43 protein-coding genes (2 of these 43 running past the window's edge) are annotated in these 57,671 nt (G+C 42.4%); 17 read left to right on the top strand and 26 right to left on the bottom strand.

Going from position 1 to position 57,671, the window contains the following annotated elements; translation table 11 throughout:
- The 6 genes from AC1DYB_RS10970 to AC1DYB_RS10945 all read right to left on the bottom strand — a co-directional run.
- Window positions 1-213, bottom strand: the start of a protein-coding gene (locus tag AC1DYB_RS10970) for an alpha/beta hydrolase (protein WP_477434821.1). The gene continues 579 nt to the left of window position 1, outside the view; only the first 213 of its 792 coding nucleotides appear in the window; the start codon lies at window positions 211-213; its stop codon lies beyond the left edge, outside the window.
- Window positions 214-309: 96 nt separating this feature from the next.
- Complete coding sequence (locus AC1DYB_RS10965; RefSeq protein ID WP_477434819.1) at window positions 310-1,170, bottom strand: helix-turn-helix domain-containing protein; 861 nt, start codon at window positions 1,168-1,170, stop codon at window positions 310-312.
- 158 nt (window positions 1,171-1,328) lie between these two features.
- Window positions 1,329-2,195: an SDR family oxidoreductase gene (locus tag AC1DYB_RS10960; RefSeq protein WP_477390694.1), complete on the bottom strand. Its 867-nt coding sequence runs from the start codon at window positions 2,193-2,195 to the stop codon at window positions 1,329-1,331.
- 75 nt (window positions 2,196-2,270) lie between these two features.
- Window positions 2,271-2,840: a TetR/AcrR family transcriptional regulator gene (locus tag AC1DYB_RS10955; protein ID WP_477434816.1), complete on the bottom strand. Its 570-nt coding sequence runs from the start codon at window positions 2,838-2,840 to the stop codon at window positions 2,271-2,273.
- Between the two features lie 229 nt (window positions 2,841-3,069).
- The gene (locus AC1DYB_RS10950) at window positions 3,070-4,479 is read right to left on the bottom strand and encodes a tetratricopeptide repeat protein (RefSeq protein ID WP_477434814.1); all 1,410 of its coding nucleotides are present in this window, start codon (window positions 4,477-4,479) and stop codon (window positions 3,070-3,072) included.
- Between the two features lie 166 nt (window positions 4,480-4,645).
- Window positions 4,646-4,855 (bottom strand): hypothetical protein, encoded by a 210-nt coding sequence (locus AC1DYB_RS10945; protein WP_477434812.1) that lies wholly within the window; start codon window positions 4,853-4,855, stop codon window positions 4,646-4,648.
- A gap of 350 nt (window positions 4,856-5,205) precedes the next feature.
- On the opposite strand from AC1DYB_RS10945, the gene AC1DYB_RS10940 reads away from it, so the two are divergent.
- From AC1DYB_RS10940 to AC1DYB_RS10925, 4 genes are all read left to right on the top strand, one after another.
- The gene (locus AC1DYB_RS10940) at window positions 5,206-6,453 is read left to right on the top strand and encodes a YdcF family protein (protein WP_477434810.1); all 1,248 of its coding nucleotides are present in this window, start codon (window positions 5,206-5,208) and stop codon (window positions 6,451-6,453) included.
- A gap of 11 nt (window positions 6,454-6,464) precedes the next feature.
- Window positions 6,465-7,340, top strand: a complete 876-nt coding sequence (locus tag AC1DYB_RS10935; RefSeq protein WP_477434808.1) for a hypothetical protein — start codon at window positions 6,465-6,467, stop codon at window positions 7,338-7,340.
- A 373-nt stretch (window positions 7,341-7,713) separates the two neighbouring features.
- Window positions 7,714-10,998, top strand: a complete 3,285-nt coding sequence (locus AC1DYB_RS10930; RefSeq protein WP_477434806.1) for a SusC/RagA family TonB-linked outer membrane protein — start codon at window positions 7,714-7,716, stop codon at window positions 10,996-10,998.
- A 25-nt stretch (window positions 10,999-11,023) separates the two neighbouring features.
- The gene (locus tag AC1DYB_RS10925) at window positions 11,024-12,559 is read left to right on the top strand and encodes a RagB/SusD family nutrient uptake outer membrane protein (protein ID WP_477434804.1); all 1,536 of its coding nucleotides are present in this window, start codon (window positions 11,024-11,026) and stop codon (window positions 12,557-12,559) included.
- A 192-nt stretch (window positions 12,560-12,751) separates the two neighbouring features.
- On the opposite strand, the gene dapF is transcribed toward AC1DYB_RS10925, so the two are convergent.
- A complete protein-coding gene (gene dapF, locus AC1DYB_RS10920; RefSeq protein WP_477390676.1) occupies window positions 12,752-13,537 on the bottom strand; it encodes a diaminopimelate epimerase in 786 nt (261 codons plus the stop codon).
- Between the two features lie 190 nt (window positions 13,538-13,727).
- On the opposite strand from dapF, the gene AC1DYB_RS10915 reads away from it, so the two are divergent.
- Together AC1DYB_RS10915 and AC1DYB_RS10910 are read left to right on the top strand one after the other, a co-directional pair.
- Entirely contained in the window at window positions 13,728-15,272 is a 1,545-nt protein-coding gene (locus AC1DYB_RS10915) for a Do family serine endopeptidase (RefSeq protein ID WP_295720671.1), read from the top strand.
- Between the two features lie 315 nt (window positions 15,273-15,587).
- Complete coding sequence (locus AC1DYB_RS10910; RefSeq protein WP_295720672.1) at window positions 15,588-15,989, top strand: hypothetical protein; 402 nt, start codon at window positions 15,588-15,590, stop codon at window positions 15,987-15,989.
- 164 nt (window positions 15,990-16,153) lie between these two features.
- Here the strand turns inward: AC1DYB_RS10910 and AC1DYB_RS10905 are convergent, their stop codons facing one another.
- Genes AC1DYB_RS10905 through ileS form a run of 3 tightly spaced genes read right to left on the bottom strand, consistent with a single transcriptional unit; the run spans window position 16,154 to window position 20,527 of the window.
- Window positions 16,154-16,759 (bottom strand): lipoprotein signal peptidase, encoded by a 606-nt coding sequence (locus AC1DYB_RS10905; RefSeq protein WP_295720673.1) that lies wholly within the window; start codon window positions 16,757-16,759, stop codon window positions 16,154-16,156.
- Complete coding sequence (locus AC1DYB_RS10900) at window positions 16,760-17,143, bottom strand: TraR/DksA family transcriptional regulator (protein WP_184547488.1); 384 nt, start codon at window positions 17,141-17,143, stop codon at window positions 16,760-16,762.
- Window positions 17,144-20,527, bottom strand: a complete 3,384-nt coding sequence (ileS, locus tag AC1DYB_RS10895; RefSeq protein ID WP_477434801.1) for an isoleucine--tRNA ligase — start codon at window positions 20,525-20,527, stop codon at window positions 17,144-17,146. It lies immediately after the preceding gene.
- An 83-nt stretch (window positions 20,528-20,610) separates the two neighbouring features.
- On the opposite strand from ileS, the gene AC1DYB_RS10890 reads away from it, so the two are divergent.
- Window positions 20,611-20,811, top strand: coding sequence for a hypothetical protein (locus tag AC1DYB_RS10890; protein ID WP_295720675.1), 201 nt, complete (start codon window positions 20,611-20,613; stop codon window positions 20,809-20,811).
- Between the two features lie 209 nt (window positions 20,812-21,020).
- Here AC1DYB_RS10890 and AC1DYB_RS10885 read toward each other — a convergent pair whose 3' ends face one another.
- Together AC1DYB_RS10885 and AC1DYB_RS10880 are read right to left on the bottom strand one after the other, a co-directional pair.
- On the bottom strand, window positions 21,021-21,797 hold the full coding sequence (locus AC1DYB_RS10885) for an SDR family oxidoreductase (protein WP_477434799.1): 777 nt from the start codon (window positions 21,795-21,797) through the stop codon (window positions 21,021-21,023).
- Between the two features lie 125 nt (window positions 21,798-21,922).
- Window positions 21,923-24,256 (bottom strand): efflux RND transporter permease subunit, encoded by a 2,334-nt coding sequence (locus AC1DYB_RS10880; RefSeq protein WP_477434796.1) that lies wholly within the window; start codon window positions 24,254-24,256, stop codon window positions 21,923-21,925.
- Between the two features lie 149 nt (window positions 24,257-24,405).
- Between AC1DYB_RS10880 and AC1DYB_RS10875 the strand changes: the two genes are divergently transcribed.
- The 3 genes from AC1DYB_RS10875 (at window position 24,406) to AC1DYB_RS10865 (ending at window position 29,181) form a co-directional block, all read left to right on the top strand.
- Window positions 24,406-24,774, top strand: coding sequence for a diacylglycerol kinase (locus AC1DYB_RS10875; protein WP_477434794.1), 369 nt, complete (start codon window positions 24,406-24,408; stop codon window positions 24,772-24,774).
- Complete coding sequence (gene recO / locus AC1DYB_RS10870) at window positions 24,764-25,489, top strand: DNA repair protein RecO (RefSeq protein ID WP_477390659.1); 726 nt, start codon at window positions 24,764-24,766, stop codon at window positions 25,487-25,489. The genes AC1DYB_RS10875 and recO overlap by 11 nt, the downstream gene beginning before the upstream one ends.
- Window positions 25,490-26,034: 545 nt before the next feature.
- A complete protein-coding gene (locus AC1DYB_RS10865) occupies window positions 26,035-29,181 on the top strand; it encodes a GH92 family glycosyl hydrolase (protein ID WP_477434792.1) in 3,147 nt (1,048 codons plus the stop codon).
- 108 nt (window positions 29,182-29,289) lie between these two features.
- Here the strand turns inward: AC1DYB_RS10865 and pgl are convergent, their stop codons facing one another.
- From pgl to AC1DYB_RS10820, 9 genes are all read right to left on the bottom strand, one after another.
- A complete protein-coding gene (gene pgl / locus AC1DYB_RS10860; RefSeq protein ID WP_477434790.1) occupies window positions 29,290-30,018 on the bottom strand; it encodes a 6-phosphogluconolactonase in 729 nt (242 codons plus the stop codon).
- A 3-nt stretch (window positions 30,019-30,021) separates the two neighbouring features.
- Entirely contained in the window at window positions 30,022-31,539 is a 1,518-nt protein-coding gene (zwf, locus tag AC1DYB_RS10855; protein WP_295720683.1) for a glucose-6-phosphate dehydrogenase, read from the bottom strand.
- 25 nt (window positions 31,540-31,564) lie between these two features.
- Complete coding sequence (gene gndA / locus AC1DYB_RS10850) at window positions 31,565-32,989, bottom strand: NADP-dependent phosphogluconate dehydrogenase (protein WP_477434788.1); 1,425 nt, start codon at window positions 32,987-32,989, stop codon at window positions 31,565-31,567.
- On the bottom strand, window positions 32,986-33,615 hold the full coding sequence (locus AC1DYB_RS10845) for an HAD family hydrolase (protein ID WP_295720685.1): 630 nt from the start codon (window positions 33,613-33,615) through the stop codon (window positions 32,986-32,988). Before AC1DYB_RS10845 ends, gndA begins: the two co-directional genes overlap by 4 nt.
- A gap of 10 nt (window positions 33,616-33,625) precedes the next feature.
- Window positions 33,626-34,717, bottom strand: a complete 1,092-nt coding sequence (gene tal / locus AC1DYB_RS10840; protein ID WP_295720686.1) for a transaldolase — start codon at window positions 34,715-34,717, stop codon at window positions 33,626-33,628.
- A 190-nt stretch (window positions 34,718-34,907) separates the two neighbouring features.
- Complete coding sequence (rpiA, locus tag AC1DYB_RS10835; protein ID WP_477434786.1) at window positions 34,908-35,615, bottom strand: ribose 5-phosphate isomerase A; 708 nt, start codon at window positions 35,613-35,615, stop codon at window positions 34,908-34,910.
- Window positions 35,616-35,731: 116 nt separating this feature from the next.
- A complete protein-coding gene (tkt, locus tag AC1DYB_RS10830; protein ID WP_477434784.1) occupies window positions 35,732-37,735 on the bottom strand; it encodes a transketolase in 2,004 nt (667 codons plus the stop codon).
- A gap of 20 nt (window positions 37,736-37,755) precedes the next feature.
- On the bottom strand, window positions 37,756-38,511 hold the full coding sequence (locus AC1DYB_RS10825; RefSeq protein ID WP_295720689.1) for an ROK family protein: 756 nt from the start codon (window positions 38,509-38,511) through the stop codon (window positions 37,756-37,758).
- Between the two features lie 294 nt (window positions 38,512-38,805).
- Window positions 38,806-41,187 carry an alpha-L-rhamnosidase-related protein gene (locus tag AC1DYB_RS10820; protein WP_477434781.1) on the bottom strand — a complete coding sequence of 794 codons (2,382 nt, stop codon included), beginning with the start codon at window positions 41,185-41,187 and terminating at the stop codon, window positions 38,806-38,808.
- A 147-nt stretch (window positions 41,188-41,334) separates the two neighbouring features.
- Between AC1DYB_RS10820 and AC1DYB_RS10815 the strand changes: the two genes are divergently transcribed.
- Together AC1DYB_RS10815 and AC1DYB_RS10810 are read left to right on the top strand one after the other, a co-directional pair.
- A complete protein-coding gene (locus AC1DYB_RS10815) occupies window positions 41,335-43,743 on the top strand; it encodes a DUF2339 domain-containing protein (RefSeq protein ID WP_477434779.1) in 2,409 nt (802 codons plus the stop codon).
- Entirely contained in the window at window positions 43,715-44,950 is a 1,236-nt protein-coding gene (locus AC1DYB_RS10810; protein ID WP_477434777.1) for a DUF3999 family protein, read from the top strand. Before AC1DYB_RS10815 ends, AC1DYB_RS10810 begins: the two co-directional genes overlap by 29 nt.
- 185 nt (window positions 44,951-45,135) lie before the next feature.
- On the opposite strand, the gene AC1DYB_RS10805 is transcribed toward AC1DYB_RS10810, so the two are convergent.
- Both AC1DYB_RS10805 and AC1DYB_RS10800 read right to left on the bottom strand, forming a co-directional pair.
- Window positions 45,136-46,065 carry a TIGR01777 family oxidoreductase gene (locus AC1DYB_RS10805; protein WP_477434775.1) on the bottom strand — a complete coding sequence of 310 codons (930 nt, stop codon included), beginning with the start codon at window positions 46,063-46,065 and terminating at the stop codon, window positions 45,136-45,138.
- Between the two features lie 4 nt (window positions 46,066-46,069).
- Window positions 46,070-46,888: a thiol-disulfide oxidoreductase DCC family protein gene (locus AC1DYB_RS10800; RefSeq protein WP_477390635.1), complete on the bottom strand. Its 819-nt coding sequence runs from the start codon at window positions 46,886-46,888 to the stop codon at window positions 46,070-46,072.
- Between the two features lie 171 nt (window positions 46,889-47,059).
- Between AC1DYB_RS10800 and AC1DYB_RS10795 the strand changes: the two genes are divergently transcribed.
- The 5 genes from AC1DYB_RS10795 (at window position 47,060) to AC1DYB_RS10775 (ending at window position 51,680) form a co-directional block, all read left to right on the top strand.
- Window positions 47,060-47,665 carry a hypothetical protein gene (locus AC1DYB_RS10795; protein ID WP_477434773.1) on the top strand — a complete coding sequence of 202 codons (606 nt, stop codon included), beginning with the start codon at window positions 47,060-47,062 and terminating at the stop codon, window positions 47,663-47,665.
- Window positions 47,662-47,961, top strand: coding sequence for a winged helix-turn-helix domain-containing protein (locus AC1DYB_RS10790; RefSeq protein ID WP_477434771.1), 300 nt, complete (start codon window positions 47,662-47,664; stop codon window positions 47,959-47,961). Before AC1DYB_RS10795 ends, AC1DYB_RS10790 begins: the two co-directional genes overlap by 4 nt.
- Window positions 47,962-48,296: 335 nt before the next feature.
- Window positions 48,297-49,697 (top strand): RtcB family protein, encoded by a 1,401-nt coding sequence (locus AC1DYB_RS10785; RefSeq protein ID WP_477434769.1) that lies wholly within the window; start codon window positions 48,297-48,299, stop codon window positions 49,695-49,697.
- A 7-nt stretch (window positions 49,698-49,704) separates the two neighbouring features.
- Complete coding sequence (prfH, locus tag AC1DYB_RS10780; RefSeq protein WP_477434767.1) at window positions 49,705-50,319, top strand: peptide chain release factor H; 615 nt, start codon at window positions 49,705-49,707, stop codon at window positions 50,317-50,319.
- 83 nt (window positions 50,320-50,402) lie between these two features.
- Entirely contained in the window at window positions 50,403-51,680 is a 1,278-nt protein-coding gene (locus AC1DYB_RS10775) for an outer membrane beta-barrel protein (RefSeq protein WP_477434765.1), read from the top strand.
- Here AC1DYB_RS10775 and AC1DYB_RS10770 read toward each other — a convergent pair whose 3' ends face one another.
- From AC1DYB_RS10770 to AC1DYB_RS10760, 3 genes are all read right to left on the bottom strand, one after another.
- A complete protein-coding gene (locus AC1DYB_RS10770; RefSeq protein WP_477434763.1) occupies window positions 51,681-53,225 on the bottom strand; it encodes a carboxylesterase/lipase family protein in 1,545 nt (514 codons plus the stop codon).
- 37 nt (window positions 53,226-53,262) lie between these two features.
- Window positions 53,263-55,599, bottom strand: a complete 2,337-nt coding sequence (locus tag AC1DYB_RS10765) for a glycoside hydrolase family 3 protein (RefSeq protein ID WP_477434761.1) — start codon at window positions 55,597-55,599, stop codon at window positions 53,263-53,265.
- Between the two features lie 318 nt (window positions 55,600-55,917).
- Window positions 55,918-57,671, bottom strand: the 3' portion of a protein-coding gene (locus AC1DYB_RS10760) for a glycoside hydrolase family 3 C-terminal domain-containing protein (RefSeq protein ID WP_477434759.1). Its footprint extends 631 nt past the window's final position; the window shows 1,754 of its 2,385 coding nt (coding positions 632-2,385); the start codon falls outside the window, past its right edge; the stop codon is at window positions 55,918-55,920.

Genomic DNA, 57,671 nt, shown 5'->3' with positions numbered 1-57,671 from the left:
GTTTTGAACAACGGTAACATTGTACCCTTTTTTTGTAAGTATATTATATAATCCTTTAAAGCCAGAGCCATCGGCAAAGGCGCCATGTACCAGCACAACGTTTTTTACGGTTTGTGCTGCTGCTGTTGTAGCTGAGCCAATAATGGTTGATAAAATAATAGCTGAGGCAAATAGTCCGCTTTTTAGTTTGTTTTTCAGTGATTGAGTTTTCATGTTTTTGTATGTTGATTTTTAATGTTCGAATCAACGATACAAAGGTGCGCTAACTCCTGCAGCGGCGGAATGGGCATACTTCCCGATGACTTGTAATTATTTCCCTATGGATGCCATTTTTTTACTGCTCCTGAACTCCGACGGCGAAAAAGAAGTATGTTTTTTAAAATAGTTGCTAAAATAGGCAGCGTCGTCAAACCCCAGTTCATACGTAATTTGCTTGGCCGATTTATCGGTATAAAACAGCAATCGTTTAGCTTCTATCAGGATTCTCTCCTGGATTATCCGGATGGGGGTTTTGTGATTATATAGTGCAAAAAGGTTTGATAAGGTTTTTGGCGATCTGTTTAACTGTTCGGCATAATAGCTTACACTATGTTGTGTGCGAAAGTTCATTTCAACCAGCAAGTTAAATTTCCGCAAAATATGGAAGCGGTCATCATTCAGTTTTACATCCGGGAAACTGCCTGCCCTGGCAAGCCTGGTGACCATGATGATGAGTCGTTTTAACAGCATCAGCAACATATCGTTTTGAATACCATCATTCGTATTCAACTCTTCAACAAAAACATCCAGCAATAACTGCAGTTTCCGTTGGGTATCTTCATCCAAATCAATGAACACATTATCATTCATGCCAAATAAAAAGCCTACGCAGCTCACCTCCGAGTCATGATCAACAATACAATAAAATTCGCGATTAAACTGCCAGGCCACAATATCGGCAGGGCGTTCAAAATAAAATGACTGATTGAACATCAGCGGCAATATAGTTTGCGGCTTAAAATCATACGCCGAGCCATCAATGCTTACGGTTTGCTTTTCGCCGCGGTTCCAGGCTATAGTGAAATATTTATTGTCTTGATCGCGTGTGTAAAACAGGCGGTCAAAATCTATTTCGTTATTGAGCAGCAACAGATCGCCGCCCGTGCTCTGGTTAGATACTGATAATTTCATTTGGGGAATAAAGATATTATAAAATCACAGCTTCTGTAAGTACCGCCCAAAGCATGAATAATCGTGCAGAAAATTCCCCCGACAACAGCGCATTTTCGCGCCTTATAAATTTAGTGTAAAGCAGCATTTGAGTATACTGCTTTACACTAAAATGGTGATTATCCATTTTTACGGATACCCATGCTTATTTCTACTATTTCCTGAATCAGGCTATTTACTTTTTCAAAGTTTGCGGTTTGCGGGCCGCCGCCAACAACGGTAAACAATGGCCTTTGTCCCTGGGGCAATTCAACTAATGCCAACATAGCATCGGCCACTTCCTGTGGGTCACGGCTTTCCGGTGTTGGATCAAAGTATTGAATTACCCCCTTTTTATAATTGAGGATATCTTCTCCATATGATGCCTCAACAGCAATATTATTAGGCTGTAATGATTTGGTTGTAATGTCAGTTGTTTGATAAGCTCCCGGCTGAATAGTAGCCACATCAATACCTGAAGATTTCAGTTCATAATGGTAACCTACAGAAAGTGCATCCAAAGCCGCCTTAGTGCCGTTATAAGTAGTTAAAATAGGAATATAATGCCTTGACTGAACGCTGGTGATGTTGATTATTAAACCATCCTTCTGTTTGTGCATAAACGGCAATACCGCTTTCATCATCCGTTCGGGACCAATGGTGTTAACCTGGAACAACTGTTCGGTTTGTTCAATTGAAAGTGCTTCCCCAAGTCCTAAGTAGGAAAGGCCCGCGTTATTGATTAATACGTCAATAACTCCACCCGATTTTTCACTGATCTCGGCAATGGCTCTCTTAACTGAGTCATTATTGGTTACATCAAGCTCAATAACCTCAACTGTCGCACCATTTTCTTTAGCCCACTGTTTTAATTCGCCGGCTGGCACCGAGTTTGAACCCGCTATATTACGCATGGTAGCATATACTGTGTGCCCTTTGGCGGCCAGTGTTTTTACTGCCTGAAGTCCGAAACCGCTACTGCTTCCTGTTAGGATGATCTTTTTCATATTGTTGTTTTTTATGTTTAGTGATTGATATTATTACTTACTTACATATAAGCAAGTGTTACAATTAAATTTTTTTTATTTCGTTTTTAACGACTTTCGCAGGCTATCCATCACCTGGTAAAAGTATTCTTCGCCCTGTACACGCCCTATCTGTAATGATCCCGGCAGTATTGCAGCCCAATTGTTGGCCATTTCCCGGGCTGTAATCTCAAAATTAAACCTCCCGGAATCTAACCCGGCCTGCATTACTTCTGTAAGCCAGGTGTATATAACGTTTAGATACTGGGCCGAGGCAATTTGCAATTTTTCAGACACATCATGATAGGCTGAGCAAAAAGTACCTACCAGGCATAGTTTATGCCCATCTTTAAAATACCTGTCATAACAATCAAGCAAGGCCTCAAGCCCCAGCAATGGATCGCCGTTGGCTGTAAGCCTTATCATATTTACAAACTCCTGCCTGTCCTTTTCAATAACAGCCAAACCCAAATCTTCTTTTAAAGGATAATAATGATGAATTGCTGCATTTTTAATATTTAACGCTGTAGCTATCTGCTTGTAATTAAATGCATGATAGCCTATCGTCAAAATATAATTCCTTCCTAATTCAACAATCTTATCGCGGGTATGTAATGCGGAGTCCATTTACTATTATATATTTTTTTAACGACGCAATGTTACTTACTTCTATGTAAGTAAGCAAATTAATTTTCAATGCTTACAAATGGATTACAAATGCACGTCTCTTGCCAAGAGATATCATTAAATGAGTTATTTAGGTTGTATGGTGGACTTTACCTCAATAGCCCGCATTACAGCAACAATAAATGGGATTAAATCCCATCGGTCAGATCCACTTAAATGCCCTACAATTTCACTTCTTCAAATCACTGCCTGCCTTTGTATCAACAGGCTTGTTTTCGGCCGCTGATGGTTTATGGGGCACTTCTGCATGAACCAATTTTTTGCGCATCCAACCTCCAAGCCTATGGTGTAGCGGTGCAAGGATAGAAGCGAGGATAACCAGGATAAACAACTCCAATATGGGCAAATGGTTACTGATACGCTGTACAAACGGATGAATAAAAAGCGTAATAAATTCAAAAACAAGTAACAACGAAAGAATCCCCATATACTCGATTACCTTGCGGTGAGTTCGACCTTTACTAAGTACCAGCAATATCAAAAAGAAAAAGGGAATAAATATAGCAATACCTATAAGCTGCAAATCCACCAATCTTTCGTCTGCCTCCCGTTTCTTTTCTTCTGCTATTTCCTGTTGCCGGGCTGCCTCATTAAAACTAAGGGTTTGTATTTGCTTAACTTTCTCCACATTAAACATACTATCCTTTGCCGCCATTGCCGTTTTTAGATATAACAGCTCCAGATGCTCATTGGATTGCTGATATATTTGAGTAAGCAAATTACTTGCGCTATAAATAGCTATTGGATACTTGGCTTTCTTTGCTGCCTCCAATGCATTTTTAGCGTAAAACACGCTGGAGTCTATTTTATTAATGTTTTTATAGAGCAAAGCAATACTGTTATAGGTATCAGCAAGACTGCCCTGGTCGTTATTCTTATTAGCATAAACAATGCTTAATCTATAGTAATCAAGCGCGAGTGCCTGATGTTTCATTTTATAATTAATATCGCCTAAAATGGATAGGGTATTGGGCAGCATTTCGGGGGCACCTATGCTTTGCTGTAACTCATAGGCGCGCATTTCATAACCCAGGGCTAAATTTACTTTATTGAGTTTAATGTAACAGTTACCTATATTGGATAGTACAATGCTCAGGAATTTTTTATTGTGAAGTGATTCTGCAATGGCCTTCGCCTTAAAGTGGTAATATAACGCCTTGGTATTATCGTTTTGATCTGAATAAATAATACCGATATTATTGAGGCAGGCTAACTCACCGGGGCGGTCGTTACTTTCTTCTCTTATCTTTAAAGCACTAAGTAAAAATTTTAGGGCACGATCATATTTGCCATTTTTCCACAACACAACACCCAGCCGGTTTAAGCTGTTGGCCTCGCCGGCCTTATGTTTTGTATTACGGGCAATGGTAAGGGCTTGCTCTGCATAAATTAAGGCGCTATCTGGGTTAAAGGACTGCACTTCCATGCTTTTTTTAACAAGTACAGCAATTTGCGCGGTATCATCGCCCGGATTTTCAACCAGTGATTTTAATAATGCCTTTCCTTTATCTTGCGCATAAGCAATGATTGCACTACTTAGCAGTAGGCAAATAAAAGCGGTTTTTCTATAGGATTGCATTTGCATAAAGCACAGTTAACAAGATAAAAACAGGTCAAAAATGCCTTCTCCCATCTCTTATCAGAACCAGAATTCCCTGTTCTGTAAGATATAAGTTAGCGGATACCCATATTCCAATTCAATTTCGGGTTCCGGATAAGCCTGTAAAATTATGCAACCAATAGGATCAACTTCGGCCAATAGGGGTGTTTTTATCCCTCAAGCTACTTGCCATGGCCAGGCTTGGCGCAATTTCGTTTACATCCTGCTCTTCTGAAATACCAATTGGTGTTCCTGTATCAAGAGCATCATTAGTTACATTCTCGTCTGGAGAATTATCTCCAGTGTCTCCACCGCCGATGAATTCATCCGGTGTGTTTTCTTCGATTATATCCATGATTAGTTGTTTAATTAATTACCTTATTTTAAAGCACTTAGTTACACCACTACACCTTTTTCATTTAAAATTAGCACTATGAAAACTGATAACCAAATTTTTATATTTTTATATTCCTTGCAGTAATCAATAGTTATAAACACAGCCATTTTTAACTATAAGGAAATAAATTATAACGAATTAATGGTTAATTCATAGCGCAGCACCTCACAAACCGCCCAGAAAAACCTAAAAGCGATGACGCACTATGCAAAAACTCACAAACACTACCTATATTCTATTACAGGAAACCATTTATTAACCTCCAGTTTATTTAGGAGTGCGTTATTTGCAACACACACAAATTTTATATGAACAAACTTTTTTTTATAGTGCTGACGTGCCTTTCAGGGTTCAGTAGTTATGCACAGGTAGCTGGCGCAAACAAAAATTTAAGTACTCCCACAGATTACATAAAAACTAAGAATTATTACCTGCTTACTTTATTTGAGGAAGACAAAGAGGTAAGCGCCCTGCTTAAAAATGATGCAGAACTCACAAAAATCACCCAAAACAAACTCAAGACCCTAAATACTTCACTTACCGATTGCAAGGATGCGGCATGCCTTATAGCCCAGGTAAAACTATCTGCCGAAGATATAGCAGCAGTTGGCAGTCAGCTTACTTTACTCTATAAGCCCGGTAACGCTTTGGATAGGTTGGTTAAAACCCGGCTAATACCATCTGGTGCTTACAGCCTTTATAAAAACCTGACACCAGCGCAACTATTGGTTAAAGCCTGGGAGCAGGATGCGACAGCTATAAATTATACCATAGGCGTTTATGCCGAAGGTGATAAACCCAATTACCCTGCAATAGATTCCATAAGCTACAATGTACATGCAAAACAATACTATATTTTAATGTATGATTTTAATGCCGCTTTAATAGGCGATGTTAAAAACACTAAATTGTTTTTTGAACCATCGCTACAGGCGGCATTGCTTTATCTGCAAATTAATGAACGGCAGGACCCCGCTCATTACGAGCCAATGGAATTAACCGTTAACAAAGCAGCGGTTGATAAAATAAAGACCATTAAATGGGCCAGTTTCCCGTACTCAAACATACTTGTGCCAGGAGCAGGCCCGGATAACCTAACATCTCCATTAAGCGCAGAGGGAATGCTGCGCTGCAGGCTTGCCGAGCAGGAGTACAGGTTGGGCAAAGCGCCATTGATCATTGTTTCGGGAGGTAATGTGCATCCATATAAAACAAAATTCAACGAGGCGGCCGAAATGAAAGTATACCTCATGAAAGTATTGCATGTGCCCGAAAGCGCCATTATTATTGAACCACACGCAAGGCACACCACCACCAATATGCGCAACAGTGCAAGGCTGATATACAAATATGGTATCCCGGCCAATAAACCCGGTATTGTTGTTACCGATAAATCACAAACTGATTTTATAATGCACATGGCCGAGAGATGCGAGAAAGAGCTAAAATACGTGCCTTATAAATTAGATAAACGCAACTCAGAAACCGAAGTAGAGTATTATCCGGTGGAAGAAGCGAAACAAATAGATGCCGACGAACCGCTTGATCCCCGTTAAAATTCATAAACATGCAAAAATTAACACTAACCATATTAGCCGCAGCCTTAGGTATTGGCTCTTTAGTAACCTCCACTGTTGATCAGCAGCTTAGCCGTACAATCACTGTTGATTCTTTAGGGGCCTGCCAGGGCATATCATATCAAAAAGGGCGTATTTTTTTATATGGCGATCGCGAAGTTGGTATGATCCGCGAATTTAAAATGGAAAACGATAGCCTGGTATATCAGCACAAAGAAATTAAGCTGACCATGAACGGTAACGATGTAATTAATCACCCCACAGGAATTGCTTATAACGGAACCGGGCCAACCTTTATTGGTAACTCCATCCGCCTTAATGCCGAGGGTACAAAATGGAAGGCCGTAATATATTGTGTAGATTGGAAAGGGCTGTTAAAAACGGGCACGCTTGATGGCAACTTATTAAATACTATTGATGATGATGCCTGTATACAAGGCACCCGCCCCGAATATGTTAAGTATAATAATAAATGGTATATAGCTACCGCTGATTATGGCGACCACGGTAATGAGGTAAGATTATATGACCCCGAAAAACTAGCCAAAACTTCAAATTCAAAAGCTGAAGGTGTACTTTACAAAAAGTTTACATGCACCCCATGGGTGCAAAACCTGCATTGGATAGCCAAAAATGGCATGCTGGTACTTATCCAAAATAAAATTGAAGGGCGGCAATGGCGCTTTACTTATATCGATCTTAAAAAATCTGTTGAAACCGGTAAACAAGTAGTGGTCAACCAAATTGACCATATTGACAGGGGCGATGAGCTGGAAGGCTTCTCTTTTATTGGCGATAACGAAAACGGCATCGCGGTAACATCATCGCGCAAAAACAACGTAAACTTTACCAAAACTACCTGGTAACAGCTGCCCAAAACGCTTAAAAAATTGAAATGCCGGACGTAACACCCGGCATTTTTTGTTAACGTAAACTTAACTTTTAAGTATCTCCGGCTTAAGATAGTTGGCTTAATTTTGTTGCCAACATCACAATATTAATAACATCTAATTAATATTATTTTATCATAAAGCAATAACGATTATGATAATATTAAAACTGCAGCATATTTAATTTAAACGCCTATGTAACATTAATTTAAACTTAACATCGAACCGGCGATAAATTTAAGAACCGCTGAATGCGCTAACATTCAAACGGTCCCGGAAATAATTGTCAAATAACTAAAAAGCGGTCGAAAGCTTTATTATCGTTTTCTAACAATCAATTTTTAAAAATATGAATAAAAAGATTACCCGTGATCTTTTTGGAAGGTTTTTGCTAAAACCTTTTATCTGCCTCATGATCATGGCACCTGCGTTTAACTCAAACGCTGCAACCCCCATTAAAATTGCGATTAACCAGGCAATTCAAATATCTGGTACCGTAACCGACGAAACCAACCAGCCTTTACCGGGCGTATCTGTAAGGATAAAAAACAGCGATAAAGGCACAGCAACCGATGCCAAAGGTAAATACAGCATAGCTGCAAATGAAGGTACAGTGCTGGTATTTAACTTTATTGGCTATACGCAGCAGGAAGTTACTGTTGGTAGCTCAGAAACCATTAACGTTAAGTTGATGCCTAAAGCAAACATGCTTAACGAAGTTGTTGCCATTGGATACCAAACCATTCGCAAAAGTGATGTTACCGGTTCCATATCCAGCGTTAAATCAAGCGATCTTAACTTATCTGCTCCATCACTTGGGCAGGCATTAGTAGGTAAGGTTTCTGGTGTGCAGGTATCGCAAACAAGTGGCGCACCATACACAAGCCCCAAAATAAGGGTTAGGGGAGTTGGTTCATTCAGTGCCAGTTCCGATCCTTTATATGTTATAGATGGTTACCCTGCAGGTAATGACATTTTCATCAATCCGGATGATGTTGAAAGTATTGACATTTTGAAAGATGCTGCTTCGGCTGCTATTTATGGTTCACGCGCATCTGGCGGTGTTGTTTTAATAACTACCAAACATGGCAAAGAAGGTAAAGGTAAGTTTGAATACAGCGTGCAAACAGGTATGGACCAGCTGGCAAAAAAGGTAAAACTTTTAAACTCAGACCAGGCTGCCCAGTTGGTAATTGATGGCCGCAATAACACTTATCATGATCTGTGGGTTAATACAGGCCACATTTGGAATGATGCCATGTATTCTGACAACAATGCTACCCGTATTGCCAATGTAAGCAATGCCGGCAGTGTAAGTATTCCCGACGGGTTATATAATTTTGCCGACCAATCATTAATTCACCAAACCGTGAATACCGATTGGCAGGATGAATTGTACCACAACGCTTTTTTTCAAAAACATAACCTGGCATTTTCTGGCGCTTCAAACGGCTTCAATTACTATGTGAGCGGAGCATATCAAAACCAGGATGGTATTATACATACCACAGGGCAGCAGCGCGTTAACTTTCGCACCAATATTGAAGGTGACATAAGTAAAAAATTACACGTTGGAGCCAATGTTGCCTACACTCAAAACACCAATAAAGAAGTTCAGGAAGGTCGTTTTGACCATGGACCGGTTCTTGGCGCACTTATATATATGCCATACTTACCGGCCTATAATCCTGACGGCTCATTGGCTACCAATGCAGAAGCTTCACAGGCGGCAGCATACGGCTACCAATCTATCGAAAATCCGGTTGCCCTGGCCGAGCGTACAAAAATTACCCGCAAAGGTTATCGCAGTACTTATAATGCAAACGTAGTTTACAACATATTGCCCGGCTTTAATGCTAAAGCCAATTTAGGTACGCAAACCTACAATGAAAAATATGATTACTACCTGCCAACCAACCTAAGCAGCGGCGCTTTCCCTCCCGGATCAACACAATCAATAGCTGCTGCAACGGCAACAGCCCAAACTATTACACAGCTAGATCGCCTGGCCGAGTTTACCTTAAATTACAACAAGCAGTTTGGTAAACATCACATTGACGCCTTGGCTGGTTATACAGCGCAAAAAACCACCAGCGATTTGATCAGTGTTTCTGCAAAAGGGTTCCAGAATGATAATATTCAGGAAATTACATCAAAAGGTGCCGATGCCAGTCTGTTTACATTAAACTCAAATACCGGTAAATCTGTTAATACCTTGCTATCATACCTTGGCCGTGTTAACTACAATTACGCCGGTAAATACTTTTTAACAGGCTCTTTCCGTGCCGATGGTTCATCACGTTTTGGCCCGTTAAACAAATATGGCTATTTCCCATCGGTTGCTGCCGGATGGAACGTATCTGAAGAGCCGTTTTATCACAACTTCCTTGGCGATCAGTCAACGGTTAAAATCCGCGCAAGCTGGGGCTTAAGCGGTAATTATAACATTCCAAACTATGGTTATCAACAAACACTTGCCAGCCCTACAGGTGTGGTCTTCGGCAACAACACCGTTAATACGGCTACTTACGCAGGCCCTATAGGCGATCAGAAATTAAGCTGGGAGTCAACTTCACAATATAACTTTGGTACCGATATCGGCTTGTTTAATGGCCGTCTGTCTATCATCGCCAACTATTATTTAAGCTACTCTTATAACCTGTTGTATAATCAGCCAATCTCGGCTATTTCAGGTAACACCACCATCCTTACCAATCTGCACGATTCAAAGATCCGCAATACAGGATTTGATCTTCAGCTTGATGGCAGAATAGTGAAGTCAAAGGATTTCACCTTTAATGTAAGCGGTAACATTTCGCTTAACCGTAATAAAGTAGTGAAACTACCGGGTAACAATACCATTATCATTAACGGTGCAGAACGCTCCTACTTAACCAACATCACCACACAGGGCCAGCCAGTGGGTATGTTTTATGGCTTTAAAGTGGGCGGTATAGTAACTCCTGAAAATATCAGTAAAGTTGCCCCATCCGCTTCATCAACCAATCCGGTTAAACCAGGCGACCTGTATTTTGTTGATACCAATGGCGATGGCAAAATAACTGATGCTGATAAAACAGTTATCGGTTCTCCTTATGCCAATTTCACTTATGGTTTTGCCTTAAACAGTACCTACAAAAAGTTTGACATCAGTGCATCCTTTAACGGCTCCCAAGGCAATAAAATACTGGATGGCCAGGATTATTACCTGTACAACATGGAAGGCTCCGGTAACCAATATGCCGATGTAGCCGATCGTTACAGAAATGCCGAAAACCCTGGCGCCGGAAAAGTTTACCGTGCATCACGTGGTGGTACGCAAAGTAACAGCACCCGTTTATCTACATTTTATCTGCAAAGTGGTTCATTCCTGCGTTGTACCAATTTAACCGTTGGCTACTCACTTCCAGGTTTTTTACAAAATACCCTGGGTATTAGCAAAGCACGTTTATTTGCCAGTGTAGTAAATGCCTTTACTATTACCAAATACAAAGGTTATAACCCAGAGGTTGATTACAACTACTCTGGCGCGGCATCAAATAATACACAACCAGCCAACCTTGCACCTGGAATTGATTATGGTACTTATCCATTGGTTAGGTCATATAATTTAGGTGTAAATGTTACTTTCTAATGGTTTTTTTAACAAGAATATAGAGATGAAGAAAAAATTAATAGCCATCATTTGCCTTGCAGCATTTGTAGCCATAAGCCCGGCATGTAAAAAAGATTTTTTGGATCAAAACAATCCAAATGCCGTTACCGTCGATGACAACTTTAAATCGCCCAATGATATATTATTAGCAGTAAATGGTATTTACCAATCATTGCGTAGTGGTAATAATATTGGCGAAAGCAGTGACCTGTGGACAGATCAGCGCTCTGACGATACTGGAACAAACGATAACCAGTCAAACGCCGGCGAGCCGTTCCAGTTCAATAATTTCTCGCTGATTGCAAGTAACACTTATTTAAAAAGCCACTGGGTATCTTTATATGCAACTGTTACCCGTGCCAACGTGGTATTATCGCATATTGATGCCGTATCTTTTACAGATCCTAATTTGAAATTACAGTATACCGCCGAAGCGAAATTTTTACGCGCGATGATGTATTTTCACCTGGTTCGCCTTTGGGGCGATGTGCCATTGGTGACCAAACAATTGGCATCTACAGAAGTTGCAGCAGCAACTTTCCGCGAAAAACAGGCTACCGTATATGCACAGATTGTAAAAGATTTAACCGATGTAATAAACAACAGCCCGCTGCCTAACCTGCAAAGTGGTGCCAATATTGGTAGGGTATCAAAAGCAGCCGCCAATGTATTGCTGGGCCAGGTGTACTTAACAATGGCTACTACATTAGATCAGGCTAACCGCCAAACTAACCTTACCAATGCCAAAACATACCTGATGAACGCCTACAACATGCGCACATTTGGCGAACTAAAGAGCATTCCTTATACCGATGTTTTTGATGTAACTAAAAAATCAACCTGCCCGGAGCTAATCTTCCAGATTGTAAACAAACAGGGCGATATCAGCTATAGTTCATCAATAGCGGCTAACAACCAGGCCAAAGGCGAAACTATCAATTCGCAAAAAGCCTCATCGGGAGCAGGCTATAATGTTACACATGACCTGATCAATGAGTACGAAACCGGCGATCCGCGGAAAGACTTTTCGGTTAAATTTGCAAATGATCCAATTGTTAAGGACTGGTTTGTAACTAAATTCAGAGATGTAAGTGATGCAGCAGGCAAATTAGGTTACGGCGGTAACGATTGGGTATTGATGAGGTATGCTGATGTTATACTGATGCTGGCCGAAGTTAATAATGACCTTGGCGACAATGCAACAGCTATCCAGTTTTTAGATATGGTACGTGCAAGGGCAGGAGTACCTGCTTATGCTGTAGCCATGACTAATAGCGCCTACAGCACCAGCTTCCCAACACTTAAACTGGCTATTTTACATGAGCGCCGTGTTGAGCTGGCGTTTGAGCACCACCGCTGGTTTGATTTGCTGAGAGCTTTTACCACCGATGAGCTGGTAACCTATTTCAAAAGCAAAGCCCAGGCTAACTTTGGTTCGGCTTTATTATCAAACTTTAGTACCAAGGATCGCTACTATCCTATACCGTTTGATGAAGTTAAGCTTGACCCATTAAAGATGTATCAAAATCCGGGTTATTAACCATTTGCTACAAAATACCCCTATTAATTGAAAGGAGCAGGTTGCTAAAATACCGGCCTCACCTCCAAATACCAAAAGCCTCTTAGATAATTTTCTAAGGGGCTTTTTAGTTTTAACACCCTAAACATTAAAGGCCATGCAAACAAATGCATGGCCTTTATATTATTAAACTGATTGTTTTTAATAACAAATTTATATCTCCACCACCCCATCAAACACCTGCACCGCGGGCCCTTCTAAAAATATATCGGTAAATACTTTGCCATCGTAATTAAAACGGATATTGAGGTTGCCGCCTAATACTTTTATCGGCGTATCAATATGACCGATGAGCTGGTTATGGCTGGCCATGGCCAAAGCCACCGCAGTTACCCCGGTGCCGCAAGCAAAGGTTTCGTCTTCTACACCGCGTTCAAAAGTGCGCACAAAGTATCCGTCGTCAATCGGTTCAACAAAGTTTACGTTGATTCCTTTTTTGCGGTAGGTAGCATTATTACGGATAGCCTTGCCTTCGTGAAAAACATCCCGGTGCTCCAGGTCTTCAACCAGTTTTACATAGTGGGGAGATCCGGTATCAAGTACATAGGCATCCAAATCAGTCTTTAGCTCCTTTACATCAATCATTTGTAGGCTCACCCAGTCGCCCTCGTCTGTAATTTTGGCATTATGCGGACCATCTACCGCCAAAAATTCCGTTTCGTTTTTAATGATGCCTAAAAATTTGGCAAAGGCTACAATGCACCTTCCGCCGTTGCCGCACATACTGCTGGGCTGGCCATCGGCATTGTAATACACCATTTCAAAATCAAAACCCTCTTTATTTTGAAGGAACATCATGCCATCTCCGCCAACGCCAAAACGCCTGTCGCAAAGGCGCGCAATCAACCTTGGATTGCTGTGGTCAACCGCATTTTCGCGGTTATCTACCAATATAAAATCATTACCTGCGCCCTGGTATTTAAAAAATCGTATCTTCACAATAACATCATTTAATATCAGCTACTTAGCTTAATCCTAACCTTTGTGACAAGCAATACCGCTAAGTAAAAACAATTTAACAAATTTTAACAAAAAACCTGATAACTAATCATTGATTATGTAGTCTATATGGTATTAATTTTGATCTGTTAAATTTAATTCACATAAACAAAGAAAGGCAAATATAAAGATGAAAAAGATTGGTTTAACATTATTAACCGCTTTTGTAGGAGGAGCCCTGGCTTTAGGTGCATACAAAGTTATCGAAAGTAAATATGCGGATAACCTAAGCTTTGAGGACAAACAAAAAGTTTACTTTACCAGTAATCCATCGGCCCCGGTAGTATCATCAACCGGTTCGCTTGATTTTACGGAAGCAGCCGCGGCGGTAACCCCGGCGGTGGTTTACATCCGTACAACATACAGCAGCCAGGCAGAAGGTGACAGCAAGAAGGACCAGCTGGAGCAGATGTTTGGTGATATGTTTGGTCAGCGTATGCGTCCGCAAGGGCCGCAAATGGCCTCGGGTTCCGGTGTTATCATCTCAACAGATGGCTACATTGTAACCAACAATCACGTTGTTGATAAAGCAGATAAAATTACGGTAGCAACAAATGATCACCGCACCTTCCAGGCTAAAGTGATAGGTACCGATCCGAGTACCGACCTGGCCCTGATCAAAATCAGCGCTACAAATTTGCCTATTGTTAAATTAGGCAACTCCGACGATTCCCGCGTAGGGGAGTGGGTTTTGGCAGTTGGTAACCCTTTTAACCTTACATCAACCGTTACCGCGGGCATTATAAGCGCCAAGGGCCGCAATATTGGTATCATCGGCAGCGAGGACAACCAGGACGAAAGCGGCCCGTTTGGCCGTAACCGCAATCAGTCAGCCGCACCAAAGCTTAACAAGGCTATTGAATCATTCATCCAAACTGATGCCGCTATTAACCCCGGCAACAGCGGTGGTGCCCTTGTAAATACCAAAGGCGAGCTGATAGGCATCAATGCCGCGATAGCTTCGCACACCGGCTCATATGAAGGCTATGGCTTTGCTATCCCGGTTAACCTTGCCAAAAAAGTATTGAACGATATTAAAAAGTTTGGTTCGGTAAAACGTGGATTTGTTGGCGTAAGCTTTACCGAGCTTAATGCGGATGTAGCGCAAAAACTAAACATCAACAACACAACCGGCTTATATGTTAATGAACTGGTTGATGGCGGCGGCGCGCAGCAAGCTGGCATTCAAAAAGGTGACATCATTGAAAAAGTAGAAGGTACACCTGTTTATGAATCATCAGACCTACAGGAACATGTTGGCCGCATGCAACCCGGAGATAAAATAAACCTTACTGTGCTTCGCGATGGAAAAGAAAAGAACTTCGCGGTAACGCTTAAGGCAGATGCAAGTCCAACTATTCGTACGGCGGCTGTTTCCAAGTCGGCAGAGGAATTATTTAACAAACTGGGCGCAAGTTTCCAACCCTTAACCCCGGCTCAAAAGGCCAAATTCCATGTAAACTCCGGAGTTCAGGTAACCCAGGTTCGCGAAGGAAGAGTATTTGATAGCTTTGAAATTCCTGTTGGTTCCATTATTACCAGCATCAATAAATCGCCTATCAACAGTGTGGCCGATATTGATAAAGTAATCACCAACCTGCGTAATGGTAACCTGGTTATATCTGGCTACTATCCTGATGGTACAAACTTTAACAATATGTTCCAGGTACAGTAAGCTGCCACACGTACAGATTTTAGATAAATACAAAAAAACCCGGCGATTGGCCGGGTTTTTTTGTTTAAGAATAACAGGTTATTTCAACAACGATTACATATAAACTAAATCAATAATAAATAATGCTTTTTAAGCAACCAAAATTAAATCCATCCGTAATAAGATTTCCTAAAAGATTACAACTAACGATTAAGCTATGAATTATAGAAGAAATTTATTTAGCCAGTAAATTTGCGGTGAACGGAATATTTTCAGTTCATGCCCTCCCCCAAATCTCTCTTCTCAAAACAAGAAATATAAAAAAATAAAACTAATATGAATTTCGTCGTCATTTTAATTGCCTCGTCGATCCTATCATTTTTTTTAATCGGAAAAAGAAAGAAAAACTACCCAATCAAAGCAGAGTCAACAGAGCTTGATTATTTATATTCATACAGACATGCTTTATTGAAAATACGGCAAATAGAATCTGAACTTGAAGACATTTTTGTTTCTATGGATTATTATAATACAAATACAGGTCGTCTATTTAGTCCGATAGAAATAGTATCTATAAAACATGAAATAGAGCAAAACCTAAAACAATTTATAGCAGACTATGAACAGGGGGAGGTGCCCTTATTTGACTTTCATGTACAATTAGATAGCCTTCTTAAACAATTAGATGTTTTAGCTTTCAAGCTATCGGTAAAAAAAGAGCTAACCTCGATGATATAACGAGACCTTCTTCATTCGCGATCTGTGTGSACACAGATCGCGAATGAAGAAGGAAAGAGCAATTATCGCCGCAGCCTGTGTCCCCACAGGCTGCAACTTTACCGAAACACCATATAACCAAAGAAGCCGCTTTAAGCGGCTTCTTTGGTTATTATATAGTTTTTTTACTCTTCAACCATTTCACTATTCGGGCTGCTTACTTCCGGCACTTCGTGTTTAAAGTAACGTTTCTGATATAGCAATATCATGATTACTCCCACACAAATAGCCGAATCGGCAAGGTTAAATACCGGCCTGAAAAACTCAAAGGGCTCATTTGCCCATAACGGGAACCAGGATGGATAAGTGCCTTTTAACAATGGAAAGTAAAACATATCAACCACGCGCCCGTGAAATAAGGGAGCGTACTTGTACATAATACCGTAAAACGTTGAATCGATAATATTGCCTACCGCTCCGGCTAAAATGAGCGATACGTTCATGATAAGCCCACGGTGGTATTTATGTTTTATAAGATATACAAGACTGTAAACAATACCGCAAACTGCAAAAATACGAAACAACGTTAAAGCCAGCTTACCTGCATCGCCACCCCATTCCATTCCGAAGGCCATGCCATTATTTTCGGTATAGTGCAACATGCCGCGGTTACCCAAAAAGCGAATCTCTTCGCCCATGTACATGTGCCCTCTTACCCAGGTCTTAATGATCTGGTCGGCAAGAATAATAAATGCAGCAGTTAAAAAAGGTTTAGTGTAAGCTGCCTTCATTTATTGCTTCAATTTTGCTTCCATAGTCATGGTGGTATGCGGAACGGCACGTAAACGTTCTTTCGGGATCAGCTTGCCGGTTTCGCGGCAAATACCGTAAGTTTTGTTTTCAATACGCACCAAAGCAGCTTCCAGCTGATCAATGAATTTTTTCTGGCGGGCGGCTAACTGGTTAATTTGTTCTTTTTCCAGTGTGGCCGAGCCATCTTCCAGTGTTTTGTAAGTTCCTGCTGTGTCATCAGTTCCGTTCGCGTTAGGCGAGCTTAATGAAGTTGCAAGAGAGTTCAATTCTTCTTTAGCAATACGCAGTTTATCCAGGATCAGTGCTTTAAATTCCTGCAGGTCTGACTCAGAATATCTGGTTTTTTCGTTTTCTACTTTCATTTATATTTTACTAATAACAATCAAAATTTCATTTCCATCAATGGTGACTAAATCACCTTCATTTAACTCACTATCAAGCACTATACCCGCCGCCAAAACTTCGGCGCAAATATAGGATAAATTGTTTTTCACCGCTTCGCCAATATAAGGGTGATCGCTAATGCTTACATTTATCTTATCGGTTACTTCTAATCCTTTTTCTTTACGTAAGTTTTGAATCCGGTTAATTAACTCTCGTGCTATACCCTCCTGTTTTAATTCGTTGGTTATGGTAACATCTAAAGCCACGGTTAGTTTGCCCATATTTGCAACTTGCCATCCTGGTACATCCTCCGCAATGATATCTACATCAGTATCAACAATTAAATATTTATTATCAAGTACACCAATGCTTCCATTTGCATCTAATTCAGCGATATCCTCCTGCGTAAAGTTGCTGATGGCTTCCGCTACGGCTTTCATGTCCTTACCTACCTTTTGTCCCAGGGCCTTAAAATTAGGTTTTATCTTCTTTTTAATGAAGCCTGCCGTGTCGGTAATGTACTCAATATCTTTGATGTTTGTTTCAGATAATATCAGTTCTTTTACCTGCTCTACATGCACCTTAAAATCTTTATCCAATATAGGTAAAAGTATTTTACTTAATGGCTGGCGTACATTGATACCTATTTTTTTACGTAATGATAACACCAGTGATGATACATCCTGGGCCAGTTTCATACGTTCTTCCAGGTCGGTATCAACAAGCTCCTTATGGTAGGTTGGGAAATAAGCCAGGTGAACTGATTCAAATTCTTCTTTACCGGTAACGCCGTTAAGGTCATTATATAATCGATCGGCAAAGAAGGGCGCTATAGGCGACATTAATTTGCTAATGGTAATTAAACATGTATATAACGTTTGATAAGCCGATAACTTATCATCCGAGTTATCAGACCTCCAGAAACGGCGGCGACTTAAACGGATAAACCAATTGCTGAAATGCGCATCCACAAATTCCTGTATGGCACGGGCAGCTTTGGTTGGTTCAAAATCGGCATAAAAACCATCAACCTCCAGGGTAAGGGTGTTTAGTAACGATATTATCCAGCGGTCAATCTCCGGGCGTTTGCTTATCTCAATTTCGGTTTCACTGTAGCTAAATTTATCAATATTGGCGTAAAGCACAAAAAACGAATAGGTATTGTAAAGCGTGCCAAAAAACTTACGCCTCACTTCATCTATCCCTTCGGTATTAAACTTCAGGTTATCCCATGGCGATGCATTGCTGATCATGTACCAGCGCGGGGCATCGGCACCAAATTGCTCAATAGTTTCAAACGGATCAACGCCATTGCCCAGGCGTTTAGACATTTTATTGCCGTTTTTATCCAGCACCAAACCGTTCGAGATTACGTTTTTAAAGGCGACGCCGCCATTACCAACTTCTTCGTTCACAGCTTTTACTTCATCGCTGCACTCGCTTAGCATTACGGCTATAGCATGCAGGGTGAAGAACCAGCCACGGGTTTGGTCAACACCTTCGGCAATAAAATCTGCCGGGTAAGCATTTTTAAATTCCTCTTTATTTTCAAACGGGAAATGCCATTGGGCGTACGGCATTGCACCGCTGTCAAACCAAACGTCAATCAGATCCGGCTCGCGGAACATTTTATTACCTGTTGATGAAGTTAATATCACATCATCAACATAAGGGCGGTGCATATCTTCCAGCTTAAAGCCTTCGGGCATAAAGCCGGCAGCTATCGCCTTGTCAATTTCGGCGTTTAACTCTGCTATGGAGCCAATACATTTTTCTTCGCCACCATTTTCTTCGCGCCAGATAGGCAGCGGAGTACCCCAGTAGCGTGAGCGCGACAGGTTCCAGTCAACCAAATTTTCCAGCCAGTTACCAAAGCGGCCGGTTCCGGTCGATTCTGGTTTCCAGTTGATGGTTTTGTTGAGTGCCACCATTTTGTCTTTAACCGCAGTAGTACGGATAAACCAGCTATCTAAGGGATAGTACAAAATAGGCTCATCTGACCGCCAGGAGTGAGGGTAGCTGTGTTCGTATTTTTTAACGTCGAATGCTTTGTTCTCTGTTTTTAGCTTGATAGAGATCAGTACGTCGGTAGGTTTAAAATCCTTCTCCGCGCGTTCAGCATCAGAATAATATTCTTCTTTAACATAGTATCCTGCAAAGTCGGTAACCTCGTCAACAAAACGGCCTTGCTTGTTCACTAATGGAACTTCCTTGCCGTTTTCATCTTTCACCATTACCGATGGCACGTTGTTCTCTTTACAGGCTCTAAAGTCATCCGCACCAAAAACAGATGCGGTGTGCACTATCCCTGTACCATCTTCTGTAGTAACAAAATCAGCAGGAATTACACGAAAGGCGTCTTTTTCAAGATCAGCATTGGTTACGTAAGGCATTAACTGCTCATAGTGAATCCCCAACAACTGGCTGCCTTTAAACTCTGCCAGTAATGTCCACGGAATAACTTTATCGCCGCCTTTGTAATCTTCAAAAGATGCGTTCTCGCCTTCGGCCTTAAAGTACTTTTTAACCAGGTCCTTTGCTAAAACAACGCAGATTGACTCAAAAGTATAAGGGTTAAAAGTGTTTATTTTAACGTAGGTAATATTCTCTCCAACGGCTAAAGCACAGTTTGAGGGTAAAGTCCATGGGGTGGTTGTCCAGGCCAGTATGAATAAATCGGCAGTTACACCTTCAAATAAAAAGGCAGAATCCTGATCGCGTTTTACCTTGAACTGGGCCACAATGGTGGTATCCTTCACCATTTTATAAGTGCCCGGCTGGTTTAACTCATGCGAGCTTAAGCCGGTACCCGATTTTGGAGAATATGGTTGTACAGTATACCCCTTGTACAAAAGGTCTTTATCATAAAGCTGTTTCAGTATCCACCAAAGGCTTTCAATGTATTCGTTTTTGTAGGTGATGTATGGATCATTCAAATCAACCCAGTAACCCATTTTTTCGGTCAGGTCGTTCCATACATCGGTATAGCGCATTACCTCCTTGCGGCAGGCATCGTTGTATTCTTTAACAGTTATCTTTTTACCAATATCATCTTTGGTTATGCCTAAAGCTTTTTCAACAGCCAGCTCAATAGGCAGACCATGCGTATCCCAGCCGCCTTTGCGTTTAACCTGGTAACCTTTAAGTGTTTTATAACGGCAAAAAATATCCTTGATGGAGCGCGCCATTACGTGGTGAATACCGGGCATACCATTTGCGCTCGGCGGCCCTTCGTAAAAAGTGTAAGGGTTATTTGCCGGGCGACTGCTGATACTTTTCTCAAAGATGTTGTTCTGTTTCCAAAACTCAAGTATCTCTTTGCCTGTCTGCGATAAGTTTAACTGCTTATATTCTTTGTACATGTATATATTCTACCGTTTATCACCTCTTTTTTAAGAGGTTGCAAAAATACAGAATTTATAAATGATTTTTTTAATTTAGAGGGGTGAAAAATAATAAAGTAAAGCGTACCATATTAATGTTACTGGTAGCTGTGATCCTGTTTTCGGCATCAATGGCTATCCCCGTGTTGCAGGGTTCAAAGTGGAAAGTGTTTATGCAGGGTGGCGCTACCGGCTTAACAATGGCAGGCATAGTGAGTATTATTACCCTGTTGATAGATTATATGAAAGAAAGTAAAGAGTAGGTGTTTTTTTGTCTGAACCGGGATTTATCAGATTAAGGGAACGCCACGATTTTTTTAATAAACTTACTTCAAGGACGAGGCATGATAAACACGCAAATCAAATCCCAAAAATCGAATAAATCTGCTTAATCCCGGTTCAGAAATTAAATGATAAACAGGCAAATCAAATTCAAAAAATCGAATAAATCTGCTTAATCCCGGTTCAGAAATTAAAAAATGCTCCTGTTAGCCCCGCCATCTACCTGGATAGTAGTTCCGCTGATATAGGCCGCCTGCTCTGATGCCAGGAAAGCAACCAATGCTGCCAGCTCTTCGGGTTTACCTATCCTGCCAAGAGGAATGCTTTTAGCTTTGTCTTTTATGGCCTGTTCAGGGTCCACATCTTTGGGCATTGTATGTTTGATCCGGTCTGTAAGGATTAATCCCGGCGCCACGTTGTTTACAGTGATGTTGTAAGGACCAAACTCATCGGCCATTAATTTAGCCATCCCAACAACGCCCATCCGCATGCTGGTTGATAGCACCGAGCTACCCAATACCGCTTTAACCGAACCACTGATGATATTGATAATGCGTCCGCTGCCGGTTTTCTGCAGGTGAGGCAGCACCAGTTTGCTTAAACGCGCAAAACTGAGCAGGTTAAGCTCAAAAGCTTTTTGCCACTTCTCGTCATCAAAGTTCTCAAATTTATCAAACGGGGGACCGCCGGCATTATTAAGCAAAATGTCTATCTGCCCAAATGTTGCAGCAGCTTTGGTGATGAATGCATCAATCTCATCAGCTTTGGAAACATCAACAGGTATGGCAACCACATCGTTACCGGTAAGCTGTTTTATCTCATTTGCAGTTTTGGTTAGCTCTGCCTCATCGCGCGAGCCAATGATCACTTTTGCACCTTCCGCAGATAGCGTGGTGGCAATTGCCTTGCCCAGTCCCTTACTTGCTGCAAGCACAACGGCTACTTTGTTGTTGAGTTTAAAATCCATAAAGAGCGCCTCCCTTAAATCCTCTCCGGGGGGGAGAGGGGTTGATGAACAAATTTGTTGCTTTATTTTTTATACTTCAATACCTTTTACTAACTCCCGATATTTAGGAGAGGGCCGGGGTGAAGCTATTCCTCTATATCCGGTCCCTTTAATTTATTGCGATTTGTACCTTTTTCAAGGCTTAACAAAAATGCCGGCAATAAGGTAAGGTTACTAATCATCGCTACCAATAGCGTGATTGATAACAGGATGCCCAAAGCCTGCGTACCACCAAATTTAGATACCACAAAAACACCAAAACCAAAAAATAGTACCGTTGCTATAAATATCATACTTATCCCAGTTTCGCGGATAGTATCAGATACAATTTCTGAAATACTTTTGTTGCTGTTGCGCAACTCGTGGCGGTAGCGGGTGATAAAGTATATCGTTTGATCGCTGGAGATGCCCATTGCTATGCTGAATATCAGGATGGTTGATGGCTTAAGCGGAATGCCAAAAAAGCCCATGATGCCTGCTGTAATTATTAATGGCACCAAGTTTGGCAATAAGGATATAGCTATCATTTTTATCCCACGGAACAAAATCCACATCACCACGGCAATTAACAAAATTGCCCAGGCAAGGCTCTCGTACAGGTTGGTGAGCAGGTAGTTTGTGCCTTTTATAAATATGATACTGCTGCCGGTAAGCTCCACATGAAATTTCTTCGGGTTAAATATAGAATCGATCCGTGGCTGCAGTTTAGCGAGCACTACATTCATTTTTTTTGATCCGGCATCAACCATTTCAAACGTTACCCGGGTTACCTGCCGGGTGCTATCCAAATAGGTGCTGAGCGCATTGGAGCTCTTGCCCGAGTTGCCTGCATAGTTGAGGATAAAGTTTTGCTCCAGCCCATCGGGCAGGCGGTAATATTCGGGGTTGCCTCCATAAAAAGCCTGGGTGCTAAACTTTAAAACCTGTATAAGGGATATAGAGCGACTAAACTCCGGGTATGATGATATCAATTTTTCCAGCTTTTCAACCTTCCGAATAACAACCTGGTTCATTACGCCATTTTTACGTTTGGTATCAATACTTACTTCCAAAGGCAGCACACCGTTAAAATTCGATTCAAAAAACCGCAAATCTTCCAGTGTATTATTGTGCCTCGGCAAATCATCAACCACATAGCCGTTAATGTTTATTTTGAAGATGCCGATGGCCGATATTACAATAAGCACCAGGGTGGTTATGTAAACCGTTCGCCTTTTGTTGTGTACCAGGTGATCTAAACCAATAAGCAGCTTATTCATTGCTTTACTATCCTTAATACCCGCTGTTTCCGATTTTGGCGATGGCAAATAGCTAAAAATAATGGGCACCAGGATAAGGCTCAATGCAAAGGTTGCCATAATACTTATGGATGCCACCAAACCAAACTGGGTTAGCAGTTCGCTGTTGGTAAAACACAATACACCAAAGCCAATTGCGGTGGTTACATTGGCTATAAAGGTAGTTATACCCGCTTTTTCGATAGCTACATTCAGCGCGCGCATCTTATTACCGCACAACGCAAATTCATGATAATATTTATTAAGGATAAAAATAGTATTGGGAATGCCGATAACTACCACAAGGGGAGGGATGATGCCGGTAAGTATGGTCATTTCATAGTGCATAAGCACCAATGTACCCAGGCTCCATACTACCCCCAACACAACAATGATCACCGGGAAAATAACCGGGAAGAAGGAGCGGAAAAAGAGCAATAATATCAAGGCTGTGATTAATATCGACAGGCTAAGGAACATGGTAAATTCATGCGCTACCAAATCGCCAACCACGGTGCGAATAAGTGGTAAACCCGAGTAATGTACTACTATGCCATGCTTCTGCTCAAAAGCCGCGCCCAGTTTTTTTATTTTATTGATGATAGGCACCCGGAATGCCGTATTGATGATTTTATCATCAAACGTAATGGCCATTAAGGTTGATTTGCCATCGTTACTTAAAACCAGGCCCTTGTAAAACGGAAGATTTGCTATTTGTTGCTTTACGCTATCAACCGCCTGTGTTGTTGCCAATGGCGCTATAACCAGGGGCTTTATAACAAAACGATGTTGAGCAGTATCTTTTTGGAGTTTATAAACATTGGCAACGGATATTACTGCTTTAACTCCCTTTACATGCTTAAGACTGTCGCCTATCTGGTACCAGTCATTAAACACATCCTTATCAAATATCTTGTCAGATTTTATGCCAATAACCATAGACGAAGCATCCTGGCCAAACATCTTTTTAAATTGGTTATAACGGATATAGGCCGAATCGGTAATGGGTAGTACTTTGCCACCATTAAAGGTTATTTTTACTTTGGATGCCTGATATCCCATAAAAATACTCAGCGCCACAACGCCTATTAATACAAAGAGCCTATTTTTAAGAATGAATGAAGCCGTATTTTTCCAGAACATTATTGTAGTAGTTAAGAGCGCCGCAAAACTACGAAAATTGATCTATCTGCCGATTGAACTTATTGACTTTGTGATAATAAGCAATTTCACGGCCTTAACCCGGTAAATAAGCATAAAATAAATAAGCCAATTACACGTATTTTTGATGCATGAAAAGACTGTTACGCAGTTTTGGCTTTGCGTTTAAAGGCCTAAGATATGCTACGTTAACCCAACCCAATTTCAGAATTCACCTGACATTGGCATTTATTGCCGTTGTTTTGGGGGCCTTGCTACAGATTTCCCTTGGCGAGTGGCAATGGATTATGCTGAGTATAACCATTGTGCTGGTAACCGAACTTATAAACACCGGCATAGAAACCCTTACCGATCTTGTATCACCGGGATACCATGAAAAGGCTGGTCACGTGAAAGATGTGTGCGCCGCAGCGGTGGTGATAGCCGCGTCATTTGCGCTCATCACCGGCATAGTTATTTTTTTACCAAAACTAATTTTATTGATTACGCATGCTGCATAAAACCAGGGGTATTGTATTTAAAGCAACAGACTACGGTGAAAGCAGTGTGATTGTACAAATCTTTACCGAAAAATTTGGTCTGCAGTCATACATTATCAACGGCGCCAAAAAGCCACGGGCCAAAATAGGCCGCAACATGCTGCAGCCCCTGCACCTGCTTGATCTGGTGGTTTACCATAAAAATACCGGCAGTGTACAGCGCATTACCGAACTTAAAAACGCGCCCGTACTGCAAACTATCCCTTACGATGTAATAAAAAGTTGCATCGCCATGTTTTTGAACGAAGTGCTGTATAAAGCGATAAAGCAGCAATCGGCAGAAGAAGACATTTTTGATTTTGTGTTTAACGCTATTGAATGGCTCGATCACCAAACCGGAAACGTATCCAACTTTCACCTGTTGTTTTTAACCCAGCTTACCCGTTACCTGGGTTTTTATCCGGATAGATCTTTAATTGGCCATGCCGATTACTTCGATCTGAAAAATGGAACATTCAGTAAGTATAAGCCCGATAGTCTACAGTACCTATCGCCCCCGCATACCCAAAACTTTAGCCAGGTGCTGCAATGCAGCTTTGAGAATATGGACCAATTAAAATTGAGTAATGATGAAAGGCGATACCTGATCCATAAATTGATGGAGTATTATGCCATGCATATTGAAGGCTTTGGTAATATCCGTTCGGGAGATGTGCTGGAGGAGGTGTTATCTTAGGAGTTCCCGGCGTGATCGCTGATGTGTTTTATCCAAAAAAAATAATGCCATTAAAAGAAAAAAGAGAAAGCCAATGGCTGCCTCTTTTTTTTAGTTGACTGACCTCATTATTTACCATAAAGAACTAATTGGTTAGATCGATAATAACAATTAATACAAATATATGCACTATAGAATTGGTAGACTAATTTTTTGATAAAAAAAAGCACTTTTTTATCAAAAAAGTGTGCTTTTTCATGAAAACCGTGTTGTTTTTAAAAAAAAGTCCTCAATTTTACTATTTACGCTACCAAAAATGCCCAAAACACAGGCTTTTTCAATCTGTACACATTGCTGTTTTTCGTTCGGGTTAAGCTTGTTCATAATAAGCAAGAAATATAAATCAACATCTTTCAGGCCTGAAAATAGTTAAATGTCCATACAAATAAGTTTATTGTATATACATTAATTGGAATTGTAGTTTTCGCTAATTATCTTGCGCAATATTTTACATTACAGGCATATGTTATAGTACGTTATAACATGTGGCTAATAGAAGCATGATCATGAAAAAAGTAATACTAAGTATTCTCTTGTGCGCAAAACTAATCCCTTTATCGGCCCAGCAAAAAACCATATGGGAAATAGGGAAAGCTGATGGTAACAGCCAGGGTATGGCACTGGCCCCGGCTAAATACGCTAATTTTTTGAATGACGATTTTGGCTGGGAAGACCAATACTTTTTGGTAGGCTTTTCTAAACCCGAAAAAGACTGGCCATATACTTTGCCTGGCCCCAAAGATGGCTGGGGTGGTACGGGGTCAACATCGGGCACACGTACAAATGTTCTCAATATTCTTTTTGGCATTGCCAGCTTACCTAAAAACGCCGACTGCCAACTGGTGATTAATATTGCCGGCTATCAAAACCAATTACCACCATTGTTTAAGGTGCTTATTAATGGCAAACCTTTCAAATATCAGCTGCCCGCATCTTCAAATACCGACAATACCATTATGGGAGATTTTACTAAAGCCAATCCCTATAAAATAAATATTGCCGTAAAGCCAGGCTTGTTACATGAAGGCGGCAACGAGGTACAATTAACCACGCTTGATGGCTCATGGCTGGTTTTTGACCAGGTAAGGTTAGATGGCCCGCAAACATTAAAGCTCATTAACCCTACAGATGTTTTTCTACGCGAAGTAAAAGCAGCCTCTTATGAGTTGAAAACCGATGGCAAACGCTATCAGCCATTGCTGGTTGATGTTCAGCACCTGAAAGGCAACCCCACAATAACGGTTAAGCTTGATGGAGAGCCGGTGTTTACACAAAAGCTTGATTCGGCACGTTACCAGTTAGAGGTGCCCATGCCTGCTGTTGCTGTATCAACAAAAAGCCGCTACCAAATTTACAGCGATGGTGAAGCTATTGCAACCGGCACTGTTCAACGCATGCCACGGGCTGTTATTACCCCGGCTGACTATGGCGATACCCGGATTGGTACCGCGCATTCCCGCTGGATGATAGCGCCCGGACCATGGATGCCATTTAGTATGGTAAAGTTAAGTCCCGATAATCAAAACGGGGGATGGTCTGCCGGTTATGATCCTATCTACGAAAGCATTGGCACATTTAGCCATATTCACGAGTGGACAATGGCTGGCCTGGGCATGTTTCCAACAAGCGGGCCGTTAAAAACCAGTGTTGGCGATGAATCCAAACCCGGCGATGGGTATAGATCAAAAATAGATAAAGCCAGTGAAGAAGCCCCGATAGGCTACTACAAAGTGCAGCTTACCGATTATAACATAAAGGCTGAGCTTACTGCAACTACGCGCTGTAGCTTTATGCGCTATACTTACCCTAAGGCTACCAATGCCCGGGTGATGATAGACCTGAAAATACCCGCCGAGTACGGTTATAATTTGAAGGATGTAACATTAAAAAAGATAAGCGATACCAGAATAGAAGGTTCAAGCAAGCAATTCAGCAAAAATGTATGGTCTGGCGGTGTAAACCAGGATTATACCATCCATTTTGTAATCGAGTTTGATCGTCCGTTCAAAAAGTTTGGCACCTGGGTAAATAATACCGTAGCCGATAAAGATATTTTAAGCAGTATTGACCCTGGCAAAGCGGGTGCTTTTGTTGAGTTTGATACCAACAGCAACCAGGTGATACAAGTCCGTACCGGTATATCACTGGTAAGTGATGAAAATGCCGCGCAAAACCTGTCCACAGAAATTAGCGCCCCTTTTGGCTGGAGCTTTAGTAAAGTACGCAACGCGCAACGGGATACCTGGAACAAGCTGTTTAACCGCCTGGAGATAGGCAGCAATGATTCCCGCGAAAAAATGCGCTTTTATACCAATATGTACCGCGCGCTGGCCAGCCGTAACACCTGGAGCGATGTAAATGGCGAGTGGATAGATGCAAGCAAACGCAAACAGCAATTTAAAGATCCAAATTCGTTAGCTATGGGCTGCGATGCCTTTTGGAACACCTTTTGGAACCTTAACCAGTTTTGGAATTTGGTTACACCAGAGTGGTCGTCAAAATGGGTGCATTCGCAGCTGGCCATGTATGATGCCAATGGCTGGCTGGCTAAGGGCCCTGCCGGTATGAACTACGTGCCCGTAATGGTTGCCGAGCATGAAATACCACTCATAGTTGGCGCATACCAAATGGGCATCCGCGATTTTGATGCGCAAAAAGCTTTTGAAGCCGTTTATAAAATGCAAACCACACCGGCACAAAAAGTAGGCGCAGCAGGCTTTGCTGGCAACGAGGATCTGAAGGCCTACCTTAAATATAAATATGTGCCTTATGACATCGGCCGCTTCTCCAACACACTTGAATATGCTTATGACGATTATACGGTATCGCAATTTGCTAAATCACTGGGGAAACAAAAGGAGTATGATGAGTTTAAAGACCGGTCTGGCTATTGGAAAAACATTATAGATAAGGAAACCGGCTATGCAAGGCTAAAAAAATCAGATGGGGCGTGGTTTCCAAATTTTGATCCCTTTAAATCCGGGGCTAATGAACATTATGTAGAAGGTAATTCATGGCAGCTTACCTATTTTGTACCTCAGGATGTACCGGGACTGGCCAGCGCTATAGGCACCGATAAATTTATTGACCGTTTATCATGGGGTTTTGCAGAAAGCTACAAACTTCGCTTTAACGCCCCCGGCGATCAATATTGGGATTACCCGGTGATACAAGGAAACCAGCAAAGCATGCATTTTGCCTTCCTGTTCAACTGGGTTAAAAGACCCTGGTTAACCCAGCGCTGGAGTCGCTCCATCGTTGATCGTTTTTACGGTTTTGGGGTATCAAACGCCTACTTAGGTGATGAAGACCAGGGGCAAATGAGCTCATGGTTTATCATGAACGCCCTGGGCTTGTTCCAGATAGATGGCGGTACAGGTTCTCACCCTATATATGAAATAGGTAGCCCTATATTCCCTAAAGTGACCATCCATCTGGACGGGCAGTACGCTCGTGGCCAAAGCTTTATCATTGAAGCTGTAAATTCATCCCGCAACAATAAATACGTTCAACGGGCTACATTAAACGGCAGGGAGTTACATTCCTTCTGGTTCCCGGCTTCCGAGCTATTAAAGGGCGGTAAGCTTGTTTTAGAGATGGGTCCAAAGGCCAATACCAGCTGGGGCTCGGCAGATATGCCGCCGGCGCAATAACCGAAACCTAAACTTTATCACAATATTTCACAACAAAAAAGCCCTTCGTTATTACAACGGAGGGCTTTTCTGTTTCTTGAGAGTCTTAAACCATTAAATGGTTTTCATTTATTCCCCTTCCAGGTTCGCGGCGGCGGGTTCATCTAAAAACCACTCCGTTTCGCCAACGATAGAGTCTATCAGCTGGGCAGGATATTCTTCAATGTTTTCTTCATCTTCCAGCACATGGTGTACGGCAATAGCTTTTCCTTCGCCATAAACCAGGAACGCTATGTAGCGGGCATCATTGATTAGTGGCGCGTTAAGCGTAATCCGCCATACCTGCTGATCTTCCAACCATACTTCCTTTACACCTGGTGTTGTATCATGTAAAACCGGCGTATGCGGAAACAACGATGCAGTGTGTGAGTTATCACCTAAGCCTAACAATACAAGATCAAAACTCAGCTCATCCTCATCAAAAAAGGTGGAGATCATTTCCCAGTATCTTGCGGCAGCCTCTGCAGGCTCAAATGTAGTATCAACAGCGAATACATTGGCCGGGCTTATCATCAAAGGATCAAACATGGCCGTTTTTGCCATCAGGTAATTACTATCCTTATGATTCTGCGGTACATTGCGCTCATCTCCAAAAAAGAAATAAACCTTTTCCCAATCAACCTGGTCGGCATAGCTTGTGGAGGCCAGCAGTTCATACAGCTTTTTAGGAGAACTTCCTCCTGATAATGCTACCGTAAACTTGCCTCTGGCTGCAATTGACGCATCGGCTATTTTAACAAAATAATCTGCCAATGCTGTAAGCACCTCATCGGCAGTGTTAAAGATATTTAAATTCATAATTTATTGCTTTTTACCGGCTACGGGTAACGTAAACCAATTAAAGCCGTCGCGTGCAATCAATGCTTCAGCGGCTTCAGGGCCCCATGAATCGGCAGAATAGTTAGGAAAATTCAGACTCTTTTTATTTTGCCAGGTACTTAAAATAGGCATAACCAGTTCCCAGGCTACTTCTACCTGGTCGCCACGCATAAACAGCGTTTGATCGCCCATCATGGTATCCAATATCAGGGTTTCATAAGCTTCGGGTGCCTGGTTGGTATAGGTGCCTTTATAATCAAATACCATGTCAACAGCATTTAATACCATATCAATTCCGGGGCGTTTGGCCTGTACCTGCAAACGGATACTCATTTCTGGCTGAATGCTGATAATGAGTCTGTTTTGCTGCCAGCTTTCGGCGGCCTCTGTAGGGAATATTAAATGCGGAACATCTTTAAACTGAATGGTAATAACTGATGAAGACTGGTGCATTCTTTTACCTGTACGTAAATAGAAAGGAACACCCTGCCAGCGCCAGTTATCAATAAAGAATTTTATAGCGGCAAAAGTTTCGGTGTTTGATTCAGGATTAACTTTTGGCTCCTCACGGTAACCGGAAACTTCTTTACCCCTCATCCATCCGCTGCCGTACTGACCCCTAACGGCCGAATTACGTACATCTTCTGGTGTAAATTTACGCATGGCTTTTAATACATCAACCTTGCGGTCGCGTACTTCATCGGCGCTAAAGCTAACCGGTGGTTCCATAGCTATGTGGCAAAGCAATTGCAACAGGTGGTTCTGAATCATATCCCTCATCGCGCCCGATCCATCGTAATAATCACCGCGTTCTTCAACACCCAATTGCTCGGTAACCGAGATTTGTACGTGTTCAATGTAATTACGGTTCCACAGCGGCTCCATAATGGAGTTGGCAAAGCGGAATGCCATTATATTTTGAACGGTTTCTTTACCCAGGTAATGGTCGATACGGTAGATCTGGCACTCGTCAAAAATACTCTTCAATAACTGATTAAGTTCTTTTGCAGTTTCCAGGTCATGACCAAATGGTTTTTCGATGATGATCCTTACGCGTTTTTTATCTTCGGCCAGTTTAGCTTTTGATATGTTAGATGCGATGATAGGGAAAAAGTTTGGTGCTACCGCCAGGTAAAACAATACGTTGGCTTTAGTTTTCCACTCGGCATTGTGTTTTTCAATACGTTTGCCAAATTCCTTATAGGTTTCAAAGTCGTTAGCATCTGATACCTGGTAATAGATATTATTTACAAACTCGGCCCACTTTTTATCATCGGCTTTACCGGTGCGCGAAAACTGGTTGATATCGTTATGCAGGTTTTCCCTGAACTGCTCGTCGGTTAATTTTGTACGACCGGTACCAATTATAGAAAATTGCTTAGGCATCCATCCATCTAAAAAAAGATTATAGAGTGCAGGGGCAATTTTACGGGAGTTTAAATCTCCGGTGCCGCCAAAAATAATGAATATAGTAGGGTCTGATTTTGTGCTTGAGCTCATTGTGATCAGCTTTAATAGTTTATAGTTAGTCTTCGGCTTTGGTCCACTGTGTATGGAATGTCCCTTCTTTGCCTATCAACTCGTAAGTATGTGCGCCAAAATAATCGCGCTGGGCCTGTGTAAGGTTCGATGGCATTTTTTCGCTGCGGAAGGCATCAAAGTAGCTTAAAGCAGATGCGTATCCCGGAGCTGCAACACCCGCGGCAATAGTACCCGATAGTATTTTCCTGATACCCGGCAATGTTTCACTTACCAGTTTCTGCACATCGCTATCCAGTAATAAATGCGGTAATTGAGCATCCTTATTGTATGCGTTATAAATATCATTCAAAAACTCCGACCTGATGATACAGCCACCTCTCCATATCTTGGCAATTTCACCCAAATGCAGATCGTATTTGTATTCTTCAGATGCTTTTGACAGCAGGTGCATGCCCTGCGCATAAGTAATGATAGAAGTAAAGTAGAATGCCTGTTCAAGAGCAACCAACAATTCTTCTTTATCACCGGCTAATTCAATATCGCCTCCGTATAAAGCGGAAGCTTTTTCGCGTAGTTGTTTGTATTTTGACAGATCGCGCATGGATACCGAAGTATCGATGGTTGGAATAGGGGTAACCAGGTCCATAGCCACTTGTGATGTCCATTTACCGGTACCTTTGGCTTTTGCCTCATCCTTAATATCATCCAGCAACAGGTGATCTGTTCCAGGTGCTTTATAGGCAAAAATATCTTTAGTAATATCCAACAAGAATGACTGTAAACGACCAGCGTTCCACTGCGCAAATATTTTTTGGATGGCGTCGTTATCCAGCTTTAAGCCTTTTCTAAGTATCTCATACGTTTCTGCAATTACCTGCATAATACCGTACTCAATACCGTTGTGAACCATTTTAACAAAGTGACCAGATGCACCAGGGCCAATGTAAGTTACGCATGGCGCTCCATCAACCTTAGCAGCAATGGCCTCAAATATTGGCTTCATTACGTTGTAGGCTTGTTTATCGCCACCCGGCATCATGCTTGGACCACGACGAGCGCCTTCCTCACCACCAGAAACACCCATACCGAAGAAATGCAGGCCAATAGCTTCCAGCTCTTCAACACGGCGATTGGTATCAGTAAAGTGAGAGTTACCGCCATCAATTAAAATATCGCCTTTCTCCAATAAAGGAGTAAGCTCCTCAATTACAGCATCCACAATTTTACCGGCAGGTACCAGCATCATGATGGCGCGTGGCGTGGTTAAGCTTTGAATAAATTCCTTTACATCGCCAAAGCCTTTAGCGGCTCTATCGCCGGCCTCATCATTTAATGATGATACCTTAGCGGCATCTTTATCATGCCCGGCTACGGCAAAACCGTGATCGGCCATATTGAGTAGTAAGCTACGGCCCATAACGCCTAAGCCTATCATGCCAAAAGCATATTTATCTGTTGTTGCGCTCATGTTGTTTTGAGGTTTTCTTTTTTTAGACCTTCTAATATTTTTTTGGTATTTTCAAAGCTGGTATGCTGAAATGAGCGGATACCCAGTTTTTGCGCTGTGGTAACAAACATCATTCTATCATCAAAATACACGCATTGCTGCGCCGATACCTGGGCAATACCCATAGCCAGCTGCCAGATGCCCGGATCAGGCTTGCGCATTTTTACTTCGCATGATGATACAAAGGCATCAAAACACTCATGCAGTTTAAATTTGCGCACCCGGTAATCGTTAAGCTCCTTACCTTCGTTATTTACAGAAATAATACGGAAGCCACAGTCCTTTTTCCACTCCTTTAGCCATTGCAGCATATTGGGCAACTCAACCGAGGTAGAGTAAATAAAATCCTTAAAATCCTCACGAACAAAATCCCTCGGGTGATTAAACACCACCGTATCCAGGTATTCATCAAGCGAGATGCTGCCAATTTCATATACGTTAAATATAAAATTGTGCAGGGAGTTTACTTCATCACAATCAAGGTTAAACCTTTTGGCCGCTTCTTCGCGGGCTTCATGCCCCCAACCGTTCGATAGCAAAATGCCACCTATATCGAAAAAGAGTATCTTTAGATCTGCAACTTCCATAGGTTAAGTTTTATTTGTTTTTCTGATCTTCAATAGCGTTCAAAAGCTTCTCGAATGGCTTGTTGAACTTTTCGATGCCTTCATCTTCCAGTTGTTGGGTAATAGCATCTAAATCAATACCTAAATCTTTCAGTTTTGCTAAAGTAGCGGTTGCTTCTTCTAAACCACCCTCTAAAGTGTTTGCAGCAATACCATGATCGCGGAAAGCGTCAACAGTTTCTAAAGGAACGGTATCAACAGTATCCGGACCAATCAGGGCCTCAACATATTTGGTATCCTTAAATGCAGGGTTCTTGCTGCCTGTGCTTGCCCATAGCAAACGCTGTGGTTTTGCGCCTTGTGCGGCCAGTTTTTGCCACCTTTCGGTGCTGAAAACTCTTTTATAAATTTCGTAAGCTTTTTTAGCAGATGCAATAGCAACCTCGCCAACTAAAGCGGTTTCGCCTTTTGCTTCCAATAGCGGATCAACAATAACATCAATACGGCTTAAAAAGAAGCTTGCTACTGATGCTATATGGCCAACTTTATGGCCGGCAGCTAAATGCTCCTCTAAACCAGAAATATAAGCTTCGGTTACTTCTTCGTAGCGATCCAGGCCAAAAAGCAAGGTTACATTGATATTGATACCTTTTGCAATTGATTGCTGAATAGCCGCCAAACCCGGTTTTGTACCAGGGATTTTAATCATCACGTTTTCGCGGTCAACTTTTTTCCAAAGCTCTTCTGCTTGTTTGGCAGTACCTTCTGTATCTAATGCTAAAAATGGAGATACCTCAAGGCTAACATAACCATCTTCGGCGTTAGACTCATCGTAAACACCTTTAAACAGGGCAGTTGCCTGTTGAATATCGCTTATAGCTAAACCAAAGAATAACTCTTCGTTGTTTGCTGCTGTTTTTGCAAGTTCCTTAATGTCTTTATCGTAATCAGCGCTGCTGGTTATGGCTTTCTCAAAAATTGCAGGGTTTGAGGTTACTCCTCTAACACCATCTTCTTCTATTAATTTTTTCAGCTTTCCGGATGCGATAATTTCGCGGTCGATAAAATCAAGCCAGATACTCTGTCCGAAATCATGTATCTGTTTTACATTATTAGTTGCCATATTGGTCGTTTTAAAATTTCAATTTTTAATATTTGTTCAGTAGTTAAACTTAGCAGCCTACAAAGTCCGTATGCTAAGTGGAATAATTTGTGTAAAGGTATTCGTTTGAATGACTATGTAAAGTTCTTAATTAATATTCTATGTTTTGTAAGTATAATATCATCGTTCTGCTCTGGCGGCATAAAACAATTTAGCTGTTTGATGCTACCAGTATTTTCAAATCGTACCCTATAAAAAGTCCGCTTTCTATTACTCCAGTAATAGCTTTAATGTCCCTTTCCAGGCTGTTAGGCACTTCATCAAAATGACAATCCAAAACCAGGTTGTTGTTCTCCGAAATAATGGGCCCATCCTTACCCTTGGCTGGCCGTATCACTATACTATTGGCTCCCAGCTTTTTTAACTCTGCCTCTACATGCAATAAAGCCTGCGGAAACACTTCAATAGGGATAGGAAAATTAGTACCTATTTTATCCACTATTTTTGAGTCATCTACAATAATGTAATTAACGGGGCTGGAGCTGATCAATAGCTTTTCTTTAAACATGGCGCCGCCGCGGCCTTTAATCAGGCTGTCGTTAGGGTCAACCTCATCCGCGCCATCAAACAGCCAGTCGGGTTTGTTTTCAAATAAACTGGTGAGCGGGATGCCCAGCTTGCTGCAAAACATAGAGATCTCCAGCGAAGTTGGAATTGCCAGCACATTCAGCTTTTCTGTCCTGATCCTTTCGGCAATGGCCAGTAAAGCCATATAAACCGTTGAGCCGGAACCCACGCCAAGTACATCGCCATCTTTTACCATACCGGCAATTTGCTGCGCTACCTTTTGCTTGCCACTGGCATTAATGATCTCTGATGACCAACTAAGGTTTTTTATTAAACTACTTTCCCAAATCATTTTTTCAGTATCAAGTAGTTAGTATCAAGTATCAAGATTTGATACGCTTAGATAAGTGCGAGTATCAAATATGCAAATGATGTCTTGCTACCTGATACTCGCTACTTGATACTAACCTATAATAGCGCTTTTGCTTTGTTAACTACATTCTCCACTGTAAAGCCGAAAAACTTATACAGGTCTTCTGCCGGGGCAGATTCACCAAAGGTGGTCATGCCTAACATATCACCTTCGTCTGTAGTGTATTTATGCCAGCCCATTGGGGATGCCATTTCAACAGCCAAACGTTTTCTGTTTGCTTTAGGGAATACTTTTTCTTTGTAAGCGGCATCCTGTTTTTCAAACAACTCCCATGATGGCATACTTACCACGCGGGTTGAAATTCCATCAGCCTCTAATTTAGCCTGGGCATCCATGATCAATGCAACTTCAGATCCTGTTGCCATTAATATCAAATCAGGGTTCTTGCTTGCTTCTGATAGTATGTAAGCGCCTTTTTCCAAATCAGATGCTTTACCGTATTTATCCTGATCAAGGATAGGTAAGCCCTGGCGGGTAAACACCAATACAACCGGGCCACCTTTGTGCTCAAGTGCAACGCGCCATGCATGCGCGGTTTCGTTGGCATCAGCCGGGCGGATAACCGTAATATTAGGGATTGATCGTAATGACGCCAATTGTTCAATAGGCTGGTGGGTTGTACCATCCTCGCCTAAACCAATACTATCATGAGTGTAAACAAATATCGGGCTTATCTTCATGATGGCCGCCAAACGGATAGGAGGGCGCATGTATTCAGAGAACATTAAAAAGGTAGCACCAAAAGGAATAACACCCTTTGTTAACGCCATACCATTCATTGCCGAACCCATGGCATGCTCACGGATACCGAAGTGGAAGTTACGGCCGGCCCTGTTCTCGGAGGTGAAAGAATCAAATTCCTTCAAATTAGTTTCTGTTGATGGCGAAAGATCTGCCGCGCCGCCTATCAGGTTTGGCAGGCTTGCCGCAACGGCGTTTAACACTTTACCAGATGCCTGGCGGGTAGCCATTTTAGGATCAGAGCCTTTAAATACAGGCAATTTATCTTTCCAACCTGCTGGCAATTCGCCACTGCTGGCTAATTCGTATTCTGCAGCTAATTCAGGGAATTTAACTTTATAATCGGCAAATAGTTTATTCCATTTTTCTTCGCTGCCAGCACCTTTCGCGCCTTTTGCATGATAGTATTCCAATACCTCATCTGGTACGTTGAATGATTTATCAGGATCAAAGCCGAAGAATTTTTTAACCAGCTTAATTTCATCCGGACCAAGCGGCGAACCGTGAGATCCTGCTGTACCTGATTTATTTGGACTGCCATAAGCGATCAACGACCGTACGCGGATTAATGATGGTTTTTGTGTTTCGGCCCTGGCGTTAATTAAAGCAAGCTCCAAAGCGTGAGTATCGTTCACATCAGCTACTTCCTGTACCTGCCAGCCGTATGAGCGGAAACGGGCACTTACATCTTCGTTAAAAGCAATATCTGTACTGCCTTCAATTGAGATATGGTTATCATCATACAGGTAAATTAAGTTACCCAATTGTAAATGACCAGCTAATGAAGCCGCTTCAGACGTAACGCCTTCCATCATATCACCATCGCTGGTAATTGCGTAAATATTATAATTGAAAAGCTCGAAGCCAGGCTTGTTATAACGTGCTGCCAAATGTTTCTGTGCAATGGCAAAACCAACACCATTTGCAAAACCCTGACCCAAAGGACCTGTAGTAACATCAATACCAGGAGCCAAACCGTACTCCGGGTGACCGGCGGTTTTGCTGTGCAACTGGCGGAATTGCTTCATATCATCTAAACTCAAATCATAGCCTGTTAAATACAAAAAGCTGTATTGCAGGATACAAGCGTGCCCGGCCGAAAGGATGAACCTGTCGCGGTTTGCCCAATCAGGGTTTTTAGGATTGTAATTTAAAAACTTCGACCATAAAACGTGGCCCATAGGAGCAAGCGCCATCGCTGTACCAGGGTGACCCGAGTTTGCCTTTTGAACTGCATCTGCCGATAAGATCCTTACGGTATCTATTGCTAATTTTTCTATGTCCTGTGTGTTTTCCATTGTATTGTGGGTATTGTATATTACTCTGTTGGTGTTGATATTTCGCGTTTGGTTTTGCTTTCTACATCGTCGATCCATAACCTTGCACCGCCCTTGATGCCATCGGCGTTGGTTACTATCTTCATGTTTTTATCAAGCTTAAAAGTAAGCAGATCAGAGTTGCCGCCTCCAATGTATAAAGTATCGTAATTAAATACTGTTTTTAATATTTCAAAAACTTTCTGCATCCGCTTGTTCCATCTTTCTTTGCCATATTTTTCCAATGCCTTTTCACCTATATATTGATCATAGGTTTTATCGGTTTTAACGGGCAGGTGGGCCAGCTCAAAGTGAGGTAACAAGTGACCATTCATTAATAAGGCGGTACCGAAACCAGTGCCCAGTGTAACTACCATCTCCAGGCCCTTGCCATTTACTACGCCCAGGCCCTGCATATCTGCATCATTTACTACCTGCGTTGGCTTACCTAATGCATCACTTATTTTTTTGGTAAGGTCAACATCGGCCCATAGTTTGGTATTGAGATTTGGGGCTGTTTTTATAACCCCATTTTTTACATAGCCGGGGAAACCAACCGAAATTTTATCGTAGGCCGGGAAGTTCTTCACCAATGTTTTTATGGCCTTGATCAAATTATCAGGACTTGCCGGGGCCGGGGTCGGGACCTTATCATAATCCATTTTCAGCTCACCCTTTTTATTTAAGATAGTGGCTTTAATGTGTGAGCCACCGATATCGATTGAAAGAATTTTTACCTGTGATGTAGTTTTTTTCATAAATATTGATTTTAGCGAGCTGGCAAACCTGCGGCTGAGCAGGGTGGTTTAATAATTGTAGCGCGTAAATATCACATTTTTAATAATATCAGATTGTTAAATATTCAATTAGCGCAAGTGTAACTAATACAATAAGCAATCAACATTACAGGGGTAAAGTTAGTGTTGCTTTTTACTTTTCAAACAGAAAACCAAAGTTTTTTTACTCAAAAATGGCAAAAATGATACAAAATGTGCTTTTTGTTAGGATTTTGCCGATAAAATGTGATTTACACCATGTTTTTTAAGTGGTTTTTATACAATTACCTTGTTTTTACCTGAATTAATCGTATAATTTTGACCTTTCCATATAAAAACTCCAGATGTGCCTTGGGGCAGGGTAATCTCTATATTCCAATTACCCTTTTCAAGCTTATATTTTACCGTTACTTTTCCATTTGGATGCGGTATTTCTCCACTGATATTTTTAAGCTCGCCTAAATGTGGCTCTATTTTTATTTTGCTAAAACCGGGCGCGTAGCTGTCTATCCCTAAAATGGTACGGTAAAATTCAATGTTGGGGCTGGCTCCCCAGGCATGACAGTCTGATCGGTTATGCTTCAGGTCAGAGATCTCGGCCCAGGTAGTGAGCCCCATCTTGATGTTCTTGCGCCATATATCCAGCCATTTTAAATAATCATTACCAAAGCCACCCTTTATTAAAGCCTGGTGCAGGTAGTATTTAAAGTAGATGGTACACTGCGTAAGCGAACTATCGACCATTAGTTTTTTACTCAACGCTATCTCATCATCACCGGATACCATTCCCGTTAACACGGCCAGCGAATTGGTGTGCTGTGAAAACAGCTGCTGATCCTCAGTATCTGAATATAGCTGCTTATCGGCTATCCAATACTTTTTTTGGATGGTCGCTTTTAGCTGGGCCGCTTTACTGGCATACATATCAGCAAAAAAAGGCACACCCATTTTAGCTTCCATTGCTGCAGCCTGCTGGTATGCCCACATCAACTGCAGATCTAACAGGGCCGAGCTGCCGTTGGCGCTTTTGGGGGCCACGCCAAAATCCCATCCTTTACTGTTCACCCAATCGGCAAATGTCCAATAGGGGGTGTCCTTTAGTGAGCCATCGGCCTGTTGGTATTTGCCAAAAAATGCCAGCACATCCTGCACTCCCTGTAATTTATCTTTAACAAAAGCGCTATCGGGCCGGTACATCCAGTAATCATGCAGCATACCTATATACCATAAAGAAAATGTTGAAATAATTTGAGGCGAGAACGACGGATGCCGGCTCAGGGTTATACCCTCGGCCACACGCGAGTGATCCATCTGGTTAATGGCATTGCGTACCAGGCGGTCATCGCCACTGTTGTAAAACGATACAAGGGCTTGTATCCTGCTATCGCCCACATATTGCAATTGTTCATAATAGGGGCAATCTGTATATGTTTCACCGGCGCAAAGGCGGGCCGTTCGCCAGCCAATTTCCAGCATCTTTTGCATTTCGGGCGTGGCCTGTAGTTTGGCATTTAACTCAAAGGGGTAGCCGGTGAATGTGCCATAAATATCGTCAATAACCAAAGGCTCATCCCCGGTTTTAATTTTCAACTGTATGTAGCGGTAGGTACGCCAGGTTAGGCTATTGAATGATTGATTGGCTGAACCGTTTGAAACAATGCTATCCCTGCGGCCCGAGAATATTTTCCCCTCCACATCATCCCGGTTACTTTTTACAAGCCCCTGTGGCCCCTTCAAATTGGTGAACAGCGCTTCGGCATAACTTAAACCGATACCCGCGTTTTTACCTTTACTAAAGTTAAGTGATATAAAAGCATTGGTTAAAAAGGTTTGGTCAAGCAATAGGGTAGCGGTTGTATTTGCCGGTATGGTTAGCGCCATTTTTAGTGCCGGGAATGTTTGCGGAACATTTATACCCTCAGCCTTACGCAGTACCGCAATGCGCTGGGTTTTCAATTCCATCGGCGGTATAGAAGATGGCACCAGCATCCAGCCGAAAGCATTTACCGTTCCCTTGGGGTTGCCATTATCAATCTTAACGGCATTTTTCCAGCCGCTATCGTCAAAATTAACCGCGTTCCAATTATCGATGCTCAAATTCATATCTACCCGCTCGCCCGGTCCGGCTACATAGTAGGTTCCATACCCCACACCCACAATAGGCTTGTAGGCTGTGTTGCGGATACACCTCCAGCTTTTATCCGTATTGATCAAAGCTTCGGCCTCCGTATCTCCCTGCATAATAAAGCCCGTTTGGATAGAGATCTGGGCTTCGGGGCGGTAATCGCCATCGTTCCAAACCACAGCGGATATGTTGTTATTGCCTGCTTTAAGATAGGGGGCAAGGTCAACGGTTTCATAATTCCAGTAATAGGTATCGCCGCGGGCGGGCCCTAATGATACCAGCGTTTGGTTAACATATAGTTTATACCGGTTATCGGCAGATACGTGAATGATAAACGAATTGGGCTTGTCTTTTAAATCGATATTCTTCCTGAAATAATAAACACCATAATCTTTTGTCGACTCTGTGGGTACTGTAACCCAAAACGCTTTCCATGGCCCCTTTAAAAGTTTTGGATTGGGAGACTGGCCATAGCTAATAAATGCCGCTGATATAAATACGATCAACAGCATGAGCTTTAAAATTGCTTTCATTAAAAAGATGGGTTTATTATTGGTTAAAACGGCTTATCTGCTAAATTACAATTAAAGTTAAAATGATGTGGCTTGCCCCCATAATTATTAATAAATGCTTATTATTTCATAAATCCGCTATCTTTAGTTTTTGCTAAACCTAATGTTATGGATGTTTTTACCGTATTTCTGTGTTTGCTGATTGTTGTATTAGTAATAAACAACAAAGGCAGCGTTAACCGTCATATTGAAGCACTGGAACTCCAGATACTGGAGTTAAAGCGCATGATAGAACATTTAAGGGTATCGCGACCTGCGGATGAAGAACCCAAACGCGAGGAGGCACCCAAGCCCGTTATAAAAGAAATTCCGCAGGTAAAACCGCCGGCAGAGCCCGTTGCCCCGCCGCGGCCACCAGCCCCGTTAGAAATAAAACCACAACCGGAAACCGTTAAACCCATCGAAGTTGAAAAACAGCCCGAAGTTATTGGCGATAGTTTATCAACCATTCGCCGCCCGGTTAAAACCACAGATCTTTATCCGCCAAAAGCCAAAGAGCCGTCGCCGTCGTTTTTTGAAAGCCACCCCGATCTGGAAAAATTCATTGGCGAAAACCTCATCAATAAAATCGGGATCGCTATACTGGTGCTTGCCATAGGCTATTTTGTAAAATTCGCTATTGATAGCGGCTGGGTTGGCCCTGCCGGTCGTGTTGGCATTGGCATTGCCTGCGGTGCTATATTAATAGGTATTGCCCACTGGCTGCGCAACAGCTATAAAGCTTTCAGCTCGGTATTAGCGGGTGGTGGCTTAGCGGTGTTTTATTTTACCATAACGCTGGCCTTTCACCAGTTTAACCTGTTTAGCCAAACCACTTCGTTCATTATCCTAATCGTAATTACCATTTTCGCGGTGCTGCTTTCCCTGTTGTATGACAGGCAGGAGCTTGCGGTTATTGCTTTGGTGGGCGGTTTTGCAAGTCCGTTTATGGTGAGTACAGGCAAGGCCAATTACGACGCGTTATTTATTTACCTGCTGATACTAAACACCGGCCTTTTAATAATTGCCTATTACAAAGCGTGGCGCATACTTAATATTGTATCCTTCGGGTTTACCGTAATTGTATTTGCAGGGGTACTGTATACCCTTACAGCGCCAACCTATCATTATGGCTTTATTTACGCCAGCATATTTTATGTGCTTTACTTTGCCATTAATGTGGCCAATAATGTAAAAGAGAACAAAAAGTTTATCAGCTCCGATTTCAGCATATTGCTTATTAACACCTCCCTGTATTTTGCCGCGGGTTTATACCTGCTTACCATGATGCATGCCGAAGCGTTCCGCGGTTTATTTTGTGTGAGTCTGGCGGTGGTGAACCTCGTATTATCGTACATCCTGTTCCGCAACCGCAAGGTGGATACCAATATTTTGTACCTGCTTATAGGTATTACCCTAACTTTTATTTCGTTGGCCGCACCTATCCAGCTGCACGGAAATAGCATTACGCTTTTCTGGGCTACTGAAACCGTGTTGCTCTACTGGCTGTACCTGCGTTCGTCCATTAAGCTCATGAAACTTACCTCGCTTATATTGTGGGCGGCCATGCTGCTGAGTTTGTTTATGGATTGGTACCAGTTGTATACCAATCATACTATTACTTTAACCATTATTGCCAACAAGGGCTTTATTACCACCTTTGTTGCGGCTATAAGCTCATCCCTGCTTTCGGTATTGGTAGGGCGGGATGAATCAAAAGAAGTTTATGGCCTGGGTACCAATAAGCAGCTGTTTAGTATAGCCGGCCTGGCGCTGTTATTTTTGAGCGGATTGTTTGAGATCAATCACCAGTTTTTAAACCGCTATCCGGATACTACTTTAAATATTTTATACATGATGCTGTATACCCCGGCATTTGTGTATGGTTATTACCTGGTATCAATAAAAGCACCGGCCCTAAAGTTCAATCACTACATCCGCATGGGTATACTACTCATCTGTATCACGGTTTACCTTACCTTCATGCCCGATTTTTTTGAACTGCTAACGGGTATGCTCAGCACCAACAAGCCGCCATCCAATCATTTTGCAGCCCATTGGCTAAGCGCCGCCTTCATTGCATTGTTGTTTTATCGCACCATCCGGCTATGTCAAACCTCGCTTGATGATGGCATGAAAGCCCTGTTCACCTGGATATTGAGCGCGGGCATTGTCACCTTTTTAAGTTTAGAGGTATGCCTGCTTAGCAACATTTTGTTTTACGGCAAACTACATTCTATTGAGCGGATAGAAACCGTTTACATCAAAACCGGCTTGCCTATTTTGTGGGGATTGCTATCCTTCGCGCTGATGTGGCTGGGGATGCACTATAAAATGCGCACCATGCGTATTGTATCATTAAGCCTGTTCTCGCTTACCTTATTAAAATTATTTTTGTTTGATATTGTTGATATCCCGCAGGCGGGTAAAATAGCGGCTTTCTTTTGCCTGGGTGTTTTGCTGCTTATTATATCGTTCATGTACCAAAAGGTTAAAAAAATTATTGTTGATGATGAAGCTAAGAACAAGGAAGCGTAACGTAGCATTAACCGCTCTTTTTTGCGGGTTGATGCTATCGGCATCGGCACAAAAGAATTTTAAATATAGAGCAGGCTTGCAAAAGATGGATACTACCGGCTTTTACCGCATTAGCCTGCAACCCGCTTTTGTGGCGAAAGCCATGGCGGATAAGGCCGATATCAGGATTGCCGATGCCAAAGGCAATTTTATCCCTTATATAGAAGCCGGTAGCTTGCCGCAAAAAGATCAGAAAAGCTTTGTTGTTTTTAGTACGATAGATGCCCGCCTCCCAACAGATACCGGGACCACATATACCGTTGAAAACAAAACCGGCCTGCCGCTCGACCGCCTTTGGATAAGGCTGCAGAATACAGCTGTACAGCGCAAAGTAAACCTCATGGGCAGCGATGACCTTAAACAGTGGTTTGCCATACAGGAGGAGATCCCCCTGCAGGAAGCGGTGCAGAACAGCGAGGGTACTTATATGCAATCGCTATCGTTCCCGGCCAGCAGCTACCGTTATTTGAAAATTTTGGTTGATGATAAAAGGAAAGCACCTATTAAGTTCCTGCAGGCAGGCATCTATACAGAATATGCCAAAACACTTGCCTACTCTCCAATACCTGGTCTTCGATTTACCCGTGTCGATAGCAACAAAACTACTTTTATCACCATAAAATTAAATGATAATTACCAGGTAAATAAGCTGCATTTAAACATCACATCGCCAAAATACTTTAAACGCAATATTACCATTTACCAGGTAACGGACAATTATAAAGAAGCGATAATTGAGGCTGAACTAAACTCCGCTAAAAACAACGACCTGCTATTTTCTGCAAAGGCTAAAGAATTATTATTGCAGATTGGCAACGCTGATAGTCAGCCTTTAACCATCAGCGGCATCAACGCCTACCAGGCTGATGAGTACATTATCGGCTACCTGGATAATAAGCAGAATTACCACCTGCTCGCCGGCGATTCAACCGCCCAGGCCCCGGAGTACGATCTGAAATTTTTTGCTGATAGTATTAAGGATAATATCCCAACCATAGCCCATAAGGCGGTTATTAAAAACAATTTGCTCCCGGCCCAAAAAGCCAAAGCAGGCAAGGATTATACAGTTTTTATATGGATAGCCATTGTAGTATCGCTGGGCTTGTTGCTGTTCCTCACTTTAAAAATGACGAAAGAAGTGGGTAAGAAAACGGAGGTAGATAAATGAATGGATTAAAAGATTTTTAAAGGTTTGTCATCCTGAGGTACGAAGGATCTATTCGCAGACTGTACAGGGCGAAAAAGCATGGCGAATAACAGATCCTTCACTATCGTTCAGGATGACAAAAGTTTTTTTAACCAGTACGTGAACATATCCTTCGCTATTACTCAGGATGACAACAAAAAAGCCTTTCACCCCTTTATACTCAAAATATCATGTATCGCGTACTCCGCCTTTGGGTACTCAAATTCAAAACCGGCATCCAGTAAGCGTTGCGGTTTTACCCAGCGGCTTTTCAATATCAGCTCCGGCTCGGTGCCAATAACCAGGGCGCCAATTTCCAGCAGCCATTGTGGTGCAGGCAAACCAAAGGGCATGCCGTAAGCTTTGCGGATGATGCGCATAAAATCTGCATTCTTTTCTCCCTCCGGAGCGGTACAATTATAGATGCCCTCCATATCGGGATGATCTAACAAGTATTGGGTACTGTGGGCTACGTCATGCTCATGTATCCAGGCCAGGTATTGCTGGCCATCCCCCTGTTTGCCGCCCATGCCTATTTTTACCAGGTTAAGCAGGCGCGGGAAAACGCTATCGCTGCGACCGAGCACGATGCCCATGCGCAGGGCAATTTTGCGGGTGTGCGGGGTTTCGCTTTTATAAAAGGCGTTTTCCCATTGGTTACAAACATCAATACTGAAACCATAGCCTATTTCGCCGGTTGCCTCATCCTGCGGATGGTCTTCGGCATGGCGGTATATGGTGGCAGATGTAACGTTGATCCAAAGCTTTGGCGGGTCGGTCATTTTATGGATCACATCGCCCAATAACTTGGTAGGCACCACCCGTGATGCAATGATAGCGGCTTTGTTCTTTTTAGTATAGCGGCAGTTTACGTTTTTGCCGCATAAGTTAATGAGCATATCGGCATGGGTGAGCTGTACTGTCCATCCGTTTGCGGTTTTGCCATCCCAAACCACTGTGCGGATGTTATCAATAGCGGGGACTTGTTTGCGGGCAAGAATAATCACCTCATCGGCGAGGTCTTTATAGTACTTCGCCAGCACGGTACCCAGGTAACCGTTCCCCCCGGCGAGTACAATTTTTTTATATGGTTTCATGATTTCAGTTTAAGATCAACACTAATAAAACAATGCGGTAGCTTACCCAGGTAATGGTCATTGCCCAACCCAGCCCAAGCAGTTTTGTTCTGCGGATGTGCTCCAGGAACATCAAACCAGCAACACCCATAAAGCACAAGGTATAAACAAACGGGACTAATGTAAACCAATGGCTTATGGCCAAGGGAATGAGCAGCAATAAACTACCTGCAAAAGAGATGGTCATCATATTACCAAGATAGGTCCAGATTTTTTCCCTTGCGTAGGTGCTAATCACCAAAGCCTGAAAAATTATTTGCCCGCCGCAGATGATGTATTCCCGGTAGGCATTACCCAAAGGAACCATTCCTACTAATAATTGGGCATACCTGGTTAATATAAACCCGGTGCAAAACCAGGTAAACAATAGGAATGCTATGCGATAGTGCACCTTAAAAGTGGGCTGATAAGCAAAAGCGGCATCTTCCTTTGTTGGCGGAATGATCACCCGCCTGTTGTAAGAGATGAAAGCGTAAACCTTGCTCATGAACCAAACAAAAGGTTTGAAAGCGAATAGGGGAGTAAACAGCGGCCAGGCATTACCCAGGATTTTAAAAAGGCTTTTGATGCCGTAGGTAACTTCACCGCTTTTCATATCCAGCAACGCTATTTCATTAACAGCGCGCTGGCGATCATAAACAGGGCAGATATTTTGGGGTATGGTTTGGTAAGCTTCGCGACCGTTATTATCCAGCATGCCAGTTTTAACAAAGGCATTGGTATACATACTGCACATGGGGCATTCCGCATCGAAAAGTACCACATGGTTTTTAAGGGTTTTCATTGTATATGAGTTTGTTGTTGTTGTTGTGTTACGACAAGACAAATATACATTTTATTTTAAACTTTCAATAAATACTGAAAATATAATTAATGCCTGTTGTGATAAAAAACTTTCCCCGCCATTTTGCTATTATAAAATATATACATAGCTTTGAAAAACAAAGTGCTTTTAATGAAAGATCAAGACATTCATGCCGAATTAAGTTCCATCCGCAACCTGATGGAACGCTCAGCCAAATTTATTTCACTTAGTGGCCTTTCGGGAGTAATGGCAGGCATTTACGCCATTATAGGGGCAGGCATCGGCTATGAAATACTTACCAATGAAAGCAATGGCATTCTACTTAAAGATGTCGATGTAGTCTCACAATTAGTTATTGTAGCCTTTGCTGTATTAGTACTGTCCATAGGTACCTGCATCTGGTTATCTGCCAGGAACGCCAAAAAGAACGGGCAGCCATTTTGGAACACCGGCAGCAAGCGCTTACTCATCAATATGGCTATCCCGCTCATCGGCGGTGGCCTGTTCACTTTTATATTGATCTACCGCGGGTATTATGGCATCGTTGCCCCGGCCACTCTTATTTTTTATGGACTGGCACTGGTTGCAGGCAGCCATTACACTTATTCGGGGGTAAAAGGATTGGGGATACTGGAGATTTTATTAGGTTTGCTGTGTGCATTAATGCCGGGCTATGGTTTAATATTCTGGACTGTCGGTTTTGGTTTGCTCCACATTATATATGGTACCATAATGCATTTTAAATTTAATAAGTGAAGATCTCGTTAGAACAATTTGATAAAGCCTTTGAAAACCGCATTCGCCTGCAAATCATGAGCGTATTGGTTGCCAATGAAAGCTATGATTTTAATTCGCTTAAAGATCTGCTTGATGTAACAGATGGCAACCTGGCATCTCATTTAAAAGCATTGGAAAAGGAAGAATATATCCAGGTGCAAAAAAGCTTTATAGGCCGCAAACCAAATACCAAATACCTTGCTTCTGAGCAAGGCCGCGCCGCTTTCAGGCTCCATTTAAAGGCCCTTGAAAACTTAATAAAACAGCAGAGATAGCTGGTTTCTAAATCAAATCTTGTTTCTTTTAAAAAATTTCCCATCTTTGTACCAGTTCCATAATTGTTAACCCTTTAATTATTAGGAATCATGACACAGAGTATCTCCAACACATCCCTTTAGTTCAACTGCCTTTTTAAGGCGGACAAGCTTTCTATTGTTTTTTTGAAACTGTTTGAATCGATCGTTTGATCGGATCACAACCTTGTTCGTTCCTGAGTTTTTCCTGGCCTGCTTTGAACTATCCCACAAAGGGTATACCCGCAGCGCGGATGAATTGAAAACCACAACAGATCAAAGAAAATATTAAAGCGTAAAGTCCGATAGGCACCCAAATGGGCAATTTAACAACAAAAGAATTAGATAAAATAGGCTACACCGATGACAGGCTGAAAAGCATAACCATCAACACCATAGCCAAATACTATAAGCATCACGATAAAGCAGATGTCATCGCATTATTAACAGATGTACGGAATAGCCCTGCAACATATATAAGCCACACTAACCTTCAAAAAATAGCCGGGGCATTTACAAAAGCCGCTCCCTCGCTGGATGCAAATACATTTAAGCTAATGGGAGAACCCGCACCACTAAAAATTTATGGCGTGGATGAAATTGAGGCAGCAGCCAAAAAACAAATACAACTTGCCTTATCATTACCCATAAGCATCCAGGGTGCTTTAATGCCCGATGCACATAGCGGCTATGGTCTGCCTATTGGTGGTGTACTGGCTACCCGAAATGCGGTAATACCTTACGGTGTAGGAATGGATATTGGTTGCAGCATGGCTTTAACCATTATTGATGCAGATGAAAAATTCATCAAACGATATGAACATCAAATAAAACAGTCATTGGGGAATTGGACTCATTTTGGCATGGAAGGGGAACTAACTGTGCCTCAAGATCATGAGGTATTGGAAAGTCCCTTGTTTGCCGAAACCCACCTGCTTAAGAAACTGCACGGAAAAGCGGTGCAGCAATTAGGCACATCGGGAGGGGGCAACCATTTTGTGGAATTTGGAACGATAGAACTACCTGAACATAACGCAACGGGCTTGCCTGCTAAAACTTACCTGGCTTTATTGTCGCACTCGGGCAGTCGTGGCCTGGGCGCTAATATCGCACGCTATTATACCCAGGTAGCGATGAATACCTGTAAGCTCCCCCGCGAAGCACAGCCTTTGGCCTGGCTCGATCTGGATACCGAAGCAGGGCAGGAGTACTGGCTTAGCATGACCCTCGCCGGTGATTATGCCAAAGCCTGTCATGATCGCATCCATATCAACCTGTTGAAAGCATTGGGATTAAAAGCATTGGTTAAGATAGCGAACCATCACAATTTTGCATGGAAAGACAAACTTGCAGATGGTACCGAAGCCATCATCCACCGCAAAGGAGCCACACCCGCGCATGTTGGCGAATTGGGTATTATTCCGGGAAGTATGGCAACACCCGCTTATTTGGTAATGGGCAAAGGCAGTACAGATGCATTAAACTCCGCGTCGCATGGGGCAGGGCGGGCTATGAGCAGGCAGGACGCAAAGGCAAGCAGCACCAAATCAGCCATGAAAAAAATGCTGGCTGATGCCGGCGTAACCCTTTTAGATGGCAGCATTGAGGAGAATCCTTTTGCCTATAAGGATATTGAAACGGTAATGAAAGCCCAGGCAGAACTGGTTGAAATACAAGGCAAATTTATGCCACGTATTGTACGCATGAATAAAGAATAAAAGAAAAATGAAAAAACTAATTATACAAATAACAGCAGGCAAAGGCCCGTTGGAATGTTGCCGGGTAGTTGCCAAAGTACAGGAATTGATGCTGAAACAGACATTCCCTCCAGGTATCACCCTAAACCTTATCGATAATAAAAAAGCCGAACTGGATGGCACCCTGCTATCATCAACCTTGTTATTGCAGGGCGATGATCTGGATGCTTTTATCAAGGAATGGAACGGCACCATACAATGGATAGCGCAAAGCCCTTACCGTAAATTTCATAAGCGAAAAAACTGGTTTGTTGGCGTTGGAGTATTTACTGTTGCCGAAAAGGTTGCCTTTAATCCCAATGATGTAAGATTTGAAACCATGCGCGCATCTGGCCCGGGAGGGCAAAATGTAAATAAGGTAGAAACCGCGGTGCGAGGCACACATATCCCAACCGGCATCCAGGTACAGGCAATGGATAGCCGGTCGCAGTTGCAAAACAAAAAACTCTGTATGGAAAGGATGGAAGCAAAGTTGATGGCAATGCAAGCAGAAAAACAAATTGCACAACTTGAAAGCCAATGGATAGCACACCATTTGTTGGCGCGCGGCAATGCGATAAAAACAATCAGGCAAAAACTATAAATAACTATTATTAAATATTTTATAAAAAAAATCAACAATAACGTATTTTCACTGGCATAGTAAAACAACTTATCCCTTATTAAATGAAATATTTTTACCTTTTCTTATCCTTCCTCTTTTTTTATACCGCCGCCATTGCGCAAACAAATTACAAGGCTGGCTTTATAATTACTGCCAAAGGCGAGACCATCAATGGATATATTAACTATAAAGACTGGATCTATAATCCGTCGAGCGTGGGTTTTAAACCCACACTTAATGACAAGGTTCAGAATTTTAAGCCCACGGACCTGCGTTTTTTTGAGGTTTCTGGATTTGAAGCATACCAGTCGGCCCATGTATCTGTAAGCATGGGGAGAACAGAACTGCAAACCATGAAGAGCGAAATTGACAGTACTACCGTAATTGAGGATGTTTTTTTAAAGCAACTGCGCAAGGGCGATAACGTATCCCTGTTCTCGCTGGCCGATGAAGTAAAAACACGTTACTATATCATCGATAATAAAAGCACGGAACCTGCCCGGGAACTCTCGTACCAGCCCTACTACGATTCTAAAACGGCGACAATGAAATCAAAAAACGGCTATAGCATGCAGCTTATTGAACTGGCAAAAAAATACAGGCCCGAAAACTTTGATGTAACCGACAATATTGTTCATGCAAAATATACCCAGAAGGCGCTTGATAAAATTATTGCCGAACTAAATAACCAGGATCCAGCTAAGAGCACTGCCGCATTAAGCACTCAGCCAGCTGTTCGTCTTTTTGCCGGCGTTGGCATCAACATAAGCAACTTCAATTATGTTACGACGCCGGGCATCGGAACTACCCGAAGCACTAAAACATCTTATTTACCTAAAATAAGCATTGGTATTGATGCGCCATTTAACCCAAATGTTGGCCGCCTGCTTTTCAGAACAGAGCTTAGTTTTACCGCGGCAAAAGGCGAGATCACCGTTATTGACCCATCCCCAACAACTGTTAGTACCAAAATTTTAAAGCTTGATCAACAAACTGTTTCTTTAAGGCCACAACTCATTTACAATTTTTATAATGCCGATAACTTTAAGTTTTACCTGGGCGCGGGTATAAATATCAATTATTCGCATTACCCGGCAAGCAGTAATAAAACTACAGTGAAAAATGATGTACCTACATTAAGCTATACCGCCGAAGATAAGTATCAATCTGCCACCAACTTATGGTTCCAGTTTGCACCAAAAGCAGGCATCAATATTGGGCGTAAATGGGATATTAATATTAACTACTTTTTACCAGCAAACCAGCCAGATATCAGCCAGGTTCCCGAGATCAGGATAAAAGGCTTTGATTTTGGCCTCAATTACTATTGGGGTAAATAATTATTTGCCGCTCATTTGATTAACCATAAAATCCAAAGCTGCTTTATCGGGCAATGATTGAGCCGCCGGCTTTTCGCCCAATATCATCACCTGGTTATCGCTTGTATTATAAGCAGGCCAAACAGGCAATCCCTTTCCATTGGGATTGCCTGTTTTTGCAAAGTTTGCCCAGTAAGTTGATATCGCAGTTGCCAGCTCCTGGTCGACCGGTTCCCAGGGGCGATTCAGAAATTTAAGGTTATCGTACGCATAAGCAACCTCGCCGGTATGGAACGCGCCGTATTTTACAAAATCGGCCGTAGCGGGCAGGCGACGGGTAAAACGGTAAAGATAAACTTTCGCTTTGCCCTTGGTACTTTGCACGTTGGCCCAGGTATAATTCTGTATGCCAAAAATCTGATCGCGGTTAATATTTATCTGTGATCTTTCTGCTTCCGCATCTGTACCGGCGGGAAAGTGCTTCAAAAATACAGGCGCTTTATCACCATATTGACCGGCTACCTCTTTTTTATAATCTTCGGCGTTTTTAAGTTTACCAACAAAGGCGTCGTCCTCGTTCCACCCTGTTAACAGGGGAACATGGTTTTCTTTGTTATCTGCAAAAATCTGAGCTATTGCAGCCGGCAAAACATAGCCATCAATAATTGGTCTGCTTTGCGATTTATTAACCAGCTCTGCCGCTGATTTGCTTCGCATTTCGGCAATGGAATTAGCCCCTAATGATTTGGCAACCTTAACACCATCCCCTTCTGCTTTTTGCAATGTTGTGCCGCCAAACGGTCCTGCTATAAAACTCGCTCCACTTTCGGCAATAGCCTTTTGGAACAAGCCTTTACCCAAAGGCGACGCCACCAAACAGTTCACACTCATTGATCCTGCGGATTGCCCCGCTATAGTAACATTATCAGGGTCTCCGCCAAAGCTTTTTATATTTTGCTTTACCCATTTCAGGGCTGCCAGCTGATCCATCAAGCCATAATTACCTGACGCGTTATGGCCCGATTCTTTCGTCAATTCCGGATGCGAGTAGAAACCAAAGATGCCAACCCGGTAGTTGATCACTACAAAAACAACCCCTTTTTTGGCTGTTGCCTCTCCATCATAAATGGGTACTGCCGCCCCACCTGATCCAAAACCTCCACCATATATATAAACCAAAACTGCTTTTTTCTCTGCAGATGATGTGGCGTTAGTCCAAACATTCAGGTACAGGCAATCTTCGCTAATGGGCTCGTAAGGAATCAAAAACTCACGGGTGTAAACACCAAACTCATCGGGTTTACCCTGCATCGGGCTGGCCGAAAATGCATTACATTTTTTTATTCCTTCCCAGGGCTTCACCGGCTGTGGCTCTTTCCATCGTAAATCACCAACAGGCGGCGCGGCAAAAGGGATTCCTTTAAATATATGAACGTTGCCATCGGCATTTACACTGCCCGATATTAGCCCGGCATTGGTTTTTACCACATCCAGGCTATTACCTTGCGCATGCAATGATGAACAAGAAATAAATATCGATAAAATCAATAGATAGTAATTTTTCATATAGATAATATTTATACAGTGCTATAACATTTTAAAATTACGGCTTTATATTTGTTTTATACTTAACAGTGCGGGCATCATTTATGATACCTTTCCAGTTTAATCCATAACCAAAATCATAAATATGACCCTGGTCATCACTATAACATTTCATATCATGTGGCACATCTTCAAATTGTTGCTCTACTGTTCTCATATCGGCAGGCATTTGCATTGGCAATAATGCCGATGGCTCATTTTTACCGGTAAGGATATCTAAAGTTGCCTGCCCCTGTACACCAAAATCAACTACAATAGCATTCGCGTTTTTCTCAAATTCCGAAAACACCATCGGGTTGGCCATGTTTACCGAAACAATAACCGGCTTGCCTTTCATTTTTGAATAGGTGTCATTAACCATTCCAAGATCGGTAATATTTATAGCTGTAGATGATTTGCCTTTATAAGTACGGTTGGTAAATTTCTCCAACGGATCGCCCCCGGCAATGCTTGTGGCACGCGCGTCATTAGCAGTATACTCGCCATATTGCAAACTGATAGGCACATAACCCGTTCCGCCGTTTTTGGCATCCTGGCTATTGTAGCCGCCGCCGCTGTTAGGGCTGTTGATGAATACTAACGCATAGTCGGCCTCATCCGGGTTTTCGGTAACGTTAAAGTATTTTTTTACGGTTTCCATGTTCACGGGGTATTCCAGCTTTTCGGGTGTTTCCATTCCTAAAAAATTACGTCCGGCTGGTGTGAATTTTTTAGGTACATAAACCGTTTTTCCCTTTTGTAAGGGCAATATATTGCCCTTGTTCTTCAGCATCACTATTGATTTAAGCTGAGCCTCGTATCCCGCATTCATAAATTCCGGGTTACCTACAACGTTTTTAGAAGCTTCGGTATCCAGGTAGGGATTTTCAAATAACCCGGTCCTCAATATATTACGCAGCAAACGCACGGCCGATAGCTCAAACCTGGCGCGCATAAAAGCCTCACCATGTTCTTTTACGCCCATCTGGTAAGCCGCTATAACCGGCGCTACCACGTTATTTCCACCGAACTGATCAACACCTGCCATCAAAATTTTATAGTGCCGTTGCGCCACAGAAAGCCCCTCAACACCCCATGACTTTCCGGATAGGAAAACATCAACAGCGGTTTCATCGCCGGTAACCAGCCAGTCGGTACAAACTACGCCATCAAACTTGTATTTTTTGCGCAGCAGATCATTGATGATATAGGAGTTGTAGTTGTTGGCAACATTCTCTTTGTTTTTGGTATCCTGGTTAAATGATATGGTATAATAAGGCATAACCGATGCAGCCATTCCCGTTTTTCCATTCAACTTAAAAGCACCTTCGGTAAAAGGGATTAAATGTTGCTTAAAGTTATTACCCGGATATACTGCGTACTTGCCGTAACCATAATGGGCATCCCTGCCGCCCTCGCCTGCGCCACCGCCAGGCCAGTGTTTTACCATGGCATTTACACTGCCGTAACCCCAGCCGCCATTAATTTCTTTGTCGCCCGTGGAGGTCTGGAAACCATCAATATACCCGCGCGCCATATCAGCAGACAATTGCGGGTCTTCGCCAAAAGTGCCGCTTACCCGCGCCCAGCGGGGCTCGGTAGCGATATCAACCTGCGGCGATAAGGCCGTAGCAATACCCAGGGCCCGATATTCCAACGCGGCTACATGGCCAAAGTTCTCTACAATTTTGGGGTCAAATGTTGCCGCGAAACCTAATGAACCAGGCCACATGGAAATGGCGCCACCAGCGCCTGCATTATACTCCGCAGTGGCAACCGTGCCATGGCGAGGGTCGGAGCTGTTATTGTTTGGGATACCCAAACCCAGACCTTCTACAAAAGCCTGCGCTTTATTATTCCATTGTGCGGCAATCTCCGGGCTTTGTACCGACGTGATTAAAACATGCCTTACATTATCCTTTGCCAAAAACTCTTTCTGCTGATCGGAAAGGTCATAGGGATTGGCGCCACTTTCGGTAAATTTCTTTCCACCATAGGTCCCTGCAAACGGCCCAGCCGGAGCGGCCGGAATAGGCTGATGCTTGCTATACAGCATTAAACCCGCTATTTGATCAACACTCATTTTTGATGCCAGGTCTTTTGCCCTTACATCAACCGGTAAACGCCAGTCTTCATATTTATCCAGCTTACCATTCTTGTTCAGATCCTTAAAAGCCAAGCCATCAACAGTTAATATTTTAACACCAGATGTAGTTGCATAACCCAATTGCTGCCCCCCGGCATTGGTCACAAAAACAACATCTCCCGATTTTTTTTCGGTCCATTTGGTTTGAGCCATAGCAGCGGTTGCGGGCAGCAGCGATAGCAGCGCAATAAATTTTATTTGATTAGCCATGAAAATTATATTAGTTGGTTAGTGTTTATAATTGCCTTGTACCTATAAAAGCCATTGCAACACTTGGTTGCAATGGCATAGTTTAGATAGTTATTATGTGTTAAAAATATTGTGTTTGCGAGGCGGGAAGCAATCTTAATATTCAAAAATTTCTTTTTGTCATCCTGAACGCAGTGAAGGATCTATTATTCGCTATGCTTCTTCGCCCTGTAAAGCCTGCAAATAGATCCTTCACTGCGTTCAGGATGACAAATTTTTCAAAACCTCATTTGCAGAATCCCAGACTTACGAAGTTTATCATTTTGCAATAACACCGTGTTACTTCATCTTCAATTCTTTAATAGCAACCTGCGGCGTCAACGCCTTGTTAACCTTTTCAACGGTGATATCCTTAGCCAGTTTAAAAGATGCTTTTTCTTCAATCTCTCTTGATGATGAACCAAGTTTTACCTCATATTTACCCTTGTCTGCAATCCAGGCCTCCCTGTCAGTATAAAAAGAGGCAAGGTCAGCAGCCTTGATAATAAAGGTCATGGTTTGCGATTCGCCGGCAGCCAGTAAACGGGTTTTGACAAATGCCTTTAACTCCTGCTCTGGTTTATCCAGATCCTTTTTAGGTGCGCCGATGTAAAGCTGTACCACTTCTTTACCTGCAATATCGCCTGTGTTTTTAACGGTGATGGTCGCGGTAATGCTCGTCACAAAATCGGTTGAACTTAATTTCAGGTCGCTGAATTTAAATTTAGTGTATGATAAACCATATCCAAATTCATAAGCCGGTTTAATTTTAGCAGCATCATAATAACGATAACCTACATAAATTCCTTCCTCATAAGTAACAGACTCTGGCTTAGGCATCGGGGTACCAGGGAAATTATTGGCCGATGGAACATCCTTATACTCCATTGGGAAAGTTGTAGCCAATTTACCAGATGGATTAACCGTACCACTCAAAACATCAGCGATAGCATTACCAGCTTCAAGGCCGGGTTGCCATGCCAGCAATATGCCATCTACCTCATCGCGCCAGCTGGCAACTTCAATAACACCACCAATATTTAATACTACAACTACTTTTTTACCCTTTGCATGAAATGCTGCTGCAACTTCTTTAATTAATCCCTTCTCAGCATCATTTAAATAGTAATCGCCTTCCAGTTTTCTGTCGGCACCTTCACCGGCATTCCGGCCAAGGGTTATCAAAGCTATATCAGCACCGTTTGCTTCATCTCCTACAATGCCTTTCACATCCATTTCGGGGATAGGAGCGGGGTGATCAAAGAAGTTTTTAGGCTTAGGCTGTTTTAATTTCATATCAGCCAGGTAAGTGCCGTAGTTTTTTGACAAGGTTTCCTGTAATTTGAAACCGGCATTACTTAAACCCTGCATTAAAGAAATAGTATAGGCCTTGTTTACATCGCCGCTACCGGTACCGCCGGCGATAATATCATAGGAGGTATTGCCAAACACAGCCACCCTTTTTGCGGAAAGTATAGGTAAAGCATGATCGTCATTTTTCAGCAACACCATACCCTGGGCAGCAGCCTCGCGGGCTACCTTGGCATGTCCGGCCAAATCCGGCGCGTCAGAGTATTTATATTTTGTAAACGACGGCGATTTAACAATCACATTCAGCATCCGCTCCACGTTGGCATTCAGTTGCGCGATATTTAAAGTACCTTTCTTAACCGCGGCCACAATGTCGTCAGATTGGCTGGGACTTCCCGGCATAATCAGGTCATTTCCCGCCTTCATTTGCGCTACGGCATCAGCGCCACCAAACCAATCGGTCATTACAAAACCTTTAAAGCCCCATTCCTTTTTTAACACGGTTGTAAGCAGGTCATGCCTTTGTGAAGTAAAGGTGCCGTTAAGTTTATTGTATGATGACATCACCGTCCACGGTTGTGATTTTTTTACAGCGATCTCGAAGCCTTTCAAATACAACTCGCGCATGGCTCTTTCACTTACAATAGTGTTGATGGAGTTGCGATTAGTTTCCTGGTTATTGGCAGCATAGTGTTTTATAGATGTACCTACGCCGTTTGATTGTATTCCGCGCACAATGGCCG

The organism is Mucilaginibacter sp. P2_A4 (assembly GCF_056405015.1).
The sequence above is the reverse complement of the archived record's forward strand: the minus strand, read 5'-3'. Positions and strand labels throughout refer to the sequence as shown.

What these genes read in the sequence shown, in the direction of transcription:
- AC1DYB_RS10965 (WP_477434819.1), bottom strand. Translation starts at nt 1,170, where the DNA reads ATGAAATTATCAGTATCTAACCAGAGCACGGGCGGCGATCTGTTGCTG.
- AC1DYB_RS10960 (WP_477390694.1), bottom strand. Translation starts at nt 2,195, where the DNA reads ATGAAAAAGATCATCCTAACAGGAAGCAGTAGCGGTTTCGGACTTCAG.
- AC1DYB_RS10955 (WP_477434816.1), bottom strand. Translation starts at nt 2,840, where the DNA reads ATGGACTCCGCATTACATACCCGCGATAAGATTGTTGAATTAGGAAGG.
- AC1DYB_RS10950 (WP_477434814.1), bottom strand. Translation starts at nt 4,479, where the DNA reads ATGCAATCCTATAGAAAAACCGCTTTTATTTGCCTACTGCTAAGTAGT.
- AC1DYB_RS10945 (WP_477434812.1), bottom strand. Translation starts at nt 4,855, where the DNA reads ATGGATATAATCGAAGAAAACACACCGGATGAATTCATCGGCGGTGGA.
- AC1DYB_RS10940 (WP_477434810.1), top strand. Translation starts at nt 5,206, where the DNA reads ATGAACAAACTTTTTTTTATAGTGCTGACGTGCCTTTCAGGGTTCAGT.
- AC1DYB_RS10935 (WP_477434808.1), top strand. Translation starts at nt 6,465, where the DNA reads ATGCAAAAATTAACACTAACCATATTAGCCGCAGCCTTAGGTATTGGC.
- AC1DYB_RS10930 (WP_477434806.1), top strand. Translation starts at nt 7,714, where the DNA reads ATGAATAAAAAGATTACCCGTGATCTTTTTGGAAGGTTTTTGCTAAAA.
- AC1DYB_RS10925 (WP_477434804.1), top strand. Translation starts at nt 11,024, where the DNA reads ATGAAGAAAAAATTAATAGCCATCATTTGCCTTGCAGCATTTGTAGCC.
- AC1DYB_RS10915 (WP_295720671.1), top strand. Translation starts at nt 13,728, where the DNA reads ATGAAAAAGATTGGTTTAACATTATTAACCGCTTTTGTAGGAGGAGCC.
- AC1DYB_RS10910 (WP_295720672.1), top strand. Translation starts at nt 15,588, where the DNA reads ATGAATTTCGTCGTCATTTTAATTGCCTCGTCGATCCTATCATTTTTT.
- AC1DYB_RS10905 (WP_295720673.1), bottom strand. Translation starts at nt 16,759, where the DNA reads ATGAAGGCAGCTTACACTAAACCTTTTTTAACTGCTGCATTTATTATT.
- AC1DYB_RS10900 (WP_184547488.1), bottom strand. Translation starts at nt 17,143, where the DNA reads ATGAAAGTAGAAAACGAAAAAACCAGATATTCTGAGTCAGACCTGCAG.
- ileS (WP_477434801.1), bottom strand. Translation starts at nt 20,527, where the DNA reads ATGTACAAAGAATATAAGCAGTTAAACTTATCGCAGACAGGCAAAGAG.
- AC1DYB_RS10885 (WP_477434799.1), bottom strand. Translation starts at nt 21,797, where the DNA reads ATGGATTTTAAACTCAACAACAAAGTAGCCGTTGTGCTTGCAGCAAGT.
- AC1DYB_RS10880 (WP_477434796.1), bottom strand. Translation starts at nt 24,256, where the DNA reads ATGTTCTGGAAAAATACGGCTTCATTCATTCTTAAAAATAGGCTCTTT.
- AC1DYB_RS10875 (WP_477434794.1), top strand. Translation starts at nt 24,406, where the DNA reads ATGAAAAGACTGTTACGCAGTTTTGGCTTTGCGTTTAAAGGCCTAAGA.
- recO (WP_477390659.1), top strand. Translation starts at nt 24,764, where the DNA reads ATGCTGCATAAAACCAGGGGTATTGTATTTAAAGCAACAGACTACGGT.
- AC1DYB_RS10865 (WP_477434792.1), top strand. Translation starts at nt 26,035, where the DNA reads ATGAAAAAAGTAATACTAAGTATTCTCTTGTGCGCAAAACTAATCCCT.
- pgl (WP_477434790.1), bottom strand. Translation starts at nt 30,018, where the DNA reads ATGAATTTAAATATCTTTAACACTGCCGATGAGGTGCTTACAGCATTG.
- zwf (WP_295720683.1), bottom strand. Translation starts at nt 31,539, where the DNA reads ATGAGCTCAAGCACAAAATCAGACCCTACTATATTCATTATTTTTGGC.
- gndA (WP_477434788.1), bottom strand. Translation starts at nt 32,989, where the DNA reads ATGAGCGCAACAACAGATAAATATGCTTTTGGCATGATAGGCTTAGGC.
- AC1DYB_RS10845 (WP_295720685.1), bottom strand. Translation starts at nt 33,615, where the DNA reads ATGGAAGTTGCAGATCTAAAGATACTCTTTTTCGATATAGGTGGCATT.
- tal (WP_295720686.1), bottom strand. Translation starts at nt 34,717, where the DNA reads ATGGCAACTAATAATGTAAAACAGATACATGATTTCGGACAGAGTATC.
- rpiA (WP_477434786.1), bottom strand. Translation starts at nt 35,615, where the DNA reads ATGATTTGGGAAAGTAGTTTAATAAAAAACCTTAGTTGGTCATCAGAG.
- tkt (WP_477434784.1), bottom strand. Translation starts at nt 37,735, where the DNA reads ATGGAAAACACACAGGACATAGAAAAATTAGCAATAGATACCGTAAGG.
- AC1DYB_RS10825 (WP_295720689.1), bottom strand. Translation starts at nt 38,511, where the DNA reads ATGAAAAAAACTACATCACAGGTAAAAATTCTTTCAATCGATATCGGT.
- AC1DYB_RS10820 (WP_477434781.1), bottom strand. Translation starts at nt 41,187, where the DNA reads ATGAAAGCAATTTTAAAGCTCATGCTGTTGATCGTATTTATATCAGCG.
- AC1DYB_RS10815 (WP_477434779.1), top strand. Translation starts at nt 41,335, where the DNA reads ATGGATGTTTTTACCGTATTTCTGTGTTTGCTGATTGTTGTATTAGTA.
- AC1DYB_RS10810 (WP_477434777.1), top strand. Translation starts at nt 43,715, where the DNA reads ATGATGAAGCTAAGAACAAGGAAGCGTAACGTAGCATTAACCGCTCTT.
- AC1DYB_RS10805 (WP_477434775.1), bottom strand. Translation starts at nt 46,065, where the DNA reads ATGAAACCATATAAAAAAATTGTACTCGCCGGGGGGAACGGTTACCTG.
- AC1DYB_RS10800 (WP_477390635.1), bottom strand. Translation starts at nt 46,888, where the DNA reads ATGAAAACCCTTAAAAACCATGTGGTACTTTTCGATGCGGAATGCCCC.
- AC1DYB_RS10795 (WP_477434773.1), top strand. Translation starts at nt 47,060, where the DNA reads ATGAAAGATCAAGACATTCATGCCGAATTAAGTTCCATCCGCAACCTG.
- AC1DYB_RS10785 (WP_477434769.1), top strand. Translation starts at nt 48,297, where the DNA reads ATGGGCAATTTAACAACAAAAGAATTAGATAAAATAGGCTACACCGAT.
- prfH (WP_477434767.1), top strand. Translation starts at nt 49,705, where the DNA reads ATGAAAAAACTAATTATACAAATAACAGCAGGCAAAGGCCCGTTGGAA.
- AC1DYB_RS10775 (WP_477434765.1), top strand. Translation starts at nt 50,403, where the DNA reads ATGAAATATTTTTACCTTTTCTTATCCTTCCTCTTTTTTTATACCGCC.
- AC1DYB_RS10770 (WP_477434763.1), bottom strand. Translation starts at nt 53,225, where the DNA reads ATGAAAAATTACTATCTATTGATTTTATCGATATTTATTTCTTGTTCA.
- AC1DYB_RS10765 (WP_477434761.1), bottom strand. Translation starts at nt 55,599, where the DNA reads ATGGCTAATCAAATAAAATTTATTGCGCTGCTATCGCTGCTGCCCGCA.